Source organism: Phytohabitans houttuyneae (assembly GCF_011764425.1).
Lineage (GTDB): Bacteria > Actinomycetota > Actinomycetes > Mycobacteriales > Micromonosporaceae > Phytohabitans > Phytohabitans houttuyneae.
This window is the reverse complement of record NZ_BLPF01000002.1, coordinates 1-57,671: the sequence shown is the minus strand read 5'-3', so window position 1 is coordinate 57,671 and position 57,671 is coordinate 1. Positions and strand designations below refer to the sequence as shown.

Here is a 57,671-nt window from a genome sequence, read left to right as displayed (position 1 = left end):
TCGGCGGCACGCTCGTAGCAGCCGGTCAGGTCAAGCGGCTCGGCACCGGCCGGCGGCCACACCTGTTCACCGGCGTCGGCGGCCGGCCGCGCGGCGCTGAGGGTGCCCTCGGCGTGGCGGGTCCACTCCACGCCTCCGGGGTCGGCGGAGGAGTAGATCCGCACGCCGCGCCGGCCGGTGCCGTCGGGGGCGCTGACGGCGACCTGGACGCGGACCCTGCCGGTGGTGGGCACCGCGAGCGGCGCCTGCAGGGTCAGCTCCTCGACAGTCGGGCAGCCCGCGTCGTCCCCGGCTCGGGTGGCCCATTCGACGAAGGCGGCGCCGGGGAGCAGCTGTTGGCCGGAGACGGTGTGGTCGGCGAGCCAGCCGTCGCCGTCGGCACTGAGCGCGCCGGTGAGCACAAGGCCGCCGTCGGGCAGGCGCATGCCGGCGGCGAGGATGGGATGGCCGGTGGGGTTGAGTCCGGCGGCGGCGACGTTGCCGGGGCCCGCCTCCGGGGAGAGCCAGTAGCGCTGGTGTTGGAAGGGGTAGGTGGGCAGGTCGACGACGGCCGGGGTGGGGTCGCTGGGATACCAGCGCCGCCAGTCGATGGGGACACCGGCGGTGTACGCGTCGCCGGCAGCGCGGGTCAGCTGCCGCAGGTCACCCTGGTCACGGCGAAGCGTCGGCACGGCGACGGCCTGCTCGTCCGCTTCCTGGACACTGGGCAACAGGACCGGATGCGGGCTGCACTCGATGAAGACCCGATGACCGTCGGCCAGCAGGGCGGTGACGGTGTCGGCGAACCGGACCGGCTGGCGCAGGTTGGTGTACCAGTAGCCGCCGTCCAGACCACCGGTGTCGATCCGTCCAGCCATGACCGTCGAGTAAAACACCGTATCGGCCGTGCCCGGGCGGAGCTGGCCGAGACCGGCCAGCAACTCCTCACGCACCGCCTCCACCCCAGGACCATGCGAGGCGTAGTCCACATCAATCAGCCGCGCCCGCTCCCCCGCCCCCTCGACCGCAGCCACCACCGCCGCCACCTGCTCCGGCGGACCGGACACCACAGTGGACACCGGCCCGTTCACCGCCGCCACACCCACCTCGGGAAAGTCGGCCAGCAGCCGAGCGGCTTCCGCCTCCGGAACCGCCAGCGACGCCATCGCCCCACTACCCGCAAGCGCCCGCAACGCCCGACTCCGCAACGCCACCACCCGCGCCCCGTCATCCAGGGACAACGCACCGGCCACACACGCCGCCGCGATCTCCCCTGCGAATGCCCCACCACCGCAGCCGGCGTCACCCCGTACGAACGCCACACCTCCGCCAAAGACACCATCACCGCCCACAACACCGGCTGCACCACGTCCACCCGATCCAGCCGCTCGCCGCCACGCAACACCTCGACCAGCGACCAGTCCACATAGGAAGACAGCGCCCGCCCGCACTCGACCATCCGCGCCGCGAACACCGGCGACTGGTCCAACAGCTCCACACCCATACCCAGCCACTGCGAACCCTGACCCGGAAACACCAGCACCGGACCCCGGTCACCGGCCACGACCCGGCCCGGCACCACCACGGAGTCGAGCCCGGCCAGCAGCTCCTCGCGGCCGGCGCCGACCACCACGGCTCGCCAGTCCAGAGTGGATCGGCTGGTCAGCAGCGACCAGCCGACTGACAGCGGGTCGGAGTCCTCGACGGCGGCGGCCAGGCTGGCTGCCTGCGCCCGCACCGCCACCTCGCTGCGTCCGGACAGGATCCAGGGCAGCACGGCGCCGTCGTAGGGTGCGGGGACGGCGGCCTCCTCCGCCTCCGGGGCTTCCTCGATCACCACGTGGGCGTTGGTGCCGGAGGCGCCGAAGGAGGAGATGCCGGCGCGGCGGGGCTTGCCGTTGACTTTCCACGGCTGGGGTTCGGTGAGAAGGCGCGTGCCGCCGGCCTCCCAGTCGACGTGTGGCGTGGGCGCGTCGACGTGGAGGGTGGCGGGCAGCTCGCCGTGCCGCATCGCCATGGCGATCTTGATGATCCCGGCGACGCCGGCGGCGCCTTGGGTGTGACCGATGTTCGACTTGACCGAGCCGAGCCACAGTGGACGGTCGTCCGACCGGCCCTGCCCATACGTGGCGATGATCGCCTGCGCCTCGATCGGGTCGCCCAGCGTGGTGCCGGTGCCGTGGGCCTCGACCACGTCCACGTCGGAGGGGTGAGGCGGGCGTTGGCCAGCGCCTGGCGGATGACGCGGCGCTGGGAGGGCCGTTGGGTGCGGTAAGGCCGTTGGAGGCACCGTCCTGGTTGACCGCCGACCCGCGCAGCACGGCCAGGATCCGGCGGCCGTTGCGCTGGGCGTCGGCGAGGCGTTCGAGGAGGATGAGGCCGACGCCCTCGCCCCAGCCGGTGCCGTCGGCGGCGGCCGCGAAGGCTTTGCAGCGGCCGTCACGGGCGAGGCCGCGCTGGCGGGAGAACTCGGTGAACATGTTGGGGTTGGTCATGACCGTGACGCCGCCGGCGATGGCGAGCTTGCATTCGCCCTGCCGCAGCGCCTGCATCGCCAGGTGGACGGCGACAAGTGAGGAGGAGCAGGCGGTGTCCACCGTCATGGTGGGGCCTTCGAGCCCGAACGCGTAGGCGACCCGGCCGGAGATGACGCTGGGGGCGTTGCCGGTGCCGAGGTAGCCTTCGGCGGCTTCGGGTAGCGGGTTGGGTTGGGAGACGTAGCCGGTGAGGGCGGTGCCGACGTAGACGCCGGTCTGGCTGCCTTTGAGCCCGGCGGGGTCGATCCCGGCGCGTTCCAGCAGCTCCCAGGAGACCTCGAGCGAGAGCCGCTGCTGCGGGTCCATCGCCCACGCCTCGCGAGGGCTGATGCCGAAGAACTCCGCGTCGAACAGATCGGCGTCGTGCAGGAACCCACCTTCGCGGGCGTAGCTGGTGCCGGGATGGTCGGGGTCGTCGTGGAACAGGCCGGTGAGGTCCCAGCCCCGGCCGGTGGGAAACCCGCCGACGGCATCGCGACCGGCGGCCACGAGCTCCCACAGGTCTTCCGGTGACCGCACACCACCCGGGTACCGGCAGGCCATCCCCACCACCGCGACCGGCTCGTGTTGGCGACCCTCGACCTCGTGGAGTCGTTGCCGGGTGTCATGCAGGTCGGCGGCCACCCGCTTGAGGTAGTCGACCAGCTTCTCTTCGCTCACCATGTGCGGGCTCCCGGGGATGTGGGATGTCAGGACACGCCGAGTTCGTTTTCGATGAAGGTGAGGACCTGGTCCGCGCTCGCGTCGCGGAGCCGGTCAGCGGCCGACTCGGGCTCGCCGGGACGGGCCGCGGCCCGCATGCCGGACAGGATGGCCTCCAGCCGTTCGGCCAGCTCGGCGGCCTGCGCGGGGTCGGCGGCCGTGGCGGCGAGGCTCTCTTCGAGCAACGCCAGCTGCTCCAGTGGCCGCGCCGCCGGTGTCGCGGGGACCAGCCGCGTGTACAGGTGGTCGGCGAGGGTGGCGGCGGCGGGATAGTCGAAGACGACTGTGGCGGGCAGGCGCAGGCCGGTGGCGGTGCTGAGCCGGTTGCGCAGCTCGACGGCGGTCAGCGAGTCGAAGCCCAGCTCCTTGAAGCTCGCCTCGGGGGAGACGGCGCGCGGGTCGGTGTGGCCGAGGACGGTGGCGGCGTTGAGGCGTACCAGGTCCAGCAGCTCGCGCTCGCGCTGCTCGATGCTCATGGTGGCGAGCCGGCTGGTCCAGTCGACGGGCGCCGTCGCGGCGCCGGCGGCGACCATGCGGGAGGTGGGCGGGCGGCCGCCGCCCCGGCCGCGCAGCAGTGCCGGGGCGTCGGGTCCGGTGTTGGCGGCGACGTCGGCGGCGACGAGGTACCTGCCGCCGTGGGCGAGGGCGGCGTCGAGCAGCCGCAGGCCGTGTGCGGCGTCCATGGGACGGATGCCCGAGCGGGCCATGCGGGCCAGGTCGGCGTCGCTGAGGTCGGCTGTCATGCCGGAACGGGTGTCCCACAGCCCCCAGCCGATCGACACGGCGCCGGGGCGGCGGGCGATGAGGGCGTCGCAGTACGCGTTGGCGGCCGCGTACGCCGCCTGCCCGGGCGAGCCGATCAGACCGGCGATCGAGGAGAAGACGACGAACGCGCCGAGCCTTCTGCCTTCCGTGGCGGCCAGCAGGCTCGCCAACCCGACCGCCTTGGGGCCCCACACCCGCTCCAGCCGGTCCGGGGTCAGGGACGAGACGAGCCCGTCGTCCAACACCCCCGCGGCGTGGACCACGGCGGTGACCGAGCCGAGGCTGTCGAACAGGTCCCGGACCGCGACCGGGTCCGTCACGTCGAGGCGGGCGAACTCCACCCGGCCACCGGCCCGCGCCATCCGGTCGGCGAACTCGGCGGCACCCTCGCCGTCCGGGCCGGAGCGGGAGGCCAGCACCACCCGCGGCACGCCCCAGACCGTGACGGCGTGTTCGGCGACCAGGCGGCCGAGCACACCGCCGCCACCGGTCACCACCACCACGCCGCCCGGGTCCAGCGCCGGGGGTGGCGTCAGCACGACCTTTCCGATGTGCCGGGCCTGGGACACGAACCGCAGCGCCTCACGCGACCGGCTCAACGGCCACACCGACACCGGCAGGGACGTCAACCCACCGGACTCGAACAACTCCACCAGGCCAACCAGCATCCGGCCCATCAGGTCCGGACCGGCGTCCACCAGCAGGTCGAAGGCCCGGTAGTCAATCGCGTACTCGGCCGCCACCGTCTCGGTATCGCGCACGTCGGTCTTGCCCATCTCCAGGAAACGCCCGCCGTCGGCGACCAACCGCAACGACGCGTCTACCAGGTCACCGGAGAGGCAGTCCAGCACCACATCCACACCACGACCGCCTGTGACCCGCCGGAACTGGTCCTCGAACCCGGCGTCCCGCGACGAGGCCCGGTGCGCCTCGTCCACGCCCAGCTCCGCCAGCACCCCGTGCTTGGCCGGCGAGGCGGTCGCGAAGACCTCGGCGCCCAGCCGGCGCGCGATCTGGATCGCCGCCATCCCGACGCCGCCCGTGCCGGCGTGGACCAGTACCGACTCCCCCGCTCGTAGTTTGGCCAGCTCCACCAGCGCGTACCAGGCGGTCAGGAACACCACCGGGACCCCGGCCGCCTCCTCGAAGTCCCAACCCGACGGCATCGGCACCACCGTCCGCGCGTCGGCCACCACGACCGGAGCGAACGCGCCGCCGAAGACCCCGAAGATGCGATCGCCCACGGCCAGCTGCCCGGCGTCGGCTCCCACTTCCAGCACCACGCCAGCGCCCTCACCGCCCACGAGCGGTGCCGCCCCTGGGTACAACCCGAGACAGATCAGCGCGTCGCGGAAGTTCACCCCCGCGGCGCGCACCTCCACCCGCACCTCGCCGGCGCCCAGGGGGCGCCACATGTCCGGGCCGGGTACCGCCTGGACGGCCTCCACGGTGTGCGCGGCGCCGGCGTCCACGTGCCAGCCGGCCGTGCCGACGCCGAGTACGCCCGGGGTGGTGTCGGGGACGAGCCGCGCGGTGAAGACGATGTCGCCACGGACCGCGAGCTGGGTCTCGCCATCGGCGACCAGCTGCCAGACCGCGTCGGTCGGAAGGTCGTCGAGGTCGGGGGTGAGATCGAGCAGGGTGAAGCGGCCGGGATTTTCCAGCTGGGCGCTGCGGACCAGGCCCCAGACGGCGGCGGCGGCCGGGTCGGGTGCCGCCTCGTCGGGGGGCGCCACGCCGGGCGCGGTGGGTTGGGTGGTAGCGGGGGTGGAGACGGCGCCGCGGGTGGCGATGACGAGGGTGGTCGCGGTCAGGGCCGGCTCGGTCAGCCAGCGCTGGACGAGCGACAGCGCGTCAACGGCGAGCGCCAGGCCACCGGCGGTGGTACCGGTGAGGGCGGCGAGGGCGTACGGCGGCGCCGGGGTGCCGGCCTCGATCGCGGCGACGAGGGCGTCGAGGTCCGGATGGTCGGCGCCGAGCACCGCCCGTTCGACCCGGCGGGCGCCGGGCGTCGTGGCCACCGGCCGCCACTCCACTGTGTACAGTCCGGAGGCCGGGTCCGGCGCGACGGTGGAGACGGCGCGCGCGGCCAGTGAGTCGATCGTCAGCACCGGCGCCCCGCCGGGATCGGTGACCGTCACCCGTACCGTGTCGTCGCCCGTCGGGGTGAGCCGGACCCGGACGGCGCGTGCGCCTGAAGCCCACAGCGCGAGCCCGGTGAAGGCGAACGGCAGCCGCACCTCGGCGTCGTGCGGGTCACGGGTCAGCAGCAGCGGGTGCAGCGCGGCGTCGAGCAGGGCCGGGTGGATGCCGAACCCGGCCGGGTCGCCGGCCGCCTCGGGCAGCGCGACGTCGGCGACCAGGTCGGTCCCGTCCCGCCAGGCGGCGCGCAGGCCCTGGAAGGCGGGGCCGTAGCCGTAGCCGCCGGCGGCCGCCCGCTCGTAGAAGTCGTCAACGCCGATCGGTTCGGCACCGGCCGGTGGCCAGGCCCCGTCGGCTGAGGCGGGTGCCGGGCCGGCGGGAGCGAGGGTGCCTTCGGCGTGGCGTACCCAGCCGGTGGCGGGGCCGTCCGGGCGGGAGTAGATCCGGACGGTGCGCCGGCCGTCGTCACCGGGCGGGTCGACGGCCACCTGGACCTTCAGCGCTCCGGTCGCCGGTACGGCCAGCGGGGCGGTCAGCGTGAGCTCGTCGACGCGCGGGCAGCCGACCTCGTCGCCTGCGCGTACCGCCCACTCGGCGAGCGCCGCGCCGGGGACCAGCGCCGTGCCGTTCATCGTGTGGTCGCCCAGGGACTCGTCCCGCCCGCCGGGCAGGCGGCCGGTGAGCAGCAGCCCGCCGTCGGGCAGGAAGACGGCCGCCGGCAGGACCGGGTGGTCCACCGCGTCGAGGCCGGCCGCGCCCACGTCGCGGGGGCCGGGGGTGGCGGTCAGCCAGTACGACTCGCCCTGGAACGGATAGGTGGGCAGCGCGACCGCCGGCTGCGGTCCGGGAAACCAGCGGGCCCAGTCGACGGCGGTACCGGCCACGTAGAGCCGGGCCAGCGCCGTGGCCAGCCCTTCGGCCTCGCCGAGCGCGCCGGGCAGGGTCGCGGTCGTCACCGGCGCGTCGACCGACTGGGAGACCGCGGCGGCGAGCGTGGAGCCCGGGCCGACCTCGACCCACGAGGCCGGGCGCAGGGTGCGCTGGGCGTGCAGGACGCCGGGGTGGAACAGCACCGGCTGGCGGATGTGCGCGGTCCAGTAGCCGGCGTCGGTCGACTCGACGGGTTCGCCGGTGAGGTTGCTGATCAGCGGCAGGCGCGGTGCCTGGAAGTCGAGGTCGGCGATGGCTGCGCGGAAGTCGTCGAGGATCGGCTCCATCGCGGCGGAGTGGAATGCGTGGCTGACGGAGAGCTCGCGGGTCTTGCGGCCCGCGTCGCGCCAGCGGCTCACCTGCCGCGCGACCGCGTCGGCGGGGCCGGAGACGACGGTCGCGCCGGGGGTGTTCAGCGCCGCGATCGCCAGGCCGTCGAGGTCGCCGAGCTCGTCCGGGGTGGCGTGGATGGCGGCCATGGCGCCGCCGGCGGGCAGCGACCCCATCAGGGTGGCGCGGGCGGCGACGAGGCGGCTGGCGTCGGCGAGGCTGAGCACGCCGGCCACGTGCGCGGCGGCGACCTCGCCGATGGAGTGCCCGATGACGGCGTCCGGGGTGAGGCCGAGGTCGCCGAGCAGCCGGGCGAGCGCGACCTGGAGCGCGAACAGGCTGGTCTGCGCCCAGGTGGTGTGGTCGAGCATGGCCGGGCCGACCGAGCGCAGCGGCTGGGGCAGCAGCGGGTCGAGCAGCGCGCAGACCTCGTCGTAGGCGGCCGCGAAGACGGGGAACCGCTGGTACAGCTCCTGGCCCATCCCGGCGCGCTGGGCTCCCTGGCCGCTGAACATCCAGACGCTCGGCCCGCCCTGTCCGGGCTCGCCGTGCACGAGCCGCGGGTGCGGGTCGCCGGCGGCGAGCGCGGTCATCGCCTCCAGGCCGCCGAGCACGACCGCCCGGTGGGCGAAGGTCGCCCTGGTGGTGGCGAGCGCCCAGCCGACCGCGGCTTCGTCCGGCTCCTGGCCGTCGCGGCTGAGCGCGGCCAGATCGGCGGCCCGGGCGCGCAGGGCGGCGGGCGTCCGCGCCGACACGACCAGGGGCACGATGCCGTGGTACGGGGTGAACCGCTCCGGCGGTGTGTGCGGTGGTTCTTCGATGATGATGTGGGCGTTCGTGCCGGAGGCGCCGAAGGAGGAGATCCCGGCCCGGCGTGGAGTGGGCTCGGGCGGCCAGGGTCGAGCGCGGGTCAACAGCTGGACGTTGCCGGCTTCCCAGTCCACGTGCGGGCTCGGCGCGTCGACATGCAAAGTAACGGGCAGCTGCTGGTGCCGCATCGCCATGATCATCTTGATCAGACCGGCCGCGCCCGCCGCCGCCTGGGTGTGACCGATGTTCGACTTCACCGAACCCAACCACAACGGCCTGTCCGCCGGCCGGTCCTGCCCGTACGTCGCGATGATCGCCTGCGCCTCGATCGGATCGCCCAGCGTGGTGCCCGTCCCATGCGCCTCCACCACATCCACATCAGCGGCGGTGAGCCCGGCGTTGGCGAGGGCTCGCCGGATGACCCGCTGCTGCGACGGACCGTTCGGCGCCGTCAAGCCATTCGACGCGCCGTCCTGGTTGACCGCTGACCCGCGCACCACCGCCAGCACCCGGCGGCCATGGCGCCGCGCGTCCGACAGCCGCTCCAGCAACAACAGACCAACACCCTCACCCCAACCCGTGCCATCCGCGGCCGCCGCGAACGGCTTGCACCGCCCGTCCCGCGCCAAACCCCCCTGCCGCGAAAACTCGGTGAACACCTCCGGCGTGGCCATCACCGTCACCCCACCCGCCAGCGCCATCGAACACTCGCCCTGCCGCAACGCCTGCGCCGCCAGATGCACCGCCACCAAGGACGAGGAGCACGCGGTATCCACGCTCACCGCCGGCCCTTCAAGGCCGAACGCGTACGCCACCCGCCCCGACACCACACTCCCCGCGCTCGCCAGCAGCGAGTAGCCCTCCGTGCCACCACGACCGGCCACACCCGCCGCATAGTCGTGATACATCACCCCCGCGTAGACCCCCGTCGAGGAACCCCGCAACGAGCCCGGATCGACCCCCGCCCCCTCGAACAGCTCCCACGCCACCTCCAGCAACAACCGCTGCTGCGGGTCCGTCGCCAACGCCTCCCGCGGACTCATCCCGAAGAACCCGGCGTCGAACCTGTCCGCCTCGTGCAGGAACCCACCCTCACGCGCCACGCTCGGCGCGGCACCGGCACCGTCCCCTTCGAACAACGCCGCCAGATCCCAACCTCGACCCGACGGAAAGGCACCCACGGCGTCCCGGCCCGACGCCACCAAGCTCCACAGTTCTTCCGCCGAACTCACTCCACCCGGAAAACGGCACGCCACGCCGACCACGACAACGGGATCCCCAGCCGCCACGGACACCGACGGCCCCGAACCCATCGCCGGCGCCGGCTCCCCCATCAACTCCGCCAACAAGAACCGGGCCAGCACGGCGGGACTCGGATAGTCGAAGGCCACCGTTGACGGCAAGCGCAAACCCGTCAACGCCCCCAACCGGTTGCGCAACTCCACCGCCAACAACGAGTCGAAACCCAGGTCTCGGAAGCTCAGCCCACCACCCACCGACCCCACCGCGCCAAAACCCAACACCGCCGCCACGACACCGCGGACCACCTCGTCGACCACCCGCAACCGACCGGCCTCGTCCAAACCCGCGAGCCGCGCACGCAGCCCACCCCCGCCATCACCGGCAGCCGCGGTGCGGCGGCGGCGGCGGCCGAGCAGTCGGGCAAGGATCGGCGGGGCGGCGTCGGCTCCGGCCGGGTCGAGGTCGGCCGCTAGCAGCACCCCGCCGGGCCGGGTCGCCGCCTCGTCCAGCAGGGCCAGCCCGCGGCTGTCGTCCAGCCCGCGCAGCCCGAGCCCGGACAGGCGGGCCCGGTCGGCGTGGCCCATGCGCCCGGTCATGCCGGTGGCCCGCTCCCACAGCCCCCAGGCGATGGAGGTACCGGGCCGCCCGGCGGCTCGGCGGGCGGCGACCAGACCGTCCACATAGGCGTTCGCGGCGGCGTAGTTGGCCTGGCCCGGTGAGCCGAGGATGCCGGACGCGGAAGAGAACATCAGGAACAGCCGCAGCGGATGCCCGGCCGTGACCTCGTGCAGGACGGCCGCGGCGGCGGCTTTGGCCCGCCACGGGATGGCGAGCCGCTCCCGGTCCTGTGCGGTGAGCACCGCGTCGTCCAAGACGCCGGCGGCGTGGACGACGCCGGTCAGCGGCTGTTCCGGGTCGATGCTGGCGACGAGCGCCGCCATCGCGCCGGGGTCGGCGGCGTCGGCGGCCACGATCCGGGCGTGGGCGCCGAGCGCCGTGAGGTGTTCGGCCAGTTCGGTGGCGCCGGGCGCGTCCGGGCCGCGGCGGCTGACCAGCACCAGGTGCCGCACGCCCCAGGTGGTGGCGAGATGCTCGGCGACCTGGCCCCCGAGGGTGCCCGTACCGCCGGTGATGAGGACGGTGCCGTGCGGCTCAGGCGCGGAGGCGGGTGCGGCCGGCGCGGCGGCGCGGGCCAGGCGGGGGATGAGCAGCCGGTCGCCACGCAGCGCGGCCTGCGGCTCGGCGGAGGCCAGCAGCGCGGCGCCGGGCGGGGTGGCATCCGGCGTGTCGAGGTCGAGGATGAGGAGCCGGTCGGGGTGCTCGAGCTGGGCCGAGCGCACGAGTCCCCATACCGCCGCGGCGGCCGGGTCGACCGGTTCGCCGTCGGCGGTCGCGACCGCGCGGGTGGTCACCAGCAGCAAGCGACTGCCGTCCAATATGGACTCGCCGAGGAAGTCCTGGACGAGGCGCAGCGCCCGGTCGACCGCGACCATCGGGTCGGCCGTGCCGGACTCGACGTGGGCGACGACGAGTGCCGGGGCGGGCGCGCCGCCGGCAATCTGGCTGGTGAGCGCCGCCAGGTCGGGGTGGTCGCCGTGGCGCCCGACGGTGGTGTGCGTGGTGTCCGCGGTGCCGGAGTCGGCGCCGGGGTGGGGCAGCCAGTCCACGGTGTACAGTGCGCCGCGTGCCGGCCCGGCGGCGTGCAGGTGGTCCGTGCGGGCGGGCCGGAGGGCGAGCGATCCGACGGTGAGCACCGGCACGCCTTCGGGGTCGGTGACCGTGACGGCGAGCTCCTGCGTACCGGTCCGGGTCAGCCGTACGCGCACCGCCGTGGCGCCCGCGGCCGACAGCGACACGCCGCTCCAGGCGAAGGGCAGCCAGAGCTGGCCGTCCCCGGTGTCGAGGCTCAGCAGTGCCGGGTGCAGTACGGCGTCCAGCAGGGCGGGGTGTATCACGTAGCCGTCGACGGGGCCGGCCGCCTCGGGCAGGGTCACCTCGGCGACCAGGTCGGTGCCGTCCCACCAGGCGGCTCGCAGCCCGCGGAACGCCGGCCCGTAGCCGTAGCCGCCCGCGGCGAGCCGGTCGTAGAAGCCGTCCAGGTCGATCGGGCGGGCCCCGGCCGGTGGCCAGGCGGTGGCCGGCGTCGTGGCGGGCAGGCCCGCCTCGGGGGCCAGCGTGCCTTCGGCGTGGCAGACCCAGTCGGCGGTGGAGCCCTCCGGCTTGGACCAGACCCGCACGTCGCGGCGCTGCGTGGCGCCGGCCGGGCCGGCCACGACCTGCACGCGCAGCACGCCCGACGCCGGCAGGGCCAGCGGTACCCGCAGGGTCAGCTCCTCCAGCTCCGGGCAGCCGACCTCGTCGCCGGCGCGCAGCGCCCACTCGACCTGTGCCGCACCCGGCACGATCGGGGTGCCGCCGACCACGTGCTCGGCGAGCCAGCCGCCGGCCGCGGCGACGAGACCGGTGAGGACGAGGCCGCCGTCGGGCAGCCCCACCGGCTGGAAGCCGCCGGCCGGCGCCGTGACGCCGCCAGCGGTCGCGAGCCAGTAGCGCTGGTGTTGGAAGGGGTAGGTGGGCAGGTCGACGACGGTCGGGGTGGGGTCGCTGGGATACCAGTGCCGCCAGTCGATGGGGACACCGGCGGTGTACGCGTCGCCGGCAGCGCGGGTCAGCTGCCGCAGGTCGCCCTGGTCACGGCGGAGCGTGGGCACCACGGCCGCGTCGACGCCGGCCCGCTCGACGCTCTCGCCCACCGCGACGGCGAGCACCGGGTGCGGGCTCGCCTCGATGAAGACGCGGTGCCCCGCCGCGAGCAGGGCGTCGACCGCCTGCCCGAACCGGACGGGCTGGCGCAGGTTGGTGTACCAGTAGGCGCCGTCCAGCCCGCTGGTGTCGATCCGTCCGGCGGTCACCGATGAGTAGAACGCCACCGACGAGGTCGTGGGCGCCACGCCGGCCAGCTCGGCGGTGAGCTGGCCGTGGAGCTGTTCGACCTGGGGGCCGTGTGAGGCGTAGTCGACGTCGATGAGCCGGGCGCGCTGACCGGCGGCCTCGCAGGCCGCCACCACCGCCGCCACCTGCTCCGGCGGACCGGACACCACAGTGGACACCGGCCCGTTCACCGCCGCGACCGTAACGTCGGGGTTACCGTCCAACCACGACGGCACCTCACCGGCCGGCACGGCCAGGGACGCCATCGCCCCACTACCCGCGAGCGCCCGCAACGCCCGGCTCCGCAACGCCACCACCCGCGCCCCGTCATCCAGGGACAACGCACCGGCCACACACGCCGCCGCGATCTCCCCCTGCGAATGCCCCACCACCGCAGCCGGCGTCACCCCGTACGAACGCCACACCTCCGCCAAAGACACCATCACCGCCCACAACACCGGCTGCACCACGTCCACCCGATCCAGCCGCTCCCCACTACGCAACACCTCGACCAGCGACCAGTCCACATAGGAAGACAGCGCCCGCTCGCACTCGACCATCCGCGCCGCGAACACCGGCGACTGGTCCAGCAGCTCCACACCCATACCCAGCCACTGCGAACCCTGACCCGGAAACACCAGCACCGGACCGAGCTCGCCGGCCACCACCCGGCCAGGTGCGGCGAGGGAGTCGAGCCCAGCCAGCAGCTCTTCCCGGTCGGTGCCGACCACGACGGCGCGGTGTTCCAGGTGCGCCCGGGTGGTGGCCAGCGACCATCCGACCTGTACCGGATCGCGGTCGGCGGCCCAGCCGGCGAGCTGGGCGGCCCGGGCGTGCAACGCGGCCTCGTCCCGCCCCGACAGCACCCACGGCAGTACGGCGCTCTGCTCCGGCGCGGGCGTGGGCTCGGGGGTGGCCGCCACGGCTTCCTCGACCACGAGGTGTGCGTTGGTGCCGGAGATGCCGAAGGAGGAGACGGCGGCCCGGCGGGGGCGGTCGCCGCGAGGCCACGGGGTGGGCTCGGTGAGCAGCTGGATCGCGCCGGCGGACCAGTCGACGTGCCGGGACGGCTCCTGGAGGTGCAGGCTGGCGGGGAGGACGCCGTGCCGCATCGCCATCACCATCTTGATGACGCCGGCGACTCCGGCGGCGGCCTGGGTGTGTCCGATGTTCGACTTGACCGAGCCGAGCCACAGTGGACGGTCCGGGAGGCGTCCCTGCCCGTAGGTGGCCAGCAGCGCCTGCGCTTCGATCGGGTCGCCGAGGGTGGTTCCGGTGCCGTGTGCCTCCACCGCGTCCACGTCGGTCACGCCGAGGCCGGCGTTGTTGAGCGCCTGGCGGATGACGCGGCGCTGGGACGGGCCGTTGGGGGCGGTCAGGCCGTTGGAGGCACCGTCCTGGTTGACCGCCGACCCGCGCAGGACCGCGAGGATGCGCCGGCCGTTGCGCTGGGCGTCGGCGAGGCGTTCGAGGAGGACGAGGCCGACGCCTTCGGCGAAGGCGGTGCCGTCGGCGGCGTCGGAGAAGGGTTTGCAGCGGCCGTCCGGGGCCAGGCCGCGCTGGCGGGAAAACTCGGTGAACAGGTTCGGTGTGGTCATGACGGTGACGCCGCCGGCCACGGCGCGCGTGCACTCGCCTTGCCGCAGCGCTTGCATGGCCAGGTGGATGGCGACAAGTGAGGAGGAGCAGGCGGTGTCGATGGTGACCGCCGGGCCTTCCAGGCCGAGGGTGAACGCGACCCGGCCGGAGAGCACGCTCGGGGTGTTGCCGGTAAGCAGGTAGCCCTCGACACTGCGCTCGATGTGCGGGGTGCCGAAGCCGGGGAAGGCGGTGCCGACGTACACGCCGGTCTGGGTGCCTCTCAGGACGGCGGGGTCGATCCCGGCCCGCTCCAGCAGCTCCCAGGAGACCTCGAGCAGCAGCCGCTGCTGGGGGTCCATGGCCCGGGCCTCGCGGGGGCTGATGCCGAAGAACTCGGCGTCGAACAGGTCGGCGTCGTGCACGAAGCCGCCCTCGCGGGCGTAGCTCGTGCCGGCGCGGTCGGGGTCGTCGTCGAACAGGTCAGCCAGGTCCCAGCCACGGCCTTGTGGGAAGGCGCCGATGGCGTCGCGGCCGGTGGCCACGAGCTCCCACAGGTCTTCCGGTGACCGCACCTCGCCCGGGTACCGGCAGGCCATCCCGACGACGGCGACGGGCTCGAACTGGCGTGCTTGCGCCTCGTCGAGCCGTTGCCGGGTGTCCTGCAGGTCCGCGGTCACCCGCTTGAGGTAGGTGCGCAGCTTCTGCTCGGTTGACGCCTGTCCGTGGCTGGACATGGCCTTCGCCTCCCCCGTCACGAACGCAGTTGCCGGTCGATCAACTCGAACATCTCGTCGTCCGAGGCAGAGTCAAGTACGTCGATGCTGCTGCCGCCGGGCGACGCGGTGCCGCCGTCGAGGGCGGTGAGCAGCCCGGACAGGCGGCGGGTGAGCCGTCCACGGGCCTGCTCGTCGCCGGCGACCTCGACGAGCCGGGACTCCAGGCGGGCCAGTTCGTCCAGCAGCGGGCCGACCGGGTCGCGTTCGGCGGCGGGGACGGCCTCGGGGCTCAGCTGCTGGCGCAGGTGGTGTGCGAGGGTGGCGGCGGCGGGGTAGTCGAAGACGAGGGTGGCGGGCAGGCGCAGGCCGGTGGCGGTGCTGAGCCGGTTGCGCAGTTCGACGGCGGTCAGCGAGTCGAAGCCCAGCTCCTTGAAGCTCGCCTCGGCGGGCAGCGCGGCGGTGCCGTTGTGGCCGAGGACGGTGGCCGCGTGCTGCCGGACGAGTCCGAGCAGCAGCCCGGTCTGTTCGTCGGCGGTCATCCCGCGCAGCCGCCCGCTGAGGTCGGCGCCGTCCTGCGCGGTCGCGGCGACCCGGCGGGGCGCGCCGGTGCGGGCGGCGAGCGCGCGCAGGGGGCGGGGCAGCGTCTCGGCAGGCTGGGAGGCGGTGTCCAGTTCGGCGGCGACGAGGTAATGGCCGCCGTGGGCGAGGGCGGCGTCCAGCAGTCGCAGGCCGTGCGCGGCCTCCATGGGGCGGATGCCGAGGCGGGCCATGCGGGCGATGTCGGCTTGTCGCATCTGGCTGGTCATGCCGGAGGCGGCCCCCCACAGGCCCCAGCCGACGGAGACCGCCGTGCCGCCGCGTGCCCGGTACCGGGCGATGAGGGCGTCGCAGTAGGCGTTGGCGGCCGCGTACCCGGCCTGCCCGGGCGAACCGATCAGGCCGGCGATGGAGGAGAAAACCACCACCGCGCCCAGGCGGGTGCCCTCGGTCGCGGCAAGCAGGTTTGCCAACCCGGCCGCTTTCGGCTCCCACACCCGCTCGAGCCGGTCGGGGGTCAGCGACGACACGAGCCCGTCGTCCAGGACTCCGGCGGCGTGAACCACCGCGGTCACCGCACCCACGCTGTCGAACAACTCGCGCACCGCGACCGGGTCGGTCACGTCCAGGCGGACGAACTCCACCTGGCCGCCGGCCTGGGCCATGCGGTCCACGAACTCGGCGGCACCGTCGCCGTCCGGACCGGATCGGGAGGCCAGCACCACGCGGGAGACCCCCCACATCCCGATGACATGCTCCGCCACCAGGCGGCCCAGCACACCGCCGCCGCCGGTGACCACCACCGTCCCGCCGGGATCCACAGCCGGTGGCGGCACCAGCACCACCTTGCCGACGTGGCGGGCCTGGGACACGAAGCGCAACGCCTCGCGTGCCCGGCCGAGCGGCCACACCGAGACCGGCAGCGGGCTCAAGGCGCCGGACTCGAACAACGCGACAAGCTCGGACAGCATCCGGCCGACCGACTCCGGTCCCGCGTCCACCACCAGATCAAACGCCCGGTAGTCGACCCCGAAGGTCTCCGCGACCGCCTCGCGATCACGTATGTCGGTCTTTCCCATCTCCAGGAAGCGTCCGCCCTCCGCGACCAACCGCAGCGAAGCGTCGACCAGCTCACCGGAGAGGCAGTCCAGCACCACGTCGACACCGCGGCCACCGGTCGCCGCGCGAAACGACGACTCGAAAGCGCCGTCCCGCGACGACGCGCGGTGCGACTCGTCCACACCCAGCTCCGCCAGCACCCCGTGCTTCGCGGGCGAGGCCGTGGCAAACACTTCCGCGCCCAGAAGTCGCGCCACCTGGATCGCGGCCATGCCGACGCCGCCCGTGCCGGCGTGGACCAGGACGGACTCGCCCGCGCGAAGACCGCCAAGCTCCACCAGCCCGTACCACGCGGTCAGGAACACCACCGGAACCGCCGCCGCCTCCGCGAAACCCCAGTGCGCCGGCATCCGCACGACCATCCGCGCGTCGGCCACCACCACCGGAGCGAACGCGCCGCCGAAGACCCCGAAGACGCGGTCGCCTACGGCCAGATGGCCGACCTCGGGTCCCACCTCCAGCACCACGCCAGCACCCTCAGCGCCCACCAGCGGCGCCACTCCCGGGTACAACCCCAGGGAAATCAGGGCGTCGCGGAAGTTGACCCCGGCCGCACGCACCTCGATCCGCACCTCGCCCGTGGCCAGGGGAGCGGACAGGTGTGGACGCTGCACCGCGCCAACGCCCTCGATCGTCAGTGCGGCACCGGCCTCCAACCGCCAGTCCCGCACGCCGGCGGTACGCGTGCCGGTGGCCGCCAGGCGCGGTGTGAGCAGCTGGCCGGCGCGGAGGGCCACCTGCGGCTCGTCCGCGTCCAGCGCCACCCTGACCGCGGCGGCGAGCCCGGTGCCGGTGGGATCGGTGTCCACCAGGGCAAAGCGGTCGGGGTTTTCCGTCTGGGCACTGCGCACCAGGCCCCACACGCCGGCCACGGTCAGGTCCACTGTGTCCAGTGCGGTGTCCGGATCGGGCACGGGCTCCGGTGCGGTGGCCTGCACCGCCTGCCGGGTGACGAGCACCAGCCGGGACTCCGCGAACTCCGGTGTGGACAGCCACTGCCGCATCAGCCCCAGCACCCCGGCGGTGACCGCGAGCCCGGCCGCTTCGACGTCGCCACCGGCCTCCACGCCGCCACCTCGCACGGCGATGACCACGGCGCGTGGGGCGAGGGCTCCGTCGGCCACGGCGGCGGCGAGGGCGGCCAGGTCCGGGTGGGCCGCCGGTCCAAGCTCGGGCAATCCCGGGCCGGTGCCGACGACCACCCAGTCAGCGGCGGCCGGCTGCGCGTCGAGGGTGGCCAGCGGTTGCCAGCAGACCTCGTACAGGCCGTCGACGCCCGGTGCGGTGGCGCTGGGCGCGTGCAGCTGGTCGGTGGTGGCGCGGCGCAGGGTCAGCGACTCGACGGCGAGCACCGGCTCACCGGCCGAGTCCATGATGGACACCTGGAGGGCGTGTGAGTCGTCGACGCTGAGGCGTACCCGTACCGCCGTGGCGTCGGTCGCCCACAACGTCACGCCGGTGAACGCGAACGGGAGCCAGGTTTCGCCAGCGTCCACTCCCCCGGCGAGGCCAGTGAGCAGCGCCGGGTGCAGCGCGGCGTCGAGCAGCGCCGGGTGGATGCCGTAGCCGCTCGGGTCGCCGGCCGCCTCCGGCAAGGACACCTCGGCCAGGACGTCGTCGCCGTCGCGCCAGACCGCGCTCACGCCCTGGAACGCCGGTCCGTAGCCGTAGCCGGCGCCGGCCGCCCGCTCGTAGAAGCCGTCCAGGCCGACCGGCTCGGCGCCGGCCGGTGGCCAGGCGCCGCCGGCGGGGCCGGGTGCCGGGCCGGCGGGGGCGAGAGTGCCCTCGGCGTGGCAGACCCAGGCGGCGTCCGCGTCGGCGCGCGAGTGCACGGTCACCGGACGGAGCCCGGCGTCATCCGGCGCACCGACCGCGACCTGGACCCGTACCTCACCCTCGCTGGTGGCGCGAAGCGGCGCGAGCAGGGTCAGCTCCTCCACGCGCGGGGTGCCGACCTGGTCGCCGGCGCGCACGGCCCACTCGGCGAGCGCGACGCCGGGCACCAGCACCACCCCGCCGGCGGCGTGGTCGGCCAGCCATCCGCGGCTGCCCCGATCGGCGGTGGCACCGGGGTGCGCGTCGCTGCCGCCACGTTCGCCGGTACCACCGGTTCCGCGGGGCACGGCGGGGAGGCGGCCGGTCAGCAGCGCCCCGCCGTCCGGCAGGGTGACCGCGGCGGCGAGGATCGGGTGGCCGGTGCTCTGCAGGCCGGCGGCGGTGACGTCGCCGGTACCGGTGTGCGGCTGAAGCCAGAAGTGCTCCCGCTGGAACGCGTACGTGGGCAGCTCGACCGCGCGCGGCCGGGGACCGCCGGCGAACCAGGCGCGCCAGTCGACCGGTACGCCGGCGGTGAACGCCTGCCCCAGGGCGTGGGCGAGCTGCGCGCGACCGCCGCTCTCGCGCCGCAGCGTCGGCACGCTCACCCCCGGCACTCCGGCGGCCTCGCAGCCGGCGAGGGCCGCGACCGACAGGACCGGGTGCGGGCTCGCCTCGATGAAGACCCGGTGACCGGCGGCGACCAGCGCGGCCATGGTGTCGGCGAACCGGACCTTCTGCCGCAGGTTGTCGAACCAGTAGGCGGCGTCCAGCGCAGTGCCGTCGAGGCGGGCGGCGGTGACAGTGGAGTAGAACGGCACGTCGGGCGTTCCGGGCTCCACGGTGGACAGCTCCGCGCGCAGCTCCTCGGCGATCTTGTCGACCTCGGCGGAGTGTGCGGAGAAGTCGACGCCGGGGATGCGCCAGCGCCACGCGCCACGCTTGGCGAGTGCGCGTTCGAACTCGAGCAGTGCCGCACCCTCGCCGGAGACCGCGACGTCGCGGGGCCGTTGACCGCGGCGACGGCGAGCCGGCCGGCCCAGGGGGCGAGCAGCTCGGCGACCTCCTCCTCGGGCAGGACCAGCGAGAGCATGCCGCCACGACCGGCCAGGGTGGCGAGTCGCCGGCTGCGCAGCGCCACCACCTTCGCCCCGTCCGCCAGCGACAGCGCCCCGGCCACGCAGGCGGCGGCGATCTCGCCCTGCGAGTGCCCGACGACAGCGGCCGGGGTGACCCCGTACGAGCGCCACACCTCGGCGAGCGAGACCATCACCGCCCACAGGACCGGCTGTACCACGTCCACCCGGGACAGTGGCGGAGCCTCCTCGGCCGCGTGCAGCACGCTGGTCAGTGACCAGTCGAGGTACGGCGCGAGGGCCTGTTCGCACTCGGCGATGCGGGCGGCGAACACGGCGTTGGTGTCCAGCAGCTCCACGGCCATCCCGGCCCACTGCGAGCCCTGCCCGGGGAAGACCATCACTGGGCCGGGACCGCCGGGTGGGGTACCGGTGACGGCCAGCTCGGTCAACGCGGCGACGAGCTCGTCCCGGTCGGCGCCCACCACCGCGGCGCGGTGCTCGAAGGCCGCCCTGGTGGTGGCCAGCGACCACGCCACGTCGACCGGGGCGAGCCGCGGGTGTGCGGTCAGGTGAGCGGCCAGAGCATCGGCCTGCCCGCGCAGCGCCCGCGGGTCGCGGGCGGACAGCAGCAGCGGTACCGGGGTGGACGGCCGTTCAGCGGCGGGCGGAAGCTCCACCGGCGGCTCTTCGAGGATCACGTGCGCGTTGGTGCCGCTGACCCCGAACGAGGAGACACCGGCCCGGCGCGGGCGCCCGCCGGCCTGCCACGGCACCGGTTCGGACAGCAGGCGTACGCCGCCGGTGGACCAGTCCACGTACGGGGTCGGCTCGTCCACGTGCAGGGTGGCGGGCAGCTCGCCGTGGCGCATCGCCATGATCATCTTGATCACACCGGCGACACCTGCGGCGGCCTGGGTGTGGCCGATGTTCGACTTGACCGAGCCGAGCCACAGTGGACGGTCGTCCGGGCGGTCCTGCCCGTACGTGGCGATGACGGCCTCCGCCTCGATCGGGTCGCCCAGCTTGGTACCGGTGCCGTGCGCCTCGACGGCGTCCACGTCGGCGGGCTCGAGCCCGCCGCTGGCGAGTGCGGCGCGGATCACCCGCTGTTGAGAAGGGCCGTTGGGAGCGGTCAGGCCGTTGGACGCGCCGTCCTGGTTCACCGCCGAGCCGCGCAGCAGCGCCAGCACCGGGTGCCCGTTGCGGCGGGCGTCGGAGAGGCGCTCCAGCACGAGCAGGCCGACCCCCTCGCCCCAGCCGGTGCCGTCCGCGCCGGCCGCGAAGGACCGGCACCGCCCGTCGGCGGAGATCGCCCGTTGCCGGGAGAACTCGACGAAGGTGGTGGGTGTCGCCATCACGGTGACTCCGCCGGCGAGGGCGAGCGTGCACTCGCCCTGTCGTAGCGACTGGGCGGCCAGGTGCATGGCGACGAGCGACGAGGAACAGGCGGTGTCCACAGTGACCGCCGGACCTTCCAGACCGTACGTGTACGCGACCCGGCCGGAGGCGACGCTGCTGGTGTTGCCGATCAGAACGTGGCCCTCGTAGCCCTCCAGCGGCTGGCCGATCAGGCGGCCGCCGTAGTCGTCGTACATCACGCCGGTGAAGACCGCGGCGCGGCTGCCGCGTACCGTCGCCGGGTCGATGCCGGCCGACTCGAACGCCTGCCACGCCGTCTCCAGCAGCAGCCGCTGCTGCGGGTCCATCGCCATCACCTCGCGCGGGCTGATGCCGAAGAAGCCGGCGTCGAAGCGCGCCGCGTCGTAGAGGAAGCCGCCGTGGCGGGTGTAGCTCGTACCCGGCCGGTCCGGGTCCGGATCGTAGAGGCGGGCCACGTCCCAGCCGCGGTCGGCGGGAAACTCGCCGATCGCGTCGACCCGGTCGGCGACCACCCGCCACAGCTCCTCCGGTGAGGCGGCGCCGCCCGGATACCGGCAGGCCATGCCGACGATCGCGATCGGGTCATCGGCGGCCGCCGGTGCCGGCGCCGGCGGGTCGCCGGCCGGGTCGCGCAGTTCGCCGCGCAGGTGCCGGGCCAGCGCGTCCGGCGTCGGGTGGTCGAAGATGACGCCGGCCGGCAGCTCGGTGCCGAGCGCGGCGTTGAGGCGGTTGCGCAGGTCCAGTGAGGTCAGCGAGTCGAAGCCGAGCTCCTTGAACGCGCGGCTGAGGTCGAGCGCGGCCGGGTCGGGGTGCGCCAGGACGGTGGCCACCTGCGCGCGTACCAGATCCTCGATGCCCGCGGCGGGCACCGCCGTGACCGGGGTGAGCGGCGCGGCGGCCGGGCGTACGGCGGGCACCAGCGCGCGCAGCACGGGTGGTGGCGGCACGGCGGTCGCCTGCCGGTGCAGCGCGGCGGTGTCGAAGTGGGCGGCGGTCAGCACCGGGGCGCCGTCGGCCAGCGCGGCGTCGAGCAGGGCGAGCGCGCGGTCGGTCCGCAGCGCGGCGATGCCGCCCCGGGCCATGCGTGCCAGGTCGGCGGCGCCGAGTCCGCTGATCATGCCGCCCTCGGCCGCCCACAGACCCCAGCCGATCGCGGTACCGGGTGCGCCGGCCGCGCGGCGGTGCGCGGCGAGGGCGTCGAGAAACGCGTTCGCCGCGGCGTAGTTGGCCTGCCCGCCGTTGCCGACCACGGCGGTGACGGAGGAGAACAGCACGAACGCGCGCAGCGGGTGGTCCCGGGTCAGCTCGTGCAGATGCCAGGCGCCGTCGGCCTTGGCGGCGAGCACGCCGGTGAGCTGCGCGTCGGTGAGGTCGGTGACGAGGCCGTCGTCGAGTACGCCGGCCGCGTGCACCACGGCGGTCAGCGGGTGTTCCGGGGGGATGCCGGCCAGCAGCGCGGCGAGCGCGTCGCGATCGGCGACGTCGCAGCGCGCCACCCGTACCCGGGCGGGCAGGTCGGCCAGCTCGGCCAGGTCGCCCGCGTCCGCGCCGCGCCGGCTCGCCAGCAGCACGTGCCGCACTCCGTACTTGGCGACCAGGTGCCGCGCCACGAGCCGTCCGAGCGTGCCCGTGCCGCCGGTGATCAGGACCGTGCCGTCCGCGTCCAGGGCCGGCGGAGGGCCACCGGCCGGGGCGGCGGGTGACAGCCGGGGTACACGGACCGTGCCGGCGCGGATCGCGAGCTGCTCCTCGCCGGTCGCCAGCGCGGCGGCCAGGGCAGCGGGCGATGACGGATCGCCGTCCAGGTCGAGCAGGATCAGCCGGCCGGGCTGCTCCGCCTGCGCCGCCCGGACCAGTCCCCACAGCGGGGCGGTGACAAGGTCGGGTGCCGGGTCGTCGGGTCCGGTCGTGACGGCGTGCCGGGTGACGACGACGAGCCGGGCGCCGGCGAGCTCCGGGTCGGTGAGCCAGTCCCGTACCAGCGTGAGGGTGGCCGCGGCGGCGGCGTGCACCGCGGGCAGCGATGGACGGTCCGCCGTGCCGGGCACGGGCGCGAGGACGGTGTCCGGAATGGACGGTGCCGCGCGCAGCCCGGCCATTGTGGCGTAGCGCTCGCCGGGGAGGTCGGGAAAGTGCGCACCGAGCACCGCCCACGGGCCGGCCTCCGGCGGCGCGCCGGTGGTCGGCGACGGCCAGTCGAGTGTGTACAGCCGGCCGCCGGCGCGGCCACCGGCGGCGTGCAGCTGCTCGGCCGAGGCCGGACGAAGGGTGAGCGCCTCGATCGTCCCGACCGGCGTGCCGCTGCCGTCGGTGAGGGCGAGGCTGACCGTGTCGGTGCCGGCCGGCGTGATCCGTACGCGCAGGTGAGCGGCGCCGGCAGCGCGTAGCCGGACCCCCGTGAAGGAGAACGGCAGCAGCACGGGCCGGTCACCGCGCACCAGGTCGACGACCGCGTGCAGGACGCTGTCCAGCAGCGCGGGATGCAGGGTGAAGCCATGAGCCCCGCCGGAAGGGAGCGCCACCTCGGCGAATGCCTCATCCCCCAGCCGCCACGCCGCGCTCAACCCGCGGAACGCGGGTCCGTACTCGTACCCGTCGGCGGCAAGGTCGGCATAGAGCCGAGGTACGTCGAGCGCGACGGCACCCGGCGGAGGCCACTCCACTGTGGATGGTGTGGCGGCGGGCGCGGCCGTGCCGGTGGTCAGGGTGCCCGTGGCGTGACTTGTCCAGCTGTCGGCACCGTCCGGTCGGGAGTAGACGGTGACGCCGCGGCGACCGTCCGGATCCGGGGCGGCGACGACGACCTGTACCCGCACCGCGCCGGTGGCGGGCAGCAGCAGCGGGGCGCGCAGGACCAGCTCGGCGACCTCGGGGAGGTCCGCCCGGGCGCCGGCGAGCAGGGCGAGGTCGAGCAGGGCGGTGCCGGGCACCGGTACCTCGCCGAGGATGGTGTGGTCCGCCAGCCACGGCTGGGCCTGCCGGGAGAGCCGGCCGCTGAGCAGCAGACCGCCGCCGGCCTCGGCGACCTCCGCGCCGAGCAGGGGGTGCCCGGTGGTCCGGAGGTCGGCCGCGCGCGCCTGTGCGGTGTCGGCGGGCGCCGGCAGCCAGTAGGAGCGGTGCTGGAACGGGTACGTGGGCAGGTCGATCGCGCGGCCCGCGGGCGGGGTGAGGGTGAGCGCGGCACCGTCGACGTGCAGGCGGGCGAGGGCGGCCAGCACCGAGTGCGGTTCGGGGCGGCCGGCGCGCAGCGCGGTGGCGAGGGTCGCCGCCCGGTCGCCGAGCAGGTCCTGCACCATCGTGGTGAGCACGGCGTCCGGTCCGAGCTCCAGAAAGCGGGTGACGCCGGCCTCGTGCAGTGCCCGTACGCCGTCGGCGAAGCGCACGGTCTCCCGGGCGTGGCGCACCCAGTACGCCGGGTCGCACAGGGTGGTGGCGTCGGCGACCCGGCCGGTGACGTTGGAGACGATCGGGATGCGTGGCGGGGCGTAGTCGAGGGTCGCGGCGACGCGGTGGAACTCGTCCAGCATCGGGGCGAGCCGCGGCGAGTGGAACGCGTGGCTGACCCGCAGCCGCTTGACCCGGTGACCGGCGCCGCTCAGAGTCGCGGCGAGCCGGTCGATCGCGTCCTCGTCACCGGAGGCGACCACCGCGGCGGGGCCGTTCACCGCGGCCAGTGCCACCCGTTCGACGTCCAGCAGCGGCAGCACCTCGTCCTCGGTGGCGGCGACGGCGAGCATCGCGCCGCCGGGCGGCAGCGCCTGCATGAGCCGGCCGCGGGCGGCGACCAGTGTGCACGCGGCGGGCAGGTCGAGCACGCCGGCCACGTGCGCGGCGACGATCTCGCCGATCGAGTGGCCGGACAGGTGGTCGGGGGTGAGTCCGTACGACTCGACCAGCCGGTAGAGCGCGACCTCGACCGCGAACAGGGCCGCCTGGGTGTAGGCGGTCTCGTCCAGCGGGCCGCCGTCGAAGACGACCTCCCGCAGCGGGTACTCCAGTGCGCCGTCGAAGTGCGCGCAGACCTCGTCGAACGCGGTGGCGTAGGCGGGGTGGGCGCGGTACAGCTCGGCGCCCATGCCGGGGCGCTGGCTGCCCTGCCCGGTGAAGAGCACCGCCGTGCGGCCGGCGCGGGCCGGAGCGGTGCCGGCGACCACGCTGGGGTGCGCGGTGCCGGCGGCCAGCATCGCCAGGGCGTCGAGCAGTTCGGCGCGGTCGGAGCCGAGCAGCACGGCGCGGTACTCGAAGGGGGTGCGGGTGTGCGCCAGCGAGTAGGCGACGTCCAGCGGGTCCGCGTCGGGTGTCGCGGCGAGCGCCTTGGCCAGCGCACCCGCTTGGGCGCGCAGCGCGGCCGGCTCGCGGGCGCTCAGCTGCCAGGTGATCGGTCCGGCGGGCGCCGGCGCGGCGGCCGGCGGGGACGGCTCGGCCGGCGGCTGCTCGACGATGACGTGCGCGTTGGTGCCGGAGATGCCGAACGAGGAGACGGCTGCCCGGCGCGGCCGGTCCTCCCGCGCCCAGCGGACCGGTTCGGCGACCAGCGTGACCGCGCCGGCCGACCAGTCCACGTGCGGCGACGGCCGGTCCACGTGCAGGGTGGCTGGTACCACGCCGTGCCGCATGGCCATGACCATCTTGATGACACCGGCGACGCCGGCGGCGGCCTGGGTGTGACCGATGTTCGACTTGACCGAGCCGAGCCACAGTGGACGGTCGGCGGGACGCCCCTGCCCGTACGTGGCGATGATCGCCTGGGCTTCGATCGGGTCGCCGAGCGTGGTGCCGGTGCCGTGCGCCTCCACCACGTCGACGTCGGCCGGGGCGAGCCGCGCGTTGGCCAGCGCCTGCCGGATGACGCGCTGCTGCGAGGGGCCGTTCGGGGCGGTCAGACCGTTGGAGGCGCCGTCGGAGTTGACCGCCGAGCCGCGCAGCACGGCGAGCACCCGATGGCCGTTGCGGCGGGCGTCGGCGAGCCGCTCCAGCAGGACCAGGCCGACCCCCTCGCTCCAGCCGGTGCCGTCGGCGGCCGCGGCGAACGGCTTGCACCGGCCGTCCGGCGCCAGGCCCCGCTGCCGGGAGAACTCGACGAACATGCCGGGGCTGGACATCACGGTGACGCCGCCGGCCAGCGCGAGCTCGCACTCGCCCTGCGCCAGCGCTCGCGCCGCCAGGTGGATCGCCACCAGTGAGGAGGAACAGGCGGTGTCGACGGTGACCGCGGGCCCCTCCAGGCCGAGCGCGTACGCCACCCGGCCGGACGCGACGCTGGTGGTGTTTCCGGTGAGCAGGTGTCCCTCGAAGCCGTCGGGGGCCTCGTGCAGGCGGGGGCCGTAGTCCTGCGGCATCACGCCGACGAACACGCCGGTGCGGCTGCCCTTGAGCGCCGGGGCGGGCAGCCCGGCCCGTTCGAACGCCTCCCACGCCGTCTCCAGCAGCAGCCGCTGCTGCGGGTCCATGGCGGTCGCCTCGCGCGGGCTGATCTCGAAGAAGCCGGCGTCGAACCGCGCCGCCGCGTGGAGGAAGCCGCCCTGGTCGGCGTAGCTGTGCCCGGTCCGCTCCGGGTCCGGGTCGTGCAGGCCGTCGAGATCCCAGCCGCGGTCGGTGGGAAACGGGCCGATCGCGTCGACGCCGTCGGCGACGAGCCGCCACAGCGCCTCGGGCGAGTCCACGCCGCCGGGGTACCGGCAGCTCATGGCGACCACGGCGATCGGCTCGTCGAGCGCGGCCACGGCCGGGGCGGCGCCGGTGCGCCCGGCGGCACCGCGCAGGTACGCCGCGACCGCCTCCGGGGTCGGGTGGTCGAAGGTGAGCGTGGCCGGCAGCGCCTGACCGGTCGCGTCGGTGAGCCGCTCGGCGAGTTCGGTCGCGGCCAGGGAGTCGAAGCCGAGCTGCTTGAAGGTCAGCCCGGTGTCGATCGTCGCCGGCGTGACGTGCCCCAGGACCAGGGCGACCGCGGTGCGTACCAGCTCGAGCAGGTCGCCGCCGGCCGTGGAGGCCGGTACCGCGGGTGCGGCCGGCGTGGCCGCCGGTTCGACCGGGCTTGGCGCCGCCGGGCCGACCGGGGTGCCGGGCCAGAAGCGTTCGCGCTGGAACGGGTAGGTGGGCAGCGAGACGCGCCGGCCGCCGGCCAGCACCCGTGCCCAGTCGACCTCGGCACCGTGGGCCCACGCCTGCCCCATGGCGGCGGCGAAGGTGCGCACCTCCGGCCGATCCCGCCGGGAGACGGCGAGGGCGGCGGTGCCCTCCGCACCGGCCAGGCACTCGCGGGCCGCGCCGGCGAGGTGCGCGTCCGGGCCGAGCTCGACAAACATGGTGACGCCGGCCGCGCGCAGCGCGCGGACCCCGTCCAGGAAGCGCACCGGCTGGCGGACGTGGTCGGCCCAGTAGTCCGGCGACGCGAGCTGCGCGGCGGTGGCCGGCTCACCGGTCACATTGGAGACGATCGGTACGGTCGGCGGCGCGTACGACAGGTCGGCGGCGACCGCGCGCAGCTCGTCGAGCACCGGTTCCATGTGCGGGGAGTGGAACGCGTGGCTGACCTTCAGCGCTGTCACCTTGCGGCCCCGGGCTTGCCACCGCTCGCTGAGCCGCAGTACCTCGTCGCGGTCGCCGGAGACCACCAGCGAGGCGGGGCCGTTGACCGCCGCGACGCAGACCGCGTCGGGCCGGCCGGAGATCGCCTCCCGTGCCTCGTCCACAGTGGCTTCCCAGGCGGCCATCGCCCCGCTGGCGTCGACCGCCTGCATCAGCCGGCCGCGCGCCGCGACGAGGCGGGCCGCGTCCGGGAGGTTCAACACGCCGCCGACATGCGCGGCGACGAGCTCGCCGACGGAGTGCCCGATCAGGAAGTCCGGGTGCAGGCCCCAGGAGGCGGCCAGCCGGTACAGCGCCACCTCGACGGCGAACAGCGCCGGCTGGGTACACGCGGTCTCGTCCAAGCGGACGCCCTCGAAGACGACCTCGCGCATGCTCCGGCCCACGTGCGGATCCAGCGCGGCGAAGCACTCGTCGAGCGCCCCTGCGAAGACCGGATACGCCCGATACAGGTCGCGTCCCATGCCGGCGCGCTGGCTGCCCTGGCCGCTGAACATGAACGCGACCCGGCCCGAGCCGGCGGTCACCGGTGTGGCGGTGGCCAGCCCGGCGGAGAGCTCGTCCACGGTGGCGCCTACCGCGATCGCCCGGTGCGCGAACACGGTCCGCGCCGTCGCCAGCGAAAAGCCAATGTCGCGGGGGTCGGCGCCCGGCTCCTCGCCGGCCTGCTCGGTAAGGCGCGCGGCCAGCGCGCGTACCCCGGCGGAGGTCTTCGCGGACAGCGGCCACACCGCGACCGGGACCGGCCCACGGATCTCCACCCGCGCGCCACGATCCACAGAGGACGGCGCCTCCACGGAGGACAGCACAAGGTGGCAGTTGGTGCCGCCCATCCCGAAGGCGCTGACCCCGGCCAGCAGTGGCTCGTCCGGTTCCGGCCAGCCGTCGAGCCGGTCCTGTACCCGAAGCCGCAGCGCGTCGAGCGGGATGCGGGGGTTCGGCGTGGCGTAGTGCAGGCTGGGCGGAAGCTGCCGGTGCGTGATGGCGAGCGCGGCCTTCAGCAGGCCGACGACGCCGGCGGCGCCCTCCAGGTGACCGACGTTCGTCTTCGCCGAGCCGACCCGCAGCGGCGCGCCGTCGGGCCGGCCGGAGGCGAACACCGCGCCCAGCGCCGCCGCCTCGATCGGGTCGCCGACGCGGGTGCCGGTGCCGTGCAGCTCGACGTACTGCACGTCGGCGGGGGCGACGCCGGCGCTCGCGTACGCCTGCCGCAGCAAATCCTCCTGCGCGGCCGGGCTGGGGACGGTCAGCGCCTCCCCGCCGCCGTCGTTGTTGACCGCGCCGCCGCGGACCACGCAGTAGACGCGGTCGCCGTCGCGGAGGGCGTCGGCAAGCGGCTTGAGCACCACCGCGCCACCGCCCTCGCCGCGCACGAAGCCGTTGGCCCGCGCGTCGAAGGTGTGGCAGCGCCCGTCCGGGGACAGCCCGCCGAACAGCTCGGCCACCTCGTCGCTGTGCGCGGCGAGAATCAGGTTCACGCCGCCGGCGATGGCCACTGTGGACTCTCCGGAGCGGATGCTCTCGCAGGCCAGGTGGACCGCGACGAGGCTGGAGGACTGGGCGGTGTCCACTGTGAGACTGGGGCCTCGCAACCCGTAGCGGTACGAGACGCGGTTGGCGATGATGCTGCGGTGCAGCCCGGTGATCGTGTGCCGGGTGATGGCGCCGGCGTCCCGCAGGACCGTGGCGTAGTCGTCCCAGATCGCCCCGACGAAGACGCCGGTGCGGCTGCCGGACAGCGTCGCCGGGCGGATCCCGGCGTCCTCGAACGCCTCCCAGCTCAGCTCCAGCATCAGCCGCTGCTGCGGATCCATCGCCACCGCCTCGCGGGGTGGGATGTCGAAGAAGGCCGCGTCGAAGTGGTCCACCCGGTCCAGGTAGCCGCCCCGGCGCCCGGAGGCCCGGCCGGGCGGTGCGGCGGTCACCGCGTCCCGCCCGTCGCGCAGCAGGCGCCAGAACGCGCCCGGTCCGGCGGCGCCGGGCAGGCGGCAGGCCAGCCCGACCACGGCGATCGGTGGCGTGCTCACGTCGCCGCCCATGCTTCGCGAACCCTCGTATTCGGCACCGGGCCATCGTGTGCCGGCGCGCTAAAGGCACGCCAAACATCGCGCTTTAGTCCGCCGTTATCGCCGCCGTGCACCATCGCCGCAGACATCGCCGGACCGTGCCCCGCCACGGCGCCGGACCGTCACGCCCACGGGAGGCCGCATGACAGCCCAGCAAGCCGTGCCGTCGGCCGGCGAGGTCGCCGACTACTACAGCGCCCTGGGCCCGCTGCTGCGGATGGCCTGGGGTGACAACTTCCACATCGGGTACTGGGACGGCCCGCAGGACCGGCGCAGCCCGCAGGAGGCCGCCGACCACTTCACCGACCTGCTCATCGAGCGGCTCGGCGTGGGACCGGGCGACCGGGTGCTGGACGTCGGCTGCGGCATCGGCGAGCCGGCGCGCCGGGTGGCCACGGTGACCGGCGCCCACGTGCTCGGCATCACCATCAGCCGCCAGCAGGTCGAGCAGGCCACCGAGCTGACCGCCGCGGCCGGGCTCTCCGGGACGGTGCGCTTCGAGTACGCCGACGGGATGGCGATGCCGTACCCGGACGGCTCCTACGACGCGATCCTGTCCTTCGAGTCCATCAACCACATGGACCGGGCGAAGGCGTTGCGCGAGTTTCACCGGGTGCTGCGGCCGGGCGGGCGGCTGGTGCTCACCGACGTCACCCCGATCGACGACTCGTACCGGGACGAGGAGGTCGGTGACGTCGTCAGCACGCTGGTCAGCTTCGCCCGCTACCCGGAGCTGGTGGCCGGCTCCGGCCTGGTCGCCGACGAGCTGACCGACGTCACGGAGCAGACCAAGCCGACCCTGCCGAAGCTGCTGGACCGGATCATCAGCGTACGCAAGGAGTTCGAGGCGACCCACGGTGTCACCGTGCAGCAGGTGCTGGACGCGGCGAAGGACGCGCTGCCCGCGGTGCCCGGCTTCGGCTGCTTGATCCTGGTCGCGCACAAGCCCTGAGCCGGCGCGGCACCAGGCCCCACATAAAACGAAAAGGGAGCGTGAGAGTGATCGTAGCGAAGGCAACAGGGCACCGGCGGCGCGCCGGCGCGCGTGCCGTGGCGGGCGTCCTCAGCATAGTGCTGGGCGCGCTGGCGGTGGGCGTCCCGCCGGCCACCGCGGCCCCCGCGCAGCGGCCGCCGCGCGGGAGTGACGTCTTCCCGGCGCCGCAACAGATCCGTGCCCTCGACTTCATGCTTGGCCGGCACGTGTGCCGGCTGCCGGGCGATCCGACCGGCCCGGTGCGCGTCACAATGGACGTCCGCAAGCAGATCGACGGGCATTTCTACTACGCCGAGCTCAGGCAGTTCCTGTACTCGGCGACGCTGCCGGACCCGCACGCGATGGGCATCTACGGCTGGGACCCGGTCGCCGGCAAGCTGATCCTGCAGTACCACGACAACTGGGGCTCGCACGGCTCCGGCACCTCGCCCGGCTGGCAGGACGGGCACCTGCGCTTCACCGGCCAGCTCAGCCAGGTGGCGGCGCCCACCTCCACCGGCGTCACCACCGGCTTCCCGATCCAGCTCGCCGACGACTGGCAGGTCATCGGGCCCGGACATTTCACGCTCTCGCAGACCGCGACGCTGCCCAACGGCAGCTCGGTGACGGCCTCGTTCGACTGCGTCCAGCGCCGCTGACCGCAACCCGCGTTCCCGTACCGGCCCGTCGTCACGGGCCGGTACGGGTCCATCCGCCGCCATCGACCCGGAGGGCTCGCGAATGTCGCATGTGGAACAGGCCATGGCCGCCACGGACCTGACCGTGACCGGACCCGGCGGAGTCCGGCTGCGCGTGCGGCACTGGCCGGCCAGCGGCGGCGTGCCGTTCGTGCTGGTGCACGGCCTGGCCTCGAACGCCCTGATGTGGGACGAGGTCGGCAGCCGCCTCGCCGCTGCCGGCCACCCGGCGTACGCGCCCGACGCGCGCGGCCACGGCGCCTCCGACGACCCGCCCACCGGCTACGACTCGGCCACCTTCGCCGCCGACCTGGCCGCCGTACACGAGCAGCTCGGCATCACACGCGCGGTGCTCGCCGGACACTCGTGGGGTGGCAACGTCGCGGTCCGGTTCACCGCCGAGCACCCCGCGCGGGTGGCAGCACTGGCCCTTGTGGACGGTGGCTGGATCGACCCGTCTGCGGCCTTCGACTCCTGGGAGCAATGCGCCCAGGTGATGGCCGCACCCCGCCTGGCCAGCATCACCGTCGACACCCTCAGGTCCTACCTTCGCCTGAGTCACCCGGACTGGTCCGCGGGCGCGATCGAGGCGGCGATGGAAAACTTCACCGTCTCCGCAGGCGGCGCCGTCACCTCCCGCCTCACGGACGAGCGGCGGATGTCCATCGTGCGCAGCATGTGGGAGGAGTCGCCGGCCCTGTGGCACCCCGCGGTCGCGGTGCCGGTGCTGCTGCTGCCGGTCCTGCCGGACACCGGCATGCCGAGGCGGGCCGCCGACATCCGGGACTGGATGATCAAGATCACGAACGCGATGCCGGACGCCACGGTCGCCGTTCGCGAGTACGTCGACGCCGACCACGACCTGCCCGCACAGCAGCCGGCACGGCTGACCAGCGACCTGATCGACCTCGCCCGGCTGGCCAGCTGAGAAACGCCCAGGCGCGGTAGACAGCGCGTACGGCGAAAACAGCTCTTGGGAAGGGAGCGACATGATCGTTGCCGATGTGTCCGCCCGGATCACCGCGTTCATCCGGGAACGGTTCCTCGACGGCGACCCGCAAGGCGAGCTGCGGCCGGACACTCCGCTGGTGGAGTGGGGAGTGCTGACCTCCATGAACACCGCGATCCTGCTGATCTTCATCCGGGAGGAGCTCGGCACCCAGGTGCCCGCCCGGTACGTCAACGCCCGGAACTTCCAGAACGTCGACACCATCAGCGCGCTCGTCGACGAGCTGTCGCGAGGCCAGCAGCCGACCCCCGCCGGAACGGAGTGAGCCGCGATGTCCCCAGAGTTCGACGTCGCCGTCGTCGGCGGTGGCCCGGCCGGCTCGTGCGTGGCGGCGTACCTCGCCCAGGCGGGGCTCTCCGTCGCGGTGTTCGAGAGCGAGACCTTCCCCAGGCCGCACGTCGGCGAGTCACTCGTACCCGCCACCACCCGGGTACTGCGGGAGATCGGCGCCATTGACAAGATCGACAAGGCCGGCTTCCCGCGCAAGTACGGCGCCGCGTGGACGTCCGCCGACTCCCGCAACATCGTCACCAACGACTTCAGCAAGCTGGCGCACGAGTTCGGCGCGGCGGAGATCCTTTTCAGCGAGCGGGACCAGCCGGGCGTCGACCGGGACTACACCTACCACGTGGACCGCGGCCGCTTCGACCAGATCCTGCTGGAGCACGCGGAGAGCCTTGGCGCCCGGGTGTCCCAGGGCACCCGCGTGCTGCGCGCCGATTTCGACGACCCGAGCCGCGTCGTGGTCACCTGCCGCGGCGGCGCCGGCGAGTTCACCGCCTCGGCGCGGATGCTCGTCGACGCGTCCGGCCGGCAGACGATGCTCGGCCGTCAGCTGCGGGTGAAGGTGCCCGACCCGGTCTTCGACCAGTACGCCATCCACACCTGGTTCGAAGGGCTGGACCGGTCCGCGATGACCACCAACCCCGCGAAGGCGGACTACATCTACATCCATTTCCTGCCCATCAAGGACACCTGGGTGTGGCAGATCCCGATCAGTGACACCGTCACGAGCGTGGGCGTGGTGACCCAGAAACACCGGTTCGCCGCCGCGAACACCGACCGCGACGCGTTCTTCTGGGATTTCCTGGCCAGCCGCCCGGAGCTCCGCGAGGCACTGGGGCGGGCGACGCAGCTACGACCGTTCACGGTGGAGGCCGACTACAGCTACGCGATGCGGCGGATCACCGGCGACCGGTTCGTGATGATCGGTGACGCGGCCCGCTTCGTCGACCCCATCTTCTCCAGCGGCGTGAGCGTGGCGATGGCCAGCGCCCGCTTCTCCAGCCGGGACATCATCGCCGCGCACGAGGCCGGCGACTTCTCCCGGGCGCGGTTCGCCACGTTCGAGCGGACCATCCGCAACGGCGTGCGCAACTGGTACGAGTTCATCTCCATCTACTACCGGCTCAACATCCTGTTCACCGCGTTCGTACAGGACTCGCGCTCGCGGCTGGACGTGGTCCGGCTGCTGCAGGGCGACCTGTACGACGAGGAGGAGCCGAAGGTCCTGCGCACGATGCGGGAGACCGTGGCGGACGTGGAGAACGACCCGACCCACCTGTGGCACCCGTACCTCGGCACGCTGCGCGCACCCACCGCGGCGCCGATGTTCTAGACCCCTTGGGGTCGAGGTGGGCGAATCCGTCCACAACCGAGCGGGGTGGCGGCCGCCCGGGGGCGATTGGGCGATCGCAAGTGCGATATCCGGTCTGGAGACCTTTCGGCGTCAGGGTGGGGCGCGACCATGGTAGCCCGTTTCAGACCGATCCAATTCGAAACAGATCCGGGCTACCGCGGCGTCCGCCGTGGTCCGGACCGTTGCTCCCGCGGCCTCACCCTCCGCGGTCGCCCAGCTCAACCCAGGAGCCTGCTCCGGCAGATCTTGGCAAGTTAGCGTCGAAATGGCGGGCTTACTCACCAAGATTTCGAAGCTCACATCGCTTGCACCTGATCGGCAGTCACTGACCGCGACGACGGCGCCGAACCGCGGGCGGACTCGCGCACTCCCGTCTCGAACGATCTGCAGAAGCACGGGCAGGGGCACCGTGAACTGGAGGAACACCGGAAGCTGTCGCGGGAGCTGGCTCCGCTGCGCTCCACGTTTCCCCAGAGGCCCGCTCAGTCGGCGGGGCGGAACCCGTCCGGCTTGACGCCCTCCGTGCCCTGGACGATGCGGGCCACCGCGCGGGTCAGCGGCTCCAGGCTCGCCTCGTGCACCTTGTCCATCGTGTCGGCCGGGTCGAACAGGTACATCGGCAGCGTGATGAACTGGACCAGGGGTACCCCGGCCGGGTGGAAGAAAGCGCCGTCGGTCAGCGGCATAGGCCCCAGCGCGGTGGGCGGCAGGATCCACGAGCGGCCCACGTCCTCGCCCTGCAGCGCGTCCAGGACGTTCTTCTCCAGCTCGGGCGACCGGGTGGTAAACCACCACCGGGTCTCCGGGTCCGCGGTGGGCACGAGCGCGCCGTCCTGGACCACGCAGCGCCGCGCGGCGTGCTCGAGGTGGAGTTCGAGCACCAGCTCGGGGAGCAGGTCGGCGTGGTCGCGCACGAACGCCTCGGTGCCGGCCGCCCGGGCCATGTGCCCGGTCGTGAGCAGGAACATGAGGTTGTGCGGGCGCTGTTCGGCCGGTACCGACGCCCACAGCTTCGCCTGGGCGAGGACCAGCGCGATGCCGGAGCCGTCCTCGACCGCGGAGGCCCACGGCGCGTCGTGGTGGGTCGCGACGACGACCCAGTGGTCGGAGGCGCCGGGCAGGGTACCGATGACGTTGTGGGTCGTCCGCTGCACGATCTCGGCGTCCGAGACGATACGGGCCTCGTGCTCGCCGGCCGCCATCAGCTCCAGCAGGCGACGGCCGTCGGACGGCGACAGCCACAAACCCGGGATGGGGCGGGCGGTCGCGTCATATGGCCAGTAGTAGTCGTGCGTCTCCCACGGCGCGCCGGTGAGCAGCCCGACGTACGCGGTGGCGCCGGCGGCGATCGCGGCGTCGAAGCCGAGCCCGTTGACCAGGTCGAGCGGCAGCGTCTGGAACGAGTCGGCGAAGGCGCCCTCCGGATCGTACGAGGCTGTGGCCTTGGTGGCCATGTGCGCCTGCGGGATCGTGGTCAGGGTGATCTCCTGGACGGCGAACCGGCCGCTCACGTCGCTCTCCCCGGCCATGGCGGCGAGCGTCCCCTCGGTGCCCTCGGTCGGTGCGGTGAACGGCAGCGCCAGCCCGGTGAAGTCGACCGCCGCCTCGGGCCGGCCGGCCGGCCACACCCGCAGGGTGGCGTGCGCGCGCGGCAGCCAGCAGGTGGTCTCGACCGGTTCGAGCCGCACGTCCCGCAGGCCGATCTCGGTGAAGCGCTCGGCGCCCCACCGTTCGACCCATTCATCGGCCGGATAGCCGGGCCGGCGAATGCCCTGATCCACCACTTCGGCGATCCAGGCCACCATCTCAGCTGTCGTCGGCGTTGCGGCGGAGCCCGGGTAACCCCCATGTCGGTCCTCCAGATCCCAGTCGACGGGTACCGGGCCATCGTTTGCCCCCGGACTAAAGCAGGCCTAACGCCGCGTCGACTTGCGATCACGGACGCGGCGCTATACAACTGTGTGGTCCGCTATTCAGGCGTATAGGGGGTGTAGCAATGGAGCCATCCCGCGAGGATCTGACCGCGCGCGCCCGGATCAGGGACGCCGCCCTCGAGCACTTCACACGGGACGGCTTCGCGAGAGCCACGGTCAGGGACATCGCCAGGACCGCCGGCGTCTCCCCCGGCCTGATGCGCCACCACTTCGGCTCCAAAGAGGAGCTGCGTCAGGCTTGCGACGAGTACGTGCTGGCCGGCCTGCGCCGCGCCGGCGAGCAGTCCGCGGGCGACTCCGCGGCTGCCAACCCGCTGCTGGTGGGGCGGCAGATCCTCCCGTTCCAGCGATACGTGGCCCGTGCTCTGCTGGACGGCTCCGCCGCCGCCTCGAGCTTCTTCGACGAGGTTGTGGCGCTGACCGAAAAGTGGCTCGCGCACGCCGACGAGTCCCGCGAAAAGGCGCCCTACGGCGACCGGCGGGCGCGCGCCGCCCTGCTGATCGCCATGCGGATGGGTGTCCCCCTGCTGCACGAGCATCTGTCCCGGGCACTGGACACCGACGTCTTCGGCCCGGAGGGTGACCGGCGGATCATCCTCGCGATGCTCGACATCCACTCCCACCCGATGATCAGCCCTGAGACGGCCGCCGCCGTCGACGCCATGCTCAGCGGCAAGAGCCAGCATCCCGAGGCCGGGCCAGGCTGAGGCGACGGGACGGTCCCCGAGGCCTGGTGCTACTCACACTCCTACCCTCCAAAAAGGACATGTCATGACCGATGTCATCTCCGTGAGTGGTTTGGTCAAGACTTTCGGCTCCAGCCGCGCGCTCGACGGCCTGGACCTGACCGTGCGCGCTGGTGAGGTGCACGGCTTCCTCGGCCCCAACGGCGCCGGCAAGACCACGACCATCCGCATCCTGCTCGGCATGATGAAGGCCACGTCCGGCACCGCCACACTGCTCGGCGGCGACCCGTGGGCCGACGCCCCCGCCCTGCACCGCCGCCTGGCCTACGTGCCGGGTGACGTGACGCTCTGGCCCAACCTCAGCGGCGGCGAGGCGATCGACCTGATCGGCCGGATGCGCGGCGGCCTGGACAACAAGCGCCGCGCCGAGCTCGTGGAGCGGTTTTCGCTGGACCCGAGAAAGAAGGGGCGCGCCTACTCCAAGGGCAACCGGCAGAAGGTGGCGCTGGTCGCCGCGTTCGCCTCCAACGCCGAGCTGCTCATCCTGGACGAGCCCACCTCCGGTCTCGACCCGCTGATGGAGAGCACGTTCCGCGACGTGGTCAAGGAGGAGAACGACCGCCGTGGCTGCACCGTGCTGCTGTCCAGCCACATCCTGTCCGAAGTGGAGGCACTCTGCGAGCGGGTGAGCATCATCCGCAGCGGCCGCACCGTCGACAGCGGCGCGCTGGACGAGATGCGCCAGCTGGGGCACATCCTGGTCAGCGCGGAGCTGGACGGCGCGCCGGACCGGCTGGCGTCCTTGCCGGGCGTGCACAACGTCACGGTCGAAGGCGACCACCTGGAGTGCACAGTGGACCCGAAGGCGCTGACCGGGCTGCTGCGGGAGCTGGGCTCGATCGGGGTGCACAGCCTGACCACCCGCCCGCCGACCCTGGAGGAGCTGTTCCTGCGCCACTACGACGTGAGCCAGCCGGCGACCGCCGACCGGCACGCGGAGGTGGCGCGATGAGCGCCCAGCAGGGCACCGGCCACCTGGTCCGGCTGGTGCTGCGCCGCGACCGTTTCCTGCTGCCCTCCTGGATCGTCGCGTTCAGCCTGTTTCCGATCGCGGTGGCCAGCTCGCTGGTCGACCTTTACCCGACCGCGGCCGAGCAGCAGAAGTACTTCGCCGACACCGCCAGCAACCCGTCCTACGTCGCCCTGTTCGGCCCGGCGTACAGCTGGGAGATCGGCTCGCTGGTGGCCCAGCGGATGAGCGACATGGTGGTGATCGTCGCGCTGATCAGCCTCCTGACGGTCATCCGGCACACGCGGGCCGAGGAGGAGTCCGGGCGGCGCGAGCTGCTCGCCGCCACCGCCATCGGCCGCCTGGCGCCGGTGACCGCCGCCCTGCTGGTGACCGTGCTGGCCAACCTGCTGCTCGGCGTGATCGTCGCGGTCGGCATGATCGGCCTCGGCCTCCCCGCCACCGGGTCGTTCGCCCTCGCGGCCGGGATGGCCGTCGCCGGCATCGTGTTCGCCGCGGTCGGCGCGCTGATGGCCCAGGTCTCCACGGGTGCCCGCGCGGCACGCGGACTGGGCATCGGGCTGCTCGCGCTGGCGTACCTGCTGCGCCTCGCCGGTGACTCCGCCGACGGCCTGTCCTGGCTGTCCTGGCTCTCGCCGCTGCACTGGGTCGGCGCGGTCCGCCCGTACGCCGGTGAGCGGTGGTGGCTGTTCCTGCTCCCGGCGGCTCTGGCGGTGCTCTCCGCGGCCGTCGCGTACGCCTTGGCCGCCCGCCGCGACCTGGGCTCCGGACTGATCGCCGAGCGGCTCGGCCCACCGGCCGCCGCCCCGTCGCTGGCCGGCCCGTTCGCGCTGGCGTGGCGGATGCACCGCGGCATGCTGGTCGCCTGGACGCTGGGCTTCGCCGTGGCCGGCCTGCTGTTCGGCAGCGTCGCGCGGGACGCCGGGGAAAACGTCGGCGACAACGAAAACCTGCGGGACGTGGTGAGCCGGGTGGGCGGCGGCTCCGCGCTCAGCGACGCGTTCCTGGCCAGCCTCACCAGCATCCTCGGGCTGATCGCGGCGGGGTACGCGATCCAGACCGTCCTGCGGCTGCAGAGCGAGGAGGTCACCGGGCGGGCCGAGCCTGTGCTCGCCACGGCGGCGCCGCGACTGCGCTGGGCGGCCAGCCACCTCGTGTTCACGCTCCTCGGCCCGACGGCGGCGCTGCTGGCGTACGGGCTGCTGGGCGGGATCACCTACGGCGCCAGCGGCGACGACGTGGCCGGCGAGATACCCCGCGTTCTGGCCAGCGCGGCCGTGCAGCTGCCCGCGGTCTGGGTGCTGGGCGCGGTCACCGTGGCACTGTTCGGGCTCATGCCGCGGGCGGTGGCGGCCAGCTGGGTGGCGTTCGCGTTCTGCTTCCTGTTCGGCCAGCTCGGCGCGATCTTCGACTTCCCGCAGGCCCTGCTGGACATCTCTCCGTACACCCACCTGCCCCGGCTGCCCGGTGGCACCGTCGAGGCCCTCCCGCTGATCCTGCTGGCGGTCGTGGCGGCGGCGCTGGGCGCGGTCGGACTGGCGGGGTTGCGCCGGCGCGACGTACCGGCCGGCTGAGGACACGGTCAGCGGCGTCGGCTCCCCCGACCGGCGCCGCTGACCGGCTCAGTCCAGGTCGAGACCGCCGGTCTCGGTCGCCCAGGACGGCACGTCCAGGATGCGCAGCACCGCGGCCTTGTAGGTGACCCCGGACGCGTACCCGCACATGAGAACGGCGTCGCCCGGGGCGACCTGGCCGGTGGCGATCAGCTGGTACAGCGAGACGAGGTGGTCGCTCGATCCGAGATGGCCGATCTTGCGCCCGAAGCCCCAGGTGGTCCTGGCCAGCGGGATGCCCAGCACGCCGAGGTACAGCTCCACCTCGGCCCGGGCGAGGTTGTGCACGACGACGCGCTTGATCTCGGACGCGTCCACGTCGGCGTCGGCGAGCGCGCGGCGGATGCAGTCCACGTACCGCTGGTTGTGCTGGAGGGCCAGGACCCATCCGCTCCCGTCGGCGACCGCCTTGGCCTTGTACGCCTCCAGCCGGCCCACGAAGTCCAGCCGCCGCCCGACGGTGATGCCCGGTGGAAACAGCGGCTCACCGGCCCGGTACGCCTCCTCCATCCCGGACAGTGCCGAGGTGTGGATGGACAGCAGCTGAGCGAAGCCGGGCGCCTTGGTGAGCACGGTCGCGGACGCCGCGTCTCCGAGGATCACCAGGCCGGTACCCGGCATCCACCGCTCCATGATCGGGGTGCCGAAGTTGTCGCTGGCCAGCACGATGGTGGCTCGGCGGGACGGTTCGGCGCGCAGCACGCCCACCGACAGCTCCATGCCGGTGAAGACCCCGTTGCAGCCCTGCTTGAGCTCCACCGCCAGCAGGTCGTCGCCGAGCAGGTGGTGTTGCAGGTAGGTCTGCGGCCCCCAGCCCTCCGGCCCCTGGTGCCACACGTTCGCGTACAGCAGCGCGTCCAGCTCGCTGGGCGCCACGCCGGAGGTCTTGAGCGCGTCCTGAGCGGCGCGCAGCGCCATCTCGGGCGCTGACTCCTCGCCGGCGACAGCCGCCGACTCGAACTCCAGGACCTCGGCCTGCTCCGCGGTGAGCAGGCCACGCTCCACAGCGGACAGTACGCTCTCCCGCCCGGGCAGCACGACACCGAGCCCACTCAGGTAGACGTCACCTACGCGCACACGAGCCTCCTCGCCGATACGGGGCCAGGCCACCGTCCCGCGCCCCGCTAAAGGACGGCTAAGCCGCGCGCGCCGGCACAGGCGGGCGTTAGCGGGCCTTAAGCGCATCGGGCGATGGTGCTCACATTCGAGGCGACGGGGAGGGACGCGTGCGCACGCCGGACACGTACATCACCGGGCTGGGCAGCTGCGTGCCGGCCACGGTGGCGGTGGCCGACGCGGTCGCCGACGGGCGGTACCTGGCCGAGGACGCGGCACTGCACGGCCTCACCGCGGTCGCCGTCGCCGGCGACGTGCCCGCACCGGAGCTGGGGCTGCGCGCGGCGCGCGCGGCGCTGGAGCGGGCCGGGCAGGAGGCGGAGCTGGTCTCCCTGCTGTTGTACGCCACCTCGTGGCACCAGGGGCCGGACGGCTGGCCGCCGCAGCACCACCTCCAGCGGCGGCTCGGGCTCGACCGGGCGCTGGCGATGGAGCTGCGGCACGGCTGCAACGGCATGTTCAGCGCGTTCGAGCTGGCCGCCAGCCACCTGGCCGCCGGTCCGGTCGATGAGGCCGCGCTTCTGGTGGCCGCGGACAACTTCAGTACCCCGATGGTGGACCGCTGGCGGATGGGCCCGGGCTACCTCGCCGGCGACGGCGCCAGCGCCCTGGTCCTCGGCCGCCGCGGCGGGTTCGCGCGGCTGCTGTCGACCTGTACGACCGCGGTGGCCGAGGCGGAAGAGGTGCACCGCTGCGGCGAGCCGCTGTTTCCGCCCGGGCCCACGCTCGGTCGGGGCCTGAACTTCAGCGACCGTACCGCCGTTTTCAACCGCCGCGCCGGCGCCGGCTTCGGCACCTCGGTCTGGATGACGGTGCACCAGCAGCTGGTGACCGTGGCCGGGCGCGCGCTCGCCGAGGCCGGCATCGAGTTGGGGCAGGTGGCCCGCGCGGCCTTCATGCACTACTCGCGGGAGATCGTGGAGCACCGCGGCATGGGCGCGATCGGCCTGCCGATGTCACGCTCCACGTTCGACTTCGGCCGTACCGTCGGGCACCTGGGCTCCAGCGACCACATCGTGGCTCTGGAGCACCTGCTCGACACCGGCGAGCTGCGCCCGGGCGAGCACGTCCTGCTGGCCAGCATCGGCCCGGGCATCACCATCTCCAGCGCGGTGGTTCGTCTCCTCGAGCCACCGCCGTGGCTGTAGTCGAGTTGCCGTCGCGAGGCGCGAAGGGGGCATGGCATCGATGGGAGTAGAACCGGTCGCTGTGGTCGGGTTGGGTTGCCGGTTCGCCGGCGGCGCCGACTCGCCGGAGCGGTTCTGGCAGCTGCTGGCCCGCGGCGGCGACGGCATCGGTGAGCTGCCCGGCGAGCGCTGGGCGCCGTACGCCGAGCTGGGTGCCGACGTCGCCGCGACGTTGCGCCGGGCCACCCGCTTCGGCGGCTTCCTGCCGGACATCGAGGGCTTCGACGCCGAGTTCTTCGGCCTCAGCCCGCGCGAGGCGGCGCTGATGGACCCCCAGCAGCGGCTGCTGCTGGAGGTGGCGTGGGAGGCCCTGGAGCACGCCGGCATACCCCCGCACACGCTGGCCGGCGGGGACACCGGCGTGTTCGTCGGTGTCGGCTCCGACGACTACGGCCGGCGGCTGCTGGAGGACCTGCCCGGCATCGAGGCGTGGACCGGGATCGGCGCGGCGATGTGCGCGGTCGCCAACCGCGTCTCGTACGCCCTGGACCTGCGCGGCCCGAGCATGGCCGTGGACACCGCCTGCTCCGCCTCGCTTGTCGCGGTGCACCTGGCCTGCCAGAGCCTGCGCGCCGGCGAGGGGCCGCTCGCGCTGGCCGCGGGCGTCAATCTGATCGTCTCCCCGGGTCTGACGCTGACCCTGGACGCGGCCGGGGCGATGGCCCCCGACGGGCGGTGCAAGTCGTTCGACGCATCGGCCGACGGCTACGGCCGCGGCGAGGGGTGCGGCGTGCTGGTGCTCAAGCTGCTGGCGGACGCGCGCCGCGACGGCGACCGGGTGCTGGCCGTGATCCGCGGCAGCGCGGTGAACCAGGACGGGCGCACGAACGGCATCATGGCGCCCAGCGGTCCCGCCCAGGCGCACGTGATCGGCCGCGCGGTCCGGCAGGCCGGGGTGGACGCGGCCTCCGTCGGCTACGTGGAGGCGCACGGCACCGGCACCCGCCTCGGCGACCCGCTGGAGGCCGGCGCGCTCAGCGCCGTCTACGGCACCGGGCGCCTGCCGGACGAGCCGTGCCTGATCGGCTCGGTGAAGTCGAACATCGGCCACCTGGAGGCGGCCGCCGGCGTGGCCAGCCTGATCAAGGTGGTGCTGGCGCTGCGGCACGAGCGGATACCGCCGAGCCTGAACCACACCACCGGCAACCCGGCGATCGACTGGGCGAACAACGGCCTGCGCGTGGTCACCGAGCCCACGGCCTGGCCCGCCGGTGACGCGCCGCGCCGGGCCGGAGTGTCCGGCTTCGGCTACGGCGGCACGATCGCACACGTCGTCCTGGAGGAGGCTCCCGCAGAGCCTGCCCCGGCCCGCGTGCCCGCCGCCCCCGCCGCGCGGCTGTACCCGCTGACCGCGCACTCCGAGCCGGCACTGCGCGAGTCCGCCGGGGCACTGGCCGCCTGGCTGGACGGCCCCGGCGCCGATACCCCGCTCGCCTCGGTCGGGCACACCCTGACCGCGCGCCGTACCCACCTGGGTCACCGGGCCGCGGTGGTCGCCGCCGACCGGCGGGAGCTCGCCGCGCGCCTGCGCACGGTCGCCGCCGGGGACAGCGAGCGCGGTACCGCCACCGGCGCGACCGTCGAGCCGGGCGCGGGGCTGGTCTGGGTCTTCTCCGGACACGGCTCGCAGTGGGCGGGCATGGGCCGGCGGCTGCTGGCCGAGCAGCCGGCGTTCGCCGCCGTTGTCGACCAGCTCGAGCCGATCTTCCTGGAGGAGATCGGCTTCTCCCCCCGCCAGGTGCTCACCGACGGCGATCTGGCCACCGTTGACCGGGTCCAGACGATGATCTTCGTGATGCAGCTCGGCCTGGCCGAGCTGTGGCGCGCCGCCGGCGTCCGCCCCGACGCGGTGATCGGCCACTCGGTGGGCGAAATCGCCGCCGCCGTGGTGGCCGGCGCGCTGAGCCTGGAGGATGGCGCCCGGCTGATCTGCCGCCGCTCGGCGCTGCTCACCCAGGTCGCCGGCAAGGGCGCGATGGCCATGGTCGGGCTGCCGTTCGAGGACGTCGCCGCGGTTCTGGCCGGCCGTACCGACGCGGTACCGGCGATCTGGTCCTCGCCACTGTCCACAGTGGTTGCCGGTGACCCGGCCGCCATCGACGAGCTGGTCGAGCGGTGGAAGGCGGACGGAGTGTCGGTCCGCCGGGTCGCCTCCGACGTGGCGTTCCACAGCCCGCACATGGACGCCCTGCTCTCCGACCTGGCGGAGGCGGCCGAAGACCTCGAACCTGTCGCGCCGGGCATCCCCGTCTACTCCACCGCGATGTCCGACCCGCGCTCGACCCGCCCGCTGGACGGCGGCTACTGGGCGGCGAACCTGCGCAACCCGGTGCGCCTGGCCGCCGCGGTGCGAGCCGCCGCCGAGGACGGGTACACCGCGTTCCTGGAGATCTCCGCGCACCCCGTGGTGACCCACTCGATCGCCGAGACCCTCCCGGACGCGGTGGTGACCGGCACGCTCCGCCGCGACACCGACGAGTCACAGAGCCTGCTGACAAACGCCGGCGAGCTGTTCTGTCACGGGTACCCAGTGGACTGGGGCGCGCTCCAGCCCACCGGCGAGCTGGCCGACCTGCCCACGGTCGCCTGGCAGCGGCGCCCCCACTGGCGCGCGGCCATGCCCGGCGGCAGCGGCGACGGACTCGCACACGACGTCGACTCGCACACCCTGCTCGGCGCGGCAGTGCCGGTCGCCGGGCAGTCGCTGCGGCTGTGGCGCACTCTGCTGGACGCCAGCCGCCGCCCGTATCCCGGCAGCCACACCATCAACGGCGTGGAGATCCTGCCGGCCGCGGTGCTGATCACCACCTTCCTGCGGGCCGGCGCGAGCGAATCGCTCACCGACCTGGTGCTGCGCCTGCCGCTGCCCGTGGACCAGGAACGCGAGGTGCAGGTCATCGAGGACGGGGGCGGGGTCCGGCTGGCGTCCCGGGCCGCCGACGACGAGGACGGCTCCTGGCTGACCCACGCCGCCGCACTCACCGGGCCGGTGCCGCTGCCCGCCGCGCTGGGCGCGCCGCTGCCCGGAAGTCAGGAGGCCGACCCGGACGAGATCCTGCGCCACCTGGCCGGTGTCGGGGTGCCGAGTATGGCGTTCACCTGGCAGGTGGAGTCCCTGACCCGCGCCCCCACCGGCCTGCGCGCCGCAGTACGCGCGCCGCACGCGGAGAACGCCGCCGCGTCCGCGCCACCCACCTGGGGACCGCTGCTCGACGCCGCGCTGTCGATCGCCCCGTCCGCCTATCCCGGCGAGCCGGCGCTGCGGATGGTCGCCGCCGTGGGCCGGCTGCGGGTCAGCGGCGAGCCGCCGGAGCGCGCCCTGGTCCAGGTCGTCCTCGACCCGGACGGCGGCGACGCGGTACGCGTGCTGATCGCCAACCCCGACGGGCGGGTGCGGGCGGCGCTGGACGGGCTGACGTACGCCGAGCTGGGCCACGGCGCCGTCGCCACCGGCCCGCATCAGCTCGTGCACGAGGTCACCTGGGTGCCGCTGGAACTGCCCGAGCCCGCCCCGGACGCCAGCGCGCGACCGCTGCTCCTGCTCGGGCCGGACGGGCCGCTGCTGGCCGGTCTCCGCGACGGGCTGGCCGCCACGCGCCTCACCGACCCCTCCGAGCTGGCCGCGCTGACCGGCCCCGCCGACGTGCTCGTGGTCCCGCCCGACACCGCCGAAGAGGCGGCGTGGCTGCTGACCTCGGCCGTCCAACGCCTCGCCGCCGGCTCGCCGGACGGGACGCGGCTGTGGGCGGTCACCGCCGGCGCCGACGTACGGAACGCCGACCACGCCACCCTGTGGGGTCTGGGCCGGGTCGTCGGCGGCGAGCACCCGCGACTGTGGGGCGGCGTGCTCGACCTCGATCCCGCGCAGCTGGTGAGCACAGTGGACACTCTGCGGCGGGTGCTGGACGCCGCTCCCCCGGACGACGTGGTCCGGCTCCGCGACGGCGCGGCCGCGGTCGCCAGGCTGGCCCGGATCGCGCGCGAACCGGTCACCGGGCCGCTGCGCTGCCACCCGGACGGCACGTACCTGATCACCGGTGGCCTCGGCGTGCTCGGCCGTGAGGTGGCCCGCTGGCTGGTCGAACGCGGCGCCCGCCGGATCGTGCTGGCCGGTCGCAGCCCGGTCCCGCCGCGCGCCGAATGGGACCCGGAGCTGCACGCACTGGAGGCGCTCGGTGTCGCGGTCCGCCTGATCAGCCTCGACATCACCGACGCCGCGCGAGCCGCCCAGGCACTGACGCCGGAGGCGCTGGGCATGCCGCCGATCCGGGGCGTGGTGCACGCCGCCGGCGTCCTCGACAACCGCCTCATCTCCAATGTGGACGAATCCTCGATGCGTACCGTCCTGCGCCCCAAAGTGGACGGCGCCCGCGTCCTGGACAGGCTGTTCCCACCCGGCAGCCTGGACTTCCTCGTCCTCTTCTCCTCCTGCGGCCAGCTGCTCGGCCTGCCCGGTCAGGCCAGCTACGGCGCCGCCAACGCCTATCTGGACGCGTTCGCCGCGCGCCGCCGCGACGACGGCTGCCCCGGCACGTTCAGCTTCGGCTGGACGTCCTGGCGCGGGCAGGGCATGGCGGTCAACGCGGTGGTCGACGCGGAGCTGCGCGCTCGCGGTGTCGGCGACATCGCCGCCGCCGAGGCGTTCGCCGCCTGGGACCTGGCGGCCCGGCACGGCGGTGGGCACTACCCGGTGCTGCGTACGCTGCCGCCCGAGCCCGGTGTCCAGCGACTGCCGCTGCTCGACGCGCTCCCGGTGGAGCGGGACGAGCAGCCGGACGGAGGGGGCGGCGCGGCGGAGTTCGCCGGACTGCCCGAGGAGCAGCTGCGCGATCGGGTACGCGACGAGGTCGGCGGCCAGATCGCCGGCGAGATGCGGCTGCCCGCGCAGTCCCTGGACCCGCGCCGCTCGCTGGTGGAGCAGGGCCTGGACTCGGTGATGACGCTGCTGATCCGCCGCCGGCTGGAACGCCGTTTCGGCCACCCCCTGCCGGCCACCCTTCTGTGGCACCAGCCGACCGTCGTCGCGATCACCGAACACCTCGTGGAGCTGCTGTCCGGCGCCGCCGACGACGCGGCCCCGGCGGAGGTCGAGGAGCGTCCGGTGGTGGGCGTGTGACCGCCTACCTCGCCGCCGTCGGCAGCTATCTGCCTCCCACCACCGGGATCGAGGCCGCAGTCGCCAAACGCCGCTACCGGGCCGAGGAGGCGGCCGCGCAGGACTGGGCCGGCTCGGCCGTCGCCGGCGACACGCCCGCACCCGAGATGGCGCTGCTGGCGGCGCAGGAGGCGTACAAGCGCTGCGGGCGCCGCCCGGCCGACACCGACCTGCTGCTCTACGTCAACACCTGGCACCAGGGCCCGGACGGCTGGCAGCCGCAGTACCACCTCCAGCGACACCTGGTCGGCGGCGCCACGCTGGCGGTGCAGGTACAGCAGGGCAGCACCGGCATGTTCGGCGCGCTGGCGCTGGCGGCCCGGTACCTCACGGCCGACCCGGACCGGCAGGCGGCGCTGCTGGTCGCCGCGGACAACTTCGGCACGCCGCTGTTCAAACGCTGGTCCGCCGGGCCCGGCCAGATCGCCGGGGACGCCGCGACCGCGGCCCTGCTCACCCGCGAGCCGGGCTTCGCCGAGCTGCTCGCCGTCCAGGTGGCCACCTACACCGAGGACGAGGAGCTGTACCGCGCCGGTGAGCCGCTGTTTCCGCCCGGCGCCACCGCCGGACGCGGCGTCGACTTCGGCCGGCGCGCCGCCGCGTACCGCAAGGACGTCCCCACCCTGCTCGCCGAGGCCGGTGCACGGCTGCGCGAGGTCGCCCACCGGGCGCTGGCCGAAGCCGGCGTCGATCCGGGCCGGGTGACCCGGGTGGCCGGACCCGCCGCCGGGCGGGTCGCGGTCACCGCCCTGCTGGCCGCGCTCGGACTCCCGGAGGCCGCCGGCACCTGGGCGTTCGCACGGAACGTCGGGCAGCTGGGTGCGAGCGATCAGATCGCCGCCCTGGACCACCTGCTCACCGGCGGAGAGCTGCGACCCGGCGACCACGTGCTGCTGCTCGGCCACGGGCCGGGCGTGACCGTGGCCGCCGCCGTCGTACGTATCCGGCACGCACCACCCTGGTACGGCTGACCATCCGTCCGGCACACCACAGCGAGGAGCGACATGGCCGACGAGAAAACCGAGGACAAGCTGCTGGAGTTCATCAACTCCACGCTGCGGCCCAAGGACATGGCAGACCTGATCGAGGCCGGCACACCCCTGATCGAGCTGGGCATCCTCGACTCGCTCAAGACCGCCATCCTGCTCAACTACATCCGCGACGAGCTCGGCGTGAGCGTCCCGCCGATGCAGATGGTGGCCAGCAACTTCAAGGACGTGCGCAGCATCGCCGCGATGGTCGACGCCCTGAGCGGCATACCCGCGACCGACGGAGGAATCTGATGAGCACGGACTATGACGTCATCGTCATCGGCGGCGGCCCTGGCGGCTCGACTACCGCGTCCTACCTGGCCCGGGCGGGCATGTCGGTGGCGGTGCTGGAGTCGGAGCTGTTTCCTCGCGAGCACGTCGGGGAGTCGCTGGTGCCGGCCACCACCCCGGTGCTGCTGGAGATCGGCGTGATGGACGAGATCGACAAGGCCGGCTTCCCCCGCAAGTACGGCGCCGCGTGGACTTCCGCCGAGTCGCGCAATGTGCCGCACAACGGCTTCACCGGCCTGCACCACGGCTTCAAGGCGGCCGAGATCACCTTCGTCGAGCGGGACCAGCCGGAGGTCGATCGCGACTACACGTACCACGTCGACCGCGGCAAGTTCGACCTGATCCTGCTCAAACACGCCGAGAGCTGCGGCGCCACCGTTTTCAGCGGCGCCCGCGTGCTCGACGTGGACTTTGACGACCCGGACGCGGTGCGGGTGAGCACCCGCTTCGGCCCGCGGCAGGTGGACTTCACGGCGAAGCTTGTCGTCGACGCGTCGGGCCGGCAGACGCTGCTGGGCCGCAAACTGAAGCTGAAGACCTCCGACCCGGTTTTCAACCAGTACGCGATCCACACCTGGTTCGAGGGGCTGGACCGCGGCTCGGTGGCGGTCGACCCCGAGCGGCAGGACTTCATCTTCGTGCACTTCCTGCCCATCAAGGACACCTGGGTCTGGCAGATCCCGATCACCGATACCGTCACCAGCATCGGCGTGGTCACCCGCAAGGACCGCTTCGCCGAGGCCAATGTGGACCGTGAAGGCTTCTTCTGGGAGTACGTGAGCAGCCGGCCCGAGCTCGAAGCCGCGCTGAAGAAGGCGAAGCGGCTGCGCCCGTTCAAGGCCGAGGGCGACTACAGCTACGTCATGAAGGAGATCTGCGGCGACCGGTTCGTGCTCGTCGGTGACGCCGCCCGGTTCGTCGACCCGATCTTCTCCACCGGCGTCAGCATCGCGCTCAACAGCGCCCGCATCGCCTCCAAGGACATCATCGCCGCGCACGCCGCCGGCGGCGACTTCTCCAAAGGCAGCTTCGCCGAGTTCGAACGCAAGATGCGGCGCGCGGTGAAGAACTGGTACGAGTTCATCTCCGTCTACTATCGACTCAACGTCCTCTACACCGCGTTCGTGCAGGACCCGCGCTACCGCATCGGCGTGCTCAAGCTCCTCCAGGGCGACGTCTACGACGACGCCGAGCCGACCACGCTCAACGAGATGAAGGCGATCGTCACCGCCGTCGAAAACGACCCGACCCACCTGTGGCACCCGTACCTCGGCACGCTCCGCGCACCGCTGACCGCCCCCGTCGGCTGACGCGGCACCGGCGGCCCACGGCAGAAAGGCATCCGATGAGTTGGTCGTTCCACGCCCGGCGGGTGGCCACCGCCGTTGCCGTCATCGTCGGCCTGCTCGCCGGCACCGCCCAGCCCGCCCGGGCCGCCGAACCGGCCGGGCCGCCCACCACCAGCTTCTCCTTCGCCTTCGCCTACTCGCTGCTCCACCCGGAGGCCGACACGCCCGGCGCCAACGACTGGGCGTGCCGGCCGACCGCCGCCCATCCGCGCCCGGTGGTCCTGGCCCACGGCACCAACGAAAACCGGTACAACAACTGGGCCCGGCTGGCACCGGCCCTCAGCGCCGCGGGGTACTGCGTCTTCGCGCTCAACTACGGCGAGATCCCGGGCGCTCCCCCGGCTTCCAAGGGACTCGGCGACATCCGCACGTCGGCCCGCGAGTTCGGCGCATTCGTCGACCAGGTTCTCGCCGCGACCGGCGCCACGCAGGTCGACGTGGTCGGCCACTCGCAGGGCGGGATCGTGCCGCGGCAGTACCTCAGGTTCGAGGGCGGCGCCGGCAAGGTGAACGCGCTCGTCACGCTCGGTGCCCCGCACTTCGGCACCACCATCAGCGGCATCGGCACCCTGCTCGAACAGTTCGGCATCCTCGGGCTGGTCGAGCCGGTCAGCGGTCCGGCGATCCGCCAGCAGGTCCGCGGCTCGGACTTCCTCGCCACCCTCAACGCCGGCGGCGCCACCGTGCCCGGCGTCCGCTACACGGTGATCGCTACCGCGTACGACGTCATCATCACCCCGTGGGACCAGAACTTCCTGGCTCCCGGGCCGGGCGCGGCGGTCACCAACATCACCCTTCAGGACGGCTGCGCGTTGGACCTGTCCGACCACCTCGCCATGCCTTACTCACCCCGAGCCATCGGGTACGTCAAGAACGCCCTCGACCCGGCACACGCGACACCACCGCCCTGCGTGCTGCACCTTCCGCTGTTCTGACCTCCGACACCTCGACCCGGACCGCCGCGGCACCGGCCTGATCCTGACGAACCGGAACAACAACGAGGATCATCGATGTTGCCGGAATGGGTCCAGGCGTGCTGGAATGGTTCATATCGCCGCAGCGCGGGGGCAACCGCGCTGAGGACGGCCAGCACGGGAGCATCGCAGCGCCGGCAGCGCGCGGCTTAGCGGACGCCTGCCCGCCTCATCGCCGGGCCATCAGCACGCCGCCGACGGGGTCGGCCTCCGAATTGCCGGAAGCGTTCCAAGTTCTCGACGAGGTGAGAAGCGATCATGATTTCCCGGGAGAGTTTCGCGGGGTGGTACCGACACCGCTTCGTGTGGGTGGCGGTGATCCTGGCGGCGTCGGCCGGCGCGGTCGTGCTGGTCAACTCGACCGGCTCGAAGGCGGAACCGCCGGATCTGCAGGCACAGATCGTCAGCCGGATGCGCACCACGCTCGAACATACCGATCCGGGCCAGCACAACCACGCCGGGCACAACGTCCAGCAGGTCGCCGCCGATGGGGCCAAGCCGCCGGTGGTCTGCGGGGTCCGGGTCTACGGCTACGAGCCGACCCAGGCCACCGTGCTCGCCGACGTGCAGACGGTGTACGGCTTCCACTTCTGCGGCGTCGTGGAACGAAAGCGCCCCTGGGACGTGGCGGTCAAGCTGGCCGGCGCGGTGATCCTGGACATGACCACCGAGCCCGCGGGCATCCAGGTGGTCGAGGCGACCGCCAACGTCACGTACGTCGACCGCCTGCGGGAGATGTTCCCCGACAAGTACGCGCAGCTGGCGCTCAAAGAGGCGCTGCCCGACTCCGAGATGGCCGACGCGCGCCGCCGGTACGACGCCGCCGCCGGCCTCTGACTACGCCCGCTGCGTGCACACACGCGCCGGCCAGGAGCAGGGACGCGGTCTGATGCAGTGGTGGGACAGCGGCGCTCAGGTACGCGACGAGCTGCCCACAGCCGACCACCGATACCGCGACGAGCTGATCGAGATTCACCGCCGCGACGAAATGGAGAACGGGACCACGCCTCGCCCATCCCGCTGGCAAGCACCACCGCCGCCCCCGACAGCGACCGCGATGTAGGCGTCGCTTGGTGCGCCGTGGGAGGTTGCGGCCGCGTGTTCGAATGAACGGCATGGCCGACGACGTCGAACGCGTGGCGGCCGCAGCCGCGGCGTTCCGGGCGCACGAGGTGGCCGCGGAGCGCCGCAGAGATCTCGAGGAGCGGATCGACCGCCTCAGCCGCCAGCTCAGCGACCTGCGGGACGAGCTGGCCGACCAGCGGGACGGCAGGCGGGGATGGCTGAGCGGGCTGCTGACGACCCTGCGCGGCCACCGCGAGGAGGCGCTGGGCCGGCAGCACATCCGACGCGAGGCCGCCCAACACCGCGTCGCCGAGGCTGAGGCGCACCTGCAGATGATGCGCGGCGAACACATCGCCGTGCTGGCACGCCTGCAGGAGCTTGCCTCGGCACCCGCCACCTACCGCGCCGTCCTGGCCGACTACCAGCACCTGAGCCAGTCGGGCGACCCACGCGCGCAGCGGCTGCTTGAGCTGGCCGATGAACGGGGACGGCTCAACGAAGATCTGGCCGACCTGGACAAGGCGCTGCAAGCGGCCGATGCCGCCGAGCAGGCGCTCGAGGCCGTCGATCGCAAGCTCGGACGCGCCTCGGGCTGGTCGACTGTCGACATACTCTCGCGCGGCACACCGGCTGACGGGATCAAATACACCTACATAGAGGAGGCGGCCGATGTGGCCGCACACGCCGACCGCTGCCTTGCGGTATTGCGAACCGAACTGACCAATATCGAGCAGGTACCGCCCGCCACCGCCCACCTCGCCGTGGACGCGATGACCTGGTCACTCGACGTCGGCTGGGACGCCACCGTCACCAACGTCGCAGTGGACGGGCGGATCGACAGAGCCCGGGACAACATCGCCGTGTGGGCCCACCGGGTAAGGCGCGCACAGCAGCGGCTGCACCAGCGAGCGGCCGACACACGTGAACGGCTGGCCTCCATCGAGGCCGAACGCAGCCGACTCCTCGACCCATTATCTTGACGATCGTCGATGCACGGCGGATCCTCGGGGCATGGGTGGACGCTCGCGGCAACAACGTCGTATCTGGTCGGCTCTGCTGGCCGTCGTGGCAATTCCCGCGACGGTGACCGGCACCGCCCTCGTGACGATGCCCGCCGCGGCCGGCATGGGACCGCCGGTAGTGCTGAACACCTGCGCCGGCCCGACGCCGAGCGGGGTGCAGTGCACGATCGGAACGCCAATCAGCTCGTCCGCGTCGTCGAGCACGACCCCGCCCAGCACCTGCAAGGTCACGTACGCCACGCAGTCGCAGTGGGCCACCGGATTCGTGGCCAGGGTGACCGTCCACAACAACGGCACCGCACCGGTCAGTGGGTGGACGGTCGGCTTCACGTTCCCCGGCGACCAGCGGATCACGAGCTTGTGGAACGGTACGCACGTCCAGACCGGCGCCGCCGTGACGGTGTCGAACGCCCGCTGGAACCAGGTCATCCCGCCCGGCGGCAGTACCTGGTTCGGCATGTACGGCGCGTCGACGGCAAGTCAGCCACCGCCCACGACGTTCACGCTGAACAACGCGCCCTGCACCGCGTAGCCGACCGTGATGTCGGTACTTGACGCGTTTGGGCTGGCCGGAAAGGTTGCGGTCGTGACGGGCGGCAACCGGGGACTCGGTCGGGCGTTCACCGCCGCGCTCACCGAGGCCGGCGCGCGGGTCGCGATCGTCGCCCGGGACGCGGCCAAGACCGCGGAGGTGGTGGACGAGCTGGCGACCGCCCGAGGTTTTCAGGCGGACGTGCGCCGCCGCGCCGACGTCGACCGGGTGGTGGAGGAGATCGCGGCCGAGATGGGCGGCGTGGACATCCTGGTCAACAACGCCGGCGCCTGCGTACACGCGCCTGCCCTCGACGTCACCGAGGACGACTGGGCGCAGGTCGTCGACACCAACATCACCGGCGTGTGGCACTGCTGCCAGGCGTTCGGCAGGCACATGGCCGGCCGCGGCGGCGGCACGATCGTCAACATCGGCTCGATCTCCGGGCTGATCGTCAACCGTCCACAGTGGCAGCCGGCATACAACGCCTCCAAAGCGGCGGTACACCAGCTGACCAAATCGCTCGCCGCGGAGTGGGCGCCGCTGGGCATCCGGGTCAACGCGCTCGCGCCCGGGTACATCAAGACGGAGATGGCGCCGGTCGACCGGCCCGAGTTTCGCCAGCGCTGGATCGATGACGTGCCCATGCGGCGCTATGCCACCCCGGAGGAGATCGCGCCCAGCCTCATCTACCTTGCCAGCGACGCGTCCGCGTTCATGACCGGCTCGGTGCTCGTCATCGATGGCGGCTACACCACGGTCTGACCCGTGCCCTGGTGGCCGGCGAGCTGGTCGCCGAGGTCGGAGCGGCGGTAGAGCACCGAGCGGCCGTGCCGGGCGCTGACCAGCAGCCCGGCGGCGTGCAGGGTCCGCAGGTGCTGGTTGACCGCCGTGGTGGTGACGCCGAGCCGGGTGGCCAGCTCGGTGGAGGACGCCGGCGTCGCGAGGTGGACGAGCAGCCCGGCCCGGGTGAGGCCGAGGATCGCGGCGAGCGTGTCCGGCGCCGGCAGCACCTGGGGCTCCCAGAGGGTGGCGAGGCCGCGCGCGGCGTACAGGATCATCGGTGGCTCGGCGGCGGAGATGGGCGTCGACGCGTTGGTGGTCCACAGCGTGGGCACGAGGGTGAGGCCGCCGGTGGTCGGGCGGTGATAGTCCACATTGGAGCGCAGGCGCACCTCGACCACGTTGCCGGCCAGGCGCACCGTGCTGGACAGGTCGGCGAACATCGCCGCCAGCCCGTGCTGCGCGATCTGCCGTCCCCGGTGGGTGACATCGCCTTCGAGCAGCGCCCGCATCCGCGGCCAGTGCGGCTCGAAGCAGCGCCGCCAGTACTCGCCGAGCGCGTCGAGGACGCGCGCCAGCACGCGCGGCGCGGACCCGCGCAACGGCTTCGGGAGCGGGCCTTCGCCGTGCACGGCCCGCAGGTCGCGCCGCACGGTGGCCGGGTCGGTGCCGGCAATCCGGTCCAGCTCGTCGTCGATCCGGGTCAGCGGCGAGTACGGACGCGGGTTGAGGAAGTCGGGGGTCCACAGCCGGTCGTTGGTCAGCGCGGACAGGGTGGCGGCGTCGAGGCCGCCGCGCGCCTCGCGCAGGGCGTGCAGCCAGCGCAGGTGCAGCGGGAACCGGCCCGGGTCGCGCCAGGCCCGCAGCGACAGCACCAGCTCGTTGAGCGGCGAGACCGCGAACCGCACGTCGGCCAGGTCCATGCCGACCAGCTCATACCGGACCATGAAGCAATACGCTACATCGTTGGGCTGGCAAGCCGGGTACCTGCGACAACTGTTGGCGTGCTTCTTGTCGCGAGCCCTCCCCGGGCGGCGGGTTGGGTCCGCCGAACCCTGCTCCCCGGCGACCCGGTCGCCCGGGCGCTGACCTGGTCGACGATGTCCGCCGCCCTCTCCAGGGGCGTGTTCTTCAGCGTCAGCGCGCTGTTCTTCACCCGCGTCGCCGGCCTCACCCCGACCACGGTCGGGCTCGGGCTCACGATCGCCGGCGCCGTGGCGGTGGCCGCGTCGCTGGGCGCCGGCTACCTGGCCGCGATCGCCGGCGCGCGGCGGGTCCTGCTGGCCGCCACCGCCGGCCAGGCCGTCGCGCTGCTGGCGTACCTCACGGTCAGCTCACCGGTCGCGTTCGTCGCCGTCGCCTGCGCCGCGGTCGGCCAGCAGGCCATGCAGCGCACGGCGCTGAACACGATGATCGCCCAGAGCTTCACCGGACCGGAACGGGTCGAGGTGCGCGCCCGCCTCCGCGTGGTCATGAACTGCTTCATCGGCCTCGGCACGGGCCTCGCGGCCATCGCCCTCGCGGTCGGCACGAGGCCCGCGTACATGCTGGCGATGGCGTCGACGGCGGCACTGCTGTTCGTCTCCGCGCTGTCCCTGCGCCGGCTCGCCCCGCCCGGCCCGGCCACCCCGCTCCGCGCGGAACGGGCACGTCGCTCCCCACTGCGCGACCGCACCTACCTGGCCGCCACCGCGCTCAACGCGGTCATGACCATGCAGTTCGGCATGCTGACCGTGGGTGTACCCCTGTGGGTGGCCGGCTGGACGACGGCGCCCGCGGTGACCGTCGCGGCGCTCCTGGCGGTCAACACCGTGATGGTGTCCCTGCTCCAAGTCTGGGCGGCGCGCCGGGCGCACGACCTCCCAGCGGCCGGACGCTCGGTCGCCCGTGCCGGCGCGCTGCTGGCCGCGGGCTGCGGCCTCTACTCGGCCGGCACCTCCGGCGGCGTCGCGGTCGTCGTGGCGGTGCTGGCCCTCGCCACCGTGGCACACAGCCTCGCCGAGGTCCTCTCCGAGGCGGGTAGCTGGACGCTCGCCTTCGAGCTCGCCGACCCGGACAACGCCGGCGCGTATCAGGGCGTCAGCCAGACCGGAGCGGCACTCGGCTCGATGCTCGCCCCGCTGGTCGTCACCGCGACAGCGATCAACCACGGCCGCGGCGGCTGGGCCGTGCTGGCTGCCCTCTTCCTGGCCGCGGGACTGTCCACGCTCGCGCTCGTCCGCCGGCATAGCTGAGCACTACCCCGGCGCCAGGGCCGCGGACCTCACCGCACCGCCGCTTCTGGCAAGATCCGTCGGATGCGACTGACCAGAGCCTGCCGAGGCCCCGGTGCGGCCCGGCGGGCCCTGTGGCTCGCCGGGCACAGCCAGCACCAGCGTCTACGCCTGGAAGGCTCCGAGGATGGCGCCGACGGCGGTGAGGCCGACCACCACGTAGCCGACGTTGATGAGCAGGTGTGTAAGGGTCTTGCCCTCGAACTGGTGGAGCTGCGTGAGGGCGGCCGCTACGAGTACGCCACCAACGAGACCCACGACGGCTCCGTGCCCGGCAGATTCGTTGCCGATGAGCCAGGCGAGCAGGCCGGCGATTGCGAGGCTGGCGATGAACTGTCCGGCCAGCGCCTTGCCGAGCGTCTTGCCGGGAGGAAGCGGGCTCTCGCCTTCGCCTGGCTCGGAAAGGCCGAGCTCCCGGCGGTAAACCTTGCCGAACAGCGGCATATACCAGATGCCGCCGAGGATGAACAGGGCGATGGCGCCGACGATGATGCCGAGCCAAGAGACGTTGACGCTGAGACTATCGACCACGGGGATGCTCCGTTGCTAGTCGTTGGTTGGGGGGACGTCAGTGCTGACGACGTCGCCGCAAAGCGTTCACAAGAGAAAATATAGGTTGTTCCTTACATAAGGCAACACGCAACGAGGGACGCTCCTGCTTGGACGCTTGCCGGACCGCTGCCGAAAGAAGGCGGCCCCGCGCCAGCGGGACCGCCTTCTCCTATGTGGACCTGCGTGAGGTGAGCCGTCGCGCAGATCAGATCCGGGACAGCACGCGCTCGGCCGAACACTGTGTCGTGCCGAGATTCTTCATCGTCCACACGAGCTCTCGCTCGGTCGTACCGGTCGAGTTGACGACCTGCCGGTACCAGTTGCGGGTGACTTCCATGGCGCAGCCGAGCTCCACCGGGTCCAGCCCGATCAGATGCGTCGCCGACGTCGGCGTGGCGTTGTTCCACCGGGTGGATGAGGACGAGCCGCCGCCGAGGCTCTTCGCCGAGAGCCGGGACTCGACCGGGACGGCGCCCTTCTGCACGTCGGCGCTACACGCGATGTTGCCGGTGTTCTGCACCTCGTAGCGCAGGTAGACCGGCTGGGCGACGTCGCCCTGGGCCACGCGCTGGTACCACGTCCGCCGCACCTTGAACCGGCAGGGGTTCGCGCTGGTCGCGCCACTGGGGACAAGGCCGAGCAGCGGTACCTCGAACACGTCGCCGAAGGCGGTGAGCTGTACCGAAAAGGTCTTGATCTCGCTGGGCTCCATACCCCCCGTCGACTGGATGGAGTCCGAACTGATCGCCGACAGCAGGACGTTCGTGCCGCAGGCGAGCGTGCCGATGTTCTTGATCGTCCAGTGGAACTTGCGCTCTCCGGTGCTCAGCCGCTCATACCACTGGTTGGTCACCTCGAATTCGCACATCGCCGAGGTGCTGGCACCGACCGGCGACAGGCCGACCTTGTAGGCGGTATTCGCCGGGACGTTGTTCCACACATGATTCTGCGAGGCGCCGGGTGCCAGCGTCCCGCTGAATGACGAAATCACGAGGGCGGCGTGAGCGGGGGCCGAAATGGCGAACGTGCTCACGAGCACGAATGCCAGCATGACGCTGATCGAGCGCATCCAGACAGCTGATTTGCTCTGATTTGGGTGCGGCGAACCCTTGTGCATACGCGAACCTCCAGGGAAACATCGGGATCGGTCGTCCGAAATAGTCCCGTGGAGACATGCGGTCCACATGAGTAGCTGGTACTCAATTGCACCCGACGGTACTCACCAGGTTTGAAGATCGGCTCCGCCGATGCCTGGAGTTTTCAGACGATTTGGCCCTTCTGATCGCGGATCCGACGAGCGGCCGCGTGCCGGGCGCACCATTAGGATCGGATCCGTGCATGTCGATTTGCCCGGCGACCCGATCGGCTCCGAGGTGGACGCCCTGGCCTGGCCGTTGGTGGGCCGTGCGGCGCAACGGTCGATGCTGTTGCGCGCGGTCACGCACGGCCGAGGCGCTCTGGTCGTGGGCGAGGCAGGCATCGGAAAGACGCGACTGGCCACGGCCGTGCT

Annotated in this window: 26 protein-coding genes and 5 pseudogenes (1 of these 31 running past the window's edge); 20 read left to right on the top strand and 11 right to left on the bottom strand. The window is 73.3% G+C overall.

Annotation, left to right across the window (positions count from 1 at the left end; translation table 11 throughout):
- The 6 genes and pseudogenes from Phou_RS55590 to Phou_RS56060 form a co-directional block, all read right to left on the bottom strand.
- A pseudogene (locus tag Phou_RS55590) lies at positions 1–539 on the bottom strand (type I polyketide synthase); its annotated part reaches 2,758 nt to the left of the window's first position; the annotation flags it as partial.
- A 93-nt stretch (positions 540–632) separates the two neighbouring features.
- A pseudogene (locus tag Phou_RS55585) lies at positions 633–3,179 on the bottom strand (type I polyketide synthase); the annotation flags it as partial.
- A gap of 26 nt (positions 3,180–3,205) precedes the next feature.
- A complete protein-coding gene (locus tag Phou_RS23930; RefSeq protein WP_173059049.1) occupies positions 3,206–14,683 on the bottom strand; it encodes a type I polyketide synthase in 11,478 nt (3,825 codons plus the stop codon).
- A gap of 20 nt (positions 14,684–14,703) precedes the next feature.
- Positions 14,704–22,791: pseudogene (locus tag Phou_RS56070) on the bottom strand (type I polyketide synthase); the annotation flags it as partial.
- Positions 22,792–22,823: 32 nt separating this feature from the next.
- Positions 22,824–26,555: pseudogene (locus Phou_RS56065) on the bottom strand (type I polyketide synthase); the annotation flags it as partial.
- 195 nt (positions 26,556–26,750) lie between these two features.
- Positions 26,751–29,222, bottom strand: a pseudogene (locus tag Phou_RS56060) (type I polyketide synthase); the annotation flags it as partial.
- Positions 29,223–29,391: 169 nt separating this feature from the next.
- Here Phou_RS56060 and Phou_RS23920 point away from each other — a divergent pair.
- The 5 genes from Phou_RS23920 to Phou_RS23900 all read left to right on the top strand — a co-directional run bounded on the left by Phou_RS23920 (position 29,392) and on the right by Phou_RS23900 (position 33,547).
- The gene (locus tag Phou_RS23920; protein WP_173059046.1) at positions 29,392–30,201 is read left to right on the top strand and encodes an SAM-dependent methyltransferase; all 810 of its coding nucleotides are present in this window, start codon (positions 29,392–29,394) and stop codon (positions 30,199–30,201) included.
- A gap of 47 nt (positions 30,202–30,248) precedes the next feature.
- The gene (locus Phou_RS23915; protein WP_173059043.1) at positions 30,249–30,881 is read left to right on the top strand and encodes a hypothetical protein; all 633 of its coding nucleotides are present in this window, start codon (positions 30,249–30,251) and stop codon (positions 30,879–30,881) included.
- 103 nt (positions 30,882–30,984) lie between these two features.
- Entirely contained in the window at positions 30,985–31,848 is an 864-nt protein-coding gene (locus Phou_RS23910) for an alpha/beta fold hydrolase (RefSeq protein WP_173059040.1), read from the top strand.
- A 61-nt stretch (positions 31,849–31,909) separates the two neighbouring features.
- Positions 31,910–32,194, top strand: a complete 285-nt coding sequence (locus Phou_RS23905) for an acyl carrier protein (RefSeq protein ID WP_173059037.1) — start codon at positions 31,910–31,912, stop codon at positions 32,192–32,194.
- A gap of 6 nt (positions 32,195–32,200) precedes the next feature.
- Positions 32,201–33,547 (top strand): NAD(P)/FAD-dependent oxidoreductase, encoded by a 1,347-nt coding sequence (locus Phou_RS23900; RefSeq protein WP_173059034.1) that lies wholly within the window; start codon positions 32,201–32,203, stop codon positions 33,545–33,547.
- 503 nt (positions 33,548–34,050) lie between these two features.
- Here Phou_RS23900 and Phou_RS23895 read toward each other — a convergent pair.
- Complete coding sequence (locus Phou_RS23895; RefSeq protein ID WP_173059032.1) at positions 34,051–35,373, bottom strand: M28 family peptidase; 1,323 nt, start codon at positions 35,371–35,373, stop codon at positions 34,051–34,053.
- Positions 35,374–35,564: 191 nt separating this feature from the next.
- On the opposite strand from Phou_RS23895, the gene Phou_RS23890 reads away from it, so the two are divergent.
- The 3 genes from Phou_RS23890 (at position 35,565) to Phou_RS23880 (ending at position 38,792) form a co-directional block, all read left to right on the top strand.
- On the top strand, positions 35,565–36,209 hold the full coding sequence (locus tag Phou_RS23890) for a TetR/AcrR family transcriptional regulator (protein WP_173059029.1): 645 nt from the start codon (positions 35,565–35,567) through the stop codon (positions 36,207–36,209).
- Between the two features lie 64 nt (positions 36,210–36,273).
- On the top strand, positions 36,274–37,200 hold the full coding sequence (locus tag Phou_RS23885; protein ID WP_173059026.1) for an ABC transporter ATP-binding protein: 927 nt from the start codon (positions 36,274–36,276) through the stop codon (positions 37,198–37,200).
- A complete protein-coding gene (locus Phou_RS23880; protein ID WP_173059023.1) occupies positions 37,197–38,792 on the top strand; it encodes an ABC transporter permease in 1,596 nt (531 codons plus the stop codon). Before Phou_RS23885 ends, Phou_RS23880 begins: the two co-directional genes overlap by 4 nt.
- A 48-nt stretch (positions 38,793–38,840) precedes the next feature.
- Here Phou_RS23880 and Phou_RS23875 read toward each other — a convergent pair whose 3' ends face one another.
- Complete coding sequence (locus Phou_RS23875; protein ID WP_173059020.1) at positions 38,841–39,908, bottom strand: ketoacyl-ACP synthase III family protein; 1,068 nt, start codon at positions 39,906–39,908, stop codon at positions 38,841–38,843.
- Positions 39,909–40,057: 149 nt separating this feature from the next.
- Between Phou_RS23875 and Phou_RS23870 the strand changes: the two genes are divergently transcribed.
- The 11 genes from Phou_RS23870 (at position 40,058) to Phou_RS23820 (ending at position 53,318) form a co-directional block, all read left to right on the top strand.
- Positions 40,058–41,095 carry a ketoacyl-ACP synthase III family protein gene (locus Phou_RS23870; protein WP_173059017.1) on the top strand — a complete coding sequence of 346 codons (1,038 nt, stop codon included), beginning with the start codon at positions 40,058–40,060 and terminating at the stop codon, positions 41,093–41,095.
- Between the two features lie 40 nt (positions 41,096–41,135).
- A complete protein-coding gene (locus Phou_RS23865; RefSeq protein ID WP_218579162.1) occupies positions 41,136–46,250 on the top strand; it encodes a type I polyketide synthase in 5,115 nt (1,704 codons plus the stop codon).
- Positions 46,247–47,260, top strand: a complete 1,014-nt coding sequence (locus Phou_RS23860; protein ID WP_173059011.1) for a ketoacyl-ACP synthase III family protein — start codon at positions 46,247–46,249, stop codon at positions 47,258–47,260. Before Phou_RS23865 ends, Phou_RS23860 begins: the two co-directional genes overlap by 4 nt.
- A 33-nt stretch (positions 47,261–47,293) precedes the next feature.
- Positions 47,294–47,572, top strand: coding sequence for an acyl carrier protein (locus Phou_RS23855; RefSeq protein WP_173059008.1), 279 nt, complete (start codon positions 47,294–47,296; stop codon positions 47,570–47,572).
- Entirely contained in the window at positions 47,572–48,921 is a 1,350-nt protein-coding gene (locus Phou_RS23850) for an NAD(P)/FAD-dependent oxidoreductase (RefSeq protein WP_173059005.1), read from the top strand. Before Phou_RS23855 ends, Phou_RS23850 begins: the two co-directional genes overlap by 1 nt.
- A 35-nt stretch (positions 48,922–48,956) precedes the next feature.
- A complete protein-coding gene (locus tag Phou_RS23845; RefSeq protein WP_173059002.1) occupies positions 48,957–49,895 on the top strand; it encodes an esterase/lipase family protein in 939 nt (312 codons plus the stop codon).
- A 297-nt stretch (positions 49,896–50,192) separates the two neighbouring features.
- Entirely contained in the window at positions 50,193–50,771 is a 579-nt protein-coding gene (locus Phou_RS23840; protein ID WP_173058999.1) for a hypothetical protein, read from the top strand.
- 13 nt (positions 50,772–50,784) lie between these two features.
- Entirely contained in the window at positions 50,785–50,997 is a 213-nt protein-coding gene (locus Phou_RS23835) for a hypothetical protein (protein WP_173058996.1), read from the top strand.
- A gap of 52 nt (positions 50,998–51,049) precedes the next feature.
- A complete protein-coding gene (locus Phou_RS23830) occupies positions 51,050–51,979 on the top strand; it encodes a hypothetical protein (protein ID WP_173058993.1) in 930 nt (309 codons plus the stop codon).
- 31 nt (positions 51,980–52,010) lie between these two features.
- Positions 52,011–52,553, top strand: a complete 543-nt coding sequence (locus Phou_RS23825; protein WP_173058990.1) for a cellulose-binding domain-containing protein — start codon at positions 52,011–52,013, stop codon at positions 52,551–52,553.
- Positions 52,554–52,607: 54 nt separating this feature from the next.
- Positions 52,608–53,318, top strand: a complete 711-nt coding sequence (locus Phou_RS23820; RefSeq protein WP_246273838.1) for an SDR family NAD(P)-dependent oxidoreductase — start codon at positions 52,608–52,610, stop codon at positions 53,316–53,318.
- Here the strand turns inward: Phou_RS23820 and Phou_RS23815 are convergent.
- Entirely contained in the window at positions 53,303–54,283 is a 981-nt protein-coding gene (locus Phou_RS23815) for an ArsR/SmtB family transcription factor (RefSeq protein ID WP_173058984.1), read from the bottom strand. The two genes, Phou_RS23820 and Phou_RS23815, sit on opposite strands and share 16 nt — an antisense overlap.
- 57 nt (positions 54,284–54,340) lie before the next feature.
- Between Phou_RS23815 and Phou_RS23810 the strand changes: the two genes are divergently transcribed.
- Entirely contained in the window at positions 54,341–55,570 is a 1,230-nt protein-coding gene (locus Phou_RS23810; protein ID WP_246273837.1) for an MFS transporter, read from the top strand.
- A gap of 144 nt (positions 55,571–55,714) precedes the next feature.
- Here Phou_RS23810 and Phou_RS23805 read toward each other — a convergent pair whose 3' ends face one another.
- Both Phou_RS23805 and Phou_RS23800 read right to left on the bottom strand, forming a co-directional pair.
- Positions 55,715–56,140, bottom strand: a complete 426-nt coding sequence (locus tag Phou_RS23805; protein ID WP_173058981.1) for a DUF1761 domain-containing protein — start codon at positions 56,138–56,140, stop codon at positions 55,715–55,717.
- A 226-nt stretch (positions 56,141–56,366) separates the two neighbouring features.
- Entirely contained in the window at positions 56,367–57,347 is a 981-nt protein-coding gene (locus tag Phou_RS23800; RefSeq protein ID WP_218579161.1) for a hypothetical protein, read from the bottom strand.
- Positions 57,348–57,671 lie beyond the last annotated feature (324 nt).

What these genes read in the sequence shown, in the direction of transcription:
- Phou_RS23930 (WP_173059049.1), bottom strand. Translation starts at nt 14,683, where the DNA reads ATGTCCAGCCACGGACAGGCGTCAACCGAGCAGAAGCTGCGCACCTAC.
- Phou_RS23920 (WP_173059046.1), top strand. Translation starts at nt 29,392, where the DNA reads ATGACAGCCCAGCAAGCCGTGCCGTCGGCCGGCGAGGTCGCCGACTAC.
- Phou_RS23910 (WP_173059040.1), top strand. Translation starts at nt 30,985, where the DNA reads ATGGCCGCCACGGACCTGACCGTGACCGGACCCGGCGGAGTCCGGCTG.
- Phou_RS23905 (WP_173059037.1), top strand. Translation starts at nt 31,910, where the DNA reads ATGATCGTTGCCGATGTGTCCGCCCGGATCACCGCGTTCATCCGGGAA.
- Phou_RS23900 (WP_173059034.1), top strand. Translation starts at nt 32,201, where the DNA reads ATGTCCCCAGAGTTCGACGTCGCCGTCGTCGGCGGTGGCCCGGCCGGC.
- Phou_RS23895 (WP_173059032.1), bottom strand. Translation starts at nt 35,373, where the DNA reads ATGGTGGCCTGGATCGCCGAAGTGGTGGATCAGGGCATTCGCCGGCCC.
- Phou_RS23890 (WP_173059029.1), top strand. Translation starts at nt 35,565, where the DNA reads ATGGAGCCATCCCGCGAGGATCTGACCGCGCGCGCCCGGATCAGGGAC.
- Phou_RS23885 (WP_173059026.1), top strand. Translation starts at nt 36,274, where the DNA reads ATGACCGATGTCATCTCCGTGAGTGGTTTGGTCAAGACTTTCGGCTCC.
- Phou_RS23880 (WP_173059023.1), top strand. Translation starts at nt 37,197, where the DNA reads ATGAGCGCCCAGCAGGGCACCGGCCACCTGGTCCGGCTGGTGCTGCGC.
- Phou_RS23865 (WP_218579162.1), top strand. Translation starts at nt 41,136, where the DNA reads ATGGGAGTAGAACCGGTCGCTGTGGTCGGGTTGGGTTGCCGGTTCGCC.
- Phou_RS23855 (WP_173059008.1), top strand. Translation starts at nt 47,294, where the DNA reads ATGGCCGACGAGAAAACCGAGGACAAGCTGCTGGAGTTCATCAACTCC.
- Phou_RS23850 (WP_173059005.1), top strand. Translation starts at nt 47,572, where the DNA reads ATGAGCACGGACTATGACGTCATCGTCATCGGCGGCGGCCCTGGCGGC.
- Phou_RS23845 (WP_173059002.1), top strand. Translation starts at nt 48,957, where the DNA reads ATGAGTTGGTCGTTCCACGCCCGGCGGGTGGCCACCGCCGTTGCCGTC.
- Phou_RS23840 (WP_173058999.1), top strand. Translation starts at nt 50,193, where the DNA reads ATGATTTCCCGGGAGAGTTTCGCGGGGTGGTACCGACACCGCTTCGTG.
- Phou_RS23830 (WP_173058993.1), top strand. Translation starts at nt 51,050, where the DNA reads ATGGCCGACGACGTCGAACGCGTGGCGGCCGCAGCCGCGGCGTTCCGG.
- Phou_RS23825 (WP_173058990.1), top strand. Translation starts at nt 52,011, where the DNA reads ATGGGTGGACGCTCGCGGCAACAACGTCGTATCTGGTCGGCTCTGCTG.
- Phou_RS23815 (WP_173058984.1), bottom strand. Translation starts at nt 54,283, where the DNA reads ATGGTCCGGTATGAGCTGGTCGGCATGGACCTGGCCGACGTGCGGTTC.
- Phou_RS23800 (WP_218579161.1), bottom strand. Translation starts at nt 57,347, where the DNA reads ATGTGGACCGCATGTCTCCACGGGACTATTTCGGACGACCGATCCCGA.